The 49,927-nt window shown below is 73.2% G+C and carries 47 protein-coding genes and 1 pseudogene; 11 read left to right on the plus strand and 37 right to left on the minus strand.

All coding sequences use genetic code 11. The features are described 5' to 3' along the window. Window positions 1-443 precede the first annotated feature (443 nt). Window positions 444-3,080 carry a hypothetical protein gene (locus tag Q8R60_00355; protein MDP3710918.1) on the plus strand — a complete coding sequence of 879 codons (2,637 nt, stop codon included), beginning with the start codon at window positions 444-446 and terminating at the stop codon, window positions 3,078-3,080. On the opposite strand, the gene Q8R60_00360 is transcribed toward Q8R60_00355, so the two are convergent. Together Q8R60_00360 and Q8R60_00365 are read right to left on the minus strand one after the other, a co-directional pair. Then, complete coding sequence (locus Q8R60_00360) at window positions 3,038-4,222, minus strand: cytochrome (protein ID MDP3710919.1); 1,185 nt, start codon at window positions 4,220-4,222, stop codon at window positions 3,038-3,040. The genes Q8R60_00355 and Q8R60_00360 overlap by 43 nt on opposite strands. Before the next feature lie 189 nt (window positions 4,223-4,411). Beyond that, a complete protein-coding gene (locus tag Q8R60_00365; protein ID MDP3710920.1) occupies window positions 4,412-6,553 on the minus strand; it encodes an EAL domain-containing protein in 2,142 nt (713 codons plus the stop codon). A 117-nt stretch (window positions 6,554-6,670) separates the two neighbouring features. Here Q8R60_00365 and Q8R60_00370 point away from each other — a divergent pair, with 117 nt between their 5' ends. The 4 genes from Q8R60_00370 to Q8R60_00385 all read left to right on the plus strand — a co-directional run bounded on the left by Q8R60_00370 (window position 6,671) and on the right by Q8R60_00385 (window position 9,608). Next, window positions 6,671-7,912, plus strand: a complete 1,242-nt coding sequence (locus tag Q8R60_00370; GenBank protein MDP3710921.1) for an MFS transporter — start codon at window positions 6,671-6,673, stop codon at window positions 7,910-7,912. A 175-nt stretch (window positions 7,913-8,087) separates the two neighbouring features. Beyond that, window positions 8,088-8,411 carry an antibiotic biosynthesis monooxygenase gene (locus Q8R60_00375; GenBank protein ID MDP3710922.1) on the plus strand — a complete coding sequence of 108 codons (324 nt, stop codon included), beginning with the start codon at window positions 8,088-8,090 and terminating at the stop codon, window positions 8,409-8,411. After that, a complete protein-coding gene (locus tag Q8R60_00380; GenBank protein MDP3710923.1) occupies window positions 8,398-9,246 on the plus strand; it encodes a DNA-formamidopyrimidine glycosylase family protein in 849 nt (282 codons plus the stop codon). The genes Q8R60_00375 and Q8R60_00380 overlap by 14 nt, the downstream gene beginning before the upstream one ends. 11 nt (window positions 9,247-9,257) lie before the next feature. Next, window positions 9,258-9,608, plus strand: a complete 351-nt coding sequence (locus Q8R60_00385; GenBank protein MDP3710924.1) for a hypothetical protein — start codon at window positions 9,258-9,260, stop codon at window positions 9,606-9,608. Window positions 9,609-9,705: 97 nt separating this feature from the next. Here Q8R60_00385 and Q8R60_00390 read toward each other — a convergent pair. Further along, window positions 9,706-10,419 (minus strand): annotated as a pseudogene (locus tag Q8R60_00390) (PspA/IM30 family protein). Window positions 10,420-10,549: 130 nt separating this feature from the next. Between Q8R60_00390 and Q8R60_00395 the strand changes: the two are divergent. Further along, complete coding sequence (locus Q8R60_00395; GenBank protein ID MDP3710925.1) at window positions 10,550-12,469, plus strand: BNR-4 repeat-containing protein; 1,920 nt, start codon at window positions 10,550-10,552, stop codon at window positions 12,467-12,469. A 194-nt stretch (window positions 12,470-12,663) separates the two neighbouring features. On the opposite strand, the gene Q8R60_00400 is transcribed toward Q8R60_00395, so the two are convergent. The 22 genes from Q8R60_00400 to Q8R60_00505 form a co-directional block, all read right to left on the minus strand. After that, entirely contained in the window at window positions 12,664-13,440 is a 777-nt protein-coding gene (locus Q8R60_00400) for a hypothetical protein (GenBank protein ID MDP3710926.1), read from the minus strand. Window positions 13,441-13,469: 29 nt separating this feature from the next. Then, window positions 13,470-15,251 carry a substrate-binding and VWA domain-containing protein gene (locus Q8R60_00405; protein ID MDP3710927.1) on the minus strand — a complete coding sequence of 594 codons (1,782 nt, stop codon included), beginning with the start codon at window positions 15,249-15,251 and terminating at the stop codon, window positions 13,470-13,472. A gap of 78 nt (window positions 15,252-15,329) precedes the next feature. Then, a complete protein-coding gene (locus Q8R60_00410; GenBank protein MDP3710928.1) occupies window positions 15,330-15,803 on the minus strand; it encodes a DNA starvation/stationary phase protection protein in 474 nt (157 codons plus the stop codon). Continuing rightward, window positions 15,800-16,489 (minus strand): helix-turn-helix domain-containing protein, encoded by a 690-nt coding sequence (locus Q8R60_00415; protein ID MDP3710929.1) that lies wholly within the window; start codon window positions 16,487-16,489, stop codon window positions 15,800-15,802. The genes Q8R60_00410 and Q8R60_00415 overlap by 4 nt, the downstream gene beginning before the upstream one ends. Window positions 16,490-16,520: 31 nt before the next feature. Next, window positions 16,521-16,832 (minus strand): helix-turn-helix transcriptional regulator, encoded by a 312-nt coding sequence (locus Q8R60_00420; protein ID MDP3710930.1) that lies wholly within the window; start codon window positions 16,830-16,832, stop codon window positions 16,521-16,523. Window positions 16,833-16,957: 125 nt separating this feature from the next. Beyond that, window positions 16,958-18,205 (minus strand): CinA family nicotinamide mononucleotide deamidase-related protein, encoded by a 1,248-nt coding sequence (locus tag Q8R60_00425; GenBank protein MDP3710931.1) that lies wholly within the window; start codon window positions 18,203-18,205, stop codon window positions 16,958-16,960. Continuing rightward, on the minus strand, window positions 18,202-18,840 hold the full coding sequence (gene pgsA, locus Q8R60_00430) for a CDP-diacylglycerol--glycerol-3-phosphate 3-phosphatidyltransferase (GenBank protein MDP3710932.1): 639 nt from the start codon (window positions 18,838-18,840) through the stop codon (window positions 18,202-18,204). Before pgsA ends, Q8R60_00425 begins: the two co-directional genes overlap by 4 nt. Window positions 18,841-18,847: 7 nt before the next feature. After that, on the minus strand, window positions 18,848-20,227 hold the full coding sequence (gene rimO, locus Q8R60_00435) for a 30S ribosomal protein S12 methylthiotransferase RimO (GenBank protein ID MDP3710933.1): 1,380 nt from the start codon (window positions 20,225-20,227) through the stop codon (window positions 18,848-18,850). A 20-nt stretch (window positions 20,228-20,247) separates the two neighbouring features. Then, window positions 20,248-21,045 carry a DUF4115 domain-containing protein gene (locus Q8R60_00440; GenBank protein ID MDP3710934.1) on the minus strand — a complete coding sequence of 266 codons (798 nt, stop codon included), beginning with the start codon at window positions 21,043-21,045 and terminating at the stop codon, window positions 20,248-20,250. A 107-nt stretch (window positions 21,046-21,152) separates the two neighbouring features. Continuing rightward, window positions 21,153-21,722 carry an N-acetyltransferase gene (locus Q8R60_00445; protein MDP3710935.1) on the minus strand — a complete coding sequence of 190 codons (570 nt, stop codon included), beginning with the start codon at window positions 21,720-21,722 and terminating at the stop codon, window positions 21,153-21,155. After that, window positions 21,715-24,186, minus strand: a complete 2,472-nt coding sequence (locus Q8R60_00450; protein ID MDP3710936.1) for a DNA translocase FtsK — start codon at window positions 24,184-24,186, stop codon at window positions 21,715-21,717. The genes Q8R60_00445 and Q8R60_00450 overlap by 8 nt, the downstream gene beginning before the upstream one ends. Before the next feature lie 453 nt (window positions 24,187-24,639). Then, entirely contained in the window at window positions 24,640-26,328 is a 1,689-nt protein-coding gene (locus tag Q8R60_00455; GenBank protein MDP3710937.1) for a ribonuclease J, read from the minus strand. Continuing rightward, window positions 26,325-27,215: a 4-hydroxy-tetrahydrodipicolinate synthase gene (gene dapA, locus Q8R60_00460; GenBank protein MDP3710938.1), complete on the minus strand. Its 891-nt coding sequence runs from the start codon at window positions 27,213-27,215 to the stop codon at window positions 26,325-26,327. Before dapA ends, Q8R60_00455 begins: the two co-directional genes overlap by 4 nt. Before the next feature lie 40 nt (window positions 27,216-27,255). After that, the gene (locus tag Q8R60_00465; protein ID MDP3710939.1) at window positions 27,256-27,624 is read right to left on the minus strand and encodes an SsgA family sporulation/cell division regulator; all 369 of its coding nucleotides are present in this window, start codon (window positions 27,622-27,624) and stop codon (window positions 27,256-27,258) included. A gap of 109 nt (window positions 27,625-27,733) precedes the next feature. Continuing rightward, window positions 27,734-28,777 (minus strand): 2Fe-2S iron-sulfur cluster-binding protein, encoded by a 1,044-nt coding sequence (locus tag Q8R60_00470; GenBank protein ID MDP3710940.1) that lies wholly within the window; start codon window positions 28,775-28,777, stop codon window positions 27,734-27,736. 3 nt (window positions 28,778-28,780) lie between these two features. Next, window positions 28,781-29,281, minus strand: a complete 501-nt coding sequence (gene paaD / locus Q8R60_00475) for a 1,2-phenylacetyl-CoA epoxidase subunit PaaD (protein MDP3710941.1) — start codon at window positions 29,279-29,281, stop codon at window positions 28,781-28,783. Window positions 29,282-29,286: 5 nt separating this feature from the next. After that, complete coding sequence (paaC, locus tag Q8R60_00480) at window positions 29,287-30,063, minus strand: 1,2-phenylacetyl-CoA epoxidase subunit PaaC (GenBank protein MDP3710942.1); 777 nt, start codon at window positions 30,061-30,063, stop codon at window positions 29,287-29,289. After that, the gene (paaB, locus tag Q8R60_00485; GenBank protein MDP3710943.1) at window positions 30,060-30,356 is read right to left on the minus strand and encodes a 1,2-phenylacetyl-CoA epoxidase subunit PaaB; all 297 of its coding nucleotides are present in this window, start codon (window positions 30,354-30,356) and stop codon (window positions 30,060-30,062) included. Before paaB ends, paaC begins: the two co-directional genes overlap by 4 nt. Beyond that, window positions 30,353-31,339 (minus strand): 1,2-phenylacetyl-CoA epoxidase subunit PaaA, encoded by a 987-nt coding sequence (gene paaA, locus Q8R60_00490; GenBank protein ID MDP3710944.1) that lies wholly within the window; start codon window positions 31,337-31,339, stop codon window positions 30,353-30,355. The genes paaB and paaA overlap by 4 nt, the downstream gene beginning before the upstream one ends. Before the next feature lie 57 nt (window positions 31,340-31,396). Next, window positions 31,397-32,149 carry an FAD-dependent thymidylate synthase gene (gene thyX / locus Q8R60_00495; protein ID MDP3710945.1) on the minus strand — a complete coding sequence of 251 codons (753 nt, stop codon included), beginning with the start codon at window positions 32,147-32,149 and terminating at the stop codon, window positions 31,397-31,399. Between the two features lie 101 nt (window positions 32,150-32,250). After that, window positions 32,251-33,264 carry a GNAT family N-acetyltransferase gene (locus Q8R60_00500; protein ID MDP3710946.1) on the minus strand — a complete coding sequence of 338 codons (1,014 nt, stop codon included), beginning with the start codon at window positions 33,262-33,264 and terminating at the stop codon, window positions 32,251-32,253. Window positions 33,265-33,306: 42 nt separating this feature from the next. Continuing rightward, window positions 33,307-34,506 (minus strand): crosslink repair DNA glycosylase YcaQ family protein, encoded by a 1,200-nt coding sequence (locus tag Q8R60_00505; protein MDP3710947.1) that lies wholly within the window; start codon window positions 34,504-34,506, stop codon window positions 33,307-33,309. 25 nt (window positions 34,507-34,531) lie between these two features. Here Q8R60_00505 and Q8R60_00510 point away from each other — a divergent pair, with 25 nt between their 5' ends. The 5 genes from Q8R60_00510 to Q8R60_00530 all read left to right on the plus strand — a co-directional run bounded on the left by Q8R60_00510 (window position 34,532) and on the right by Q8R60_00530 (window position 38,245). Further along, a complete protein-coding gene (locus Q8R60_00510; GenBank protein MDP3710948.1) occupies window positions 34,532-35,014 on the plus strand; it encodes a GNAT family N-acetyltransferase in 483 nt (160 codons plus the stop codon). Between the two features lie 23 nt (window positions 35,015-35,037). Next, window positions 35,038-35,541: a GNAT family N-acetyltransferase gene (locus Q8R60_00515; GenBank protein ID MDP3710949.1), complete on the plus strand. Its 504-nt coding sequence runs from the start codon at window positions 35,038-35,040 to the stop codon at window positions 35,539-35,541. After that, window positions 35,538-36,191, plus strand: coding sequence for a DUF2461 domain-containing protein (locus Q8R60_00520; protein MDP3710950.1), 654 nt, complete (start codon window positions 35,538-35,540; stop codon window positions 36,189-36,191). The genes Q8R60_00515 and Q8R60_00520 overlap by 4 nt, the downstream gene beginning before the upstream one ends. Window positions 36,192-36,848: 657 nt before the next feature. Next, window positions 36,849-37,403: an RNA polymerase sigma factor gene (locus Q8R60_00525; GenBank protein MDP3710951.1), complete on the plus strand. Its 555-nt coding sequence runs from the start codon at window positions 36,849-36,851 to the stop codon at window positions 37,401-37,403. Further along, window positions 37,400-38,245, plus strand: coding sequence for a hypothetical protein (locus Q8R60_00530; protein ID MDP3710952.1), 846 nt, complete (start codon window positions 37,400-37,402; stop codon window positions 38,243-38,245). The genes Q8R60_00525 and Q8R60_00530 overlap by 4 nt, the downstream gene beginning before the upstream one ends. Here Q8R60_00530 and Q8R60_00535 read toward each other — a convergent pair. From Q8R60_00535 to infB, 12 genes are all read right to left on the minus strand, one after another. Next, window positions 38,236-38,667, minus strand: coding sequence for a hypothetical protein (locus tag Q8R60_00535; GenBank protein ID MDP3710953.1), 432 nt, complete (start codon window positions 38,665-38,667; stop codon window positions 38,236-38,238). The genes Q8R60_00530 and Q8R60_00535 overlap by 10 nt on opposite strands. Next, the gene (dapB, locus tag Q8R60_00540) at window positions 38,664-39,398 is read right to left on the minus strand and encodes a 4-hydroxy-tetrahydrodipicolinate reductase (protein MDP3710954.1); all 735 of its coding nucleotides are present in this window, start codon (window positions 39,396-39,398) and stop codon (window positions 38,664-38,666) included. Before dapB ends, Q8R60_00535 begins: the two co-directional genes overlap by 4 nt. Beyond that, a complete protein-coding gene (locus Q8R60_00545; protein MDP3710955.1) occupies window positions 39,395-40,714 on the minus strand; it encodes a pitrilysin family protein in 1,320 nt (439 codons plus the stop codon). Before Q8R60_00545 ends, dapB begins: the two co-directional genes overlap by 4 nt. Window positions 40,715-40,725: 11 nt before the next feature. Then, the gene (locus Q8R60_00550; GenBank protein MDP3710956.1) at window positions 40,726-42,924 is read right to left on the minus strand and encodes a polyribonucleotide nucleotidyltransferase; all 2,199 of its coding nucleotides are present in this window, start codon (window positions 42,922-42,924) and stop codon (window positions 40,726-40,728) included. Between the two features lie 229 nt (window positions 42,925-43,153). Beyond that, window positions 43,154-43,423: a 30S ribosomal protein S15 gene (gene rpsO / locus Q8R60_00555; protein MDP3710957.1), complete on the minus strand. Its 270-nt coding sequence runs from the start codon at window positions 43,421-43,423 to the stop codon at window positions 43,154-43,156. Between the two features lie 118 nt (window positions 43,424-43,541). Then, a complete protein-coding gene (locus Q8R60_00560; GenBank protein MDP3710958.1) occupies window positions 43,542-43,943 on the minus strand; it encodes a response regulator in 402 nt (133 codons plus the stop codon). A 51-nt stretch (window positions 43,944-43,994) separates the two neighbouring features. Further along, a complete protein-coding gene (locus Q8R60_00565; GenBank protein ID MDP3710959.1) occupies window positions 43,995-44,930 on the minus strand; it encodes a bifunctional riboflavin kinase/FAD synthetase in 936 nt (311 codons plus the stop codon). Between the two features lie 9 nt (window positions 44,931-44,939). Continuing rightward, window positions 44,940-45,821, minus strand: coding sequence for a tRNA pseudouridine(55) synthase TruB (gene truB / locus Q8R60_00570; GenBank protein MDP3710960.1), 882 nt, complete (start codon window positions 45,819-45,821; stop codon window positions 44,940-44,942). Beyond that, window positions 45,818-46,834 carry a bifunctional oligoribonuclease/PAP phosphatase NrnA gene (locus tag Q8R60_00575; GenBank protein ID MDP3710961.1) on the minus strand — a complete coding sequence of 339 codons (1,017 nt, stop codon included), beginning with the start codon at window positions 46,832-46,834 and terminating at the stop codon, window positions 45,818-45,820. Before Q8R60_00575 ends, truB begins: the two co-directional genes overlap by 4 nt. Then, window positions 46,831-47,346 carry a 30S ribosome-binding factor RbfA gene (rbfA, locus tag Q8R60_00580; GenBank protein MDP3710962.1) on the minus strand — a complete coding sequence of 172 codons (516 nt, stop codon included), beginning with the start codon at window positions 47,344-47,346 and terminating at the stop codon, window positions 46,831-46,833. The genes Q8R60_00575 and rbfA overlap by 4 nt, the downstream gene beginning before the upstream one ends. Beyond that, window positions 47,346-47,642 (minus strand): DUF503 domain-containing protein, encoded by a 297-nt coding sequence (locus tag Q8R60_00585; GenBank protein MDP3710963.1) that lies wholly within the window; start codon window positions 47,640-47,642, stop codon window positions 47,346-47,348. Before Q8R60_00585 ends, rbfA begins: the two co-directional genes overlap by 1 nt. A 28-nt stretch (window positions 47,643-47,670) precedes the next feature. Then, window positions 47,671-49,927 (minus strand): translation initiation factor IF-2 (gene infB, locus Q8R60_00590; GenBank protein ID MDP3710964.1); only part of this gene is annotated, 2,257 nt, incomplete at its 5' end.

Below are 49,927 nucleotides of genomic sequence, written 5' to 3' on the forward strand. Positions count from 1 at the left end.
CCCCCCCCCCCCCCCCCCCCAAACCAGACAACAGTGACAGACGGCGATCTTTGCCGCAAGGGAAATCAGATGCGGCGGACGTAGCCCACCCGGCAGGGCCGCTCCTCCCTCGCGACGCCGGCGATGTGACAACACCGACGAGGGCAAGCCCGCGGAACGGAGGCTGTTATGGCCGATCGTCCCGACTGCTGTCGTGTGCGCGTGTGGCGGCGACCGCAGGCGACCTCCCCGAGGGTGGCCGCGAGGCCACACGGTCCTATCTCCGCTGGCCCGGACGGGTGAGCCTCCTAGCGGCCGGATGGAGCAGCGACCTACAGTCCCCCCACCACCCAGCCAATCCGGTCTCTCGGAAAGGCACCGCCTTGTCGCACCATCGGCCGTACGTCCGCCCGTCCCACTCCCGTTCTCGCAGGACGATCGCCGCTCTGGCGGTGACCGTGGGCGTGACCGCTCTGCTCGGGACAACGCCCTCGGGCAGCCCCCTCGCCGCTCCCGCCCTCGCGCCTGAGGCGCTGCCCGCCGAGCCCGCTGCCCGGCTGCTGCCGGTCCAGGGCTTCCCGGGCAGCGACGCCTCGGAGGCCCAGACCGCGGCCGAGCAGCTCGCTCAGCCGCGCGGACTCGTCCCGTCCGGCGCCTACCGCCAGGCCTTCGCGGCGCTGTCCGCGCTGCCGACCAGCGGCGGCGCGTGGACCGAGACCACCGACGTCGCCTACGACTCCGACGACCTGCGCTACCGCGACCCCTATGGCAACGCCACCGGCGGCCTCGGCATCGTCTCGGGCCGGGTGGTGGCCCTCGCCAGCGACCCGTCCGGGGCGCTCTACGCCGGCTCCGCCAACGGCGGGGTCTTCCGCTCGGCGACCGGCGACGGCAGCGACTGGCAGCCGATCAGCGACGACCTTCCGTCGCTGTCGGTCGGCGATCTCGCCGTCAGCCCCGCGGGCGAGCTGTGGCTCGCGACCGGGGAGGCCAACACCGGAGGCACGTCCTACGCCGGTGACGGGGTCTACCGCCGGACCGGCGGCTCGTGGACACCCGTCGGCGGTGACGAGCTGTCCGGCACGACGATCAACAAGCTGCACTTCGACGGCACCGGCCTGGTCTACGCCGCCACCAGCCGCGGGCTGTGGCGCACCGCCGACACCGGCGGCCAGCCGTGGACCCGCGTCCTCGTCCTCAACCAGGCAGCCCTCGGGGCCGCCCAATCGAGCAACGCCGTCTACGCCAACATCGTCAACGACGTCGTCACGCGACCCGGCCAGCCGGGCGTGCTCGTCGCGGCCGGCTGGCGCAGCAGCACGGACCACACCTACTACGGCAACGGCTTCTGGTACTCCCCGACTGGCGCGGCCGGGTCCTTCACGCGGGTCAACCCGAGCGGCGCGATCAACCCGAAGGAGATCGGCAACACGACCTTCGCGCAGAGCGCCGACGGGTCACGCCTCTACGCCGTCATCCAGTCGACGACCGCGATGGTCGCCGGGGGCAACAGGGCCGCGAGCACCGTGCTCGCCGGCGTCTTCGTCAGCCGCAACGGCTCGCTCGAAGGGCCGTGGAACCGCATCGCGGACTCGACCAACCTCGCCAGCCGCGGCTCCGCGCTGAAGCAGAGCATCGGCGGCAAGGGCTACGGCCCGGGAGTGCAGGCTTGGTACAACCAGTTCCTCGCGGTGGACCCGACCGACCCCGACCACGTCTACCTCGGCCTTGAAGAGGTCTACGAGACCCGCGACGGCGGCACCAGCTGGACCGCCGCGGGCCCGTACTGGAACTTCTACTTCCCGTGCTGGTCGGTCGACCCCGCGAAGAACACCTGCCCGACGACGACCCACCCCGACCAGCACGACGTGCTCTTCGCCGGCGGCCGGGTCTTCGTCGGCAACGACGGCGGCGTCTACAGCCGGCCGGCGCGCAGCACGGCGCTCAACGCCAACGGCAATGCCACCGACTGGGTCAGCCACAACGCGACGCTGCGCTCCCTGCAGTACTACGCCGCCTCCGTCGGCACGGACACGACGTACGGCGGAGTCGTGCTGTCGGGCGGTCTGCAGGACAACGGCGGGTCGGTCCTGCGGGGTGTCCGCCCGGACGGCACCACCACGGACCCCGGCGACGCAGCCGCGTACCCGGCGTACAAGGGCTTCCCGGGGAGCACGACCGAGACCACCGGCGTGATGGGCTCCAACTTCGGTGGGGACGGCGGCGACGTCATCGTCGACCCGCGCGACGGCTGCCGGATCGTGCAGGAGTACGTCTTCCTGGCGATGCGCAAGACCACCAACTGCGGTGAGTCCGACGGGGTCACGTCTTCGACGGTGGACATCGCGCCGCTCGATGCCGCGCCGCGTTTCATCGCGCCCATGGAGGCCGACAGCACCGACCCGGACCACTGGGTCGCGGCCGGCAACACGGTGTGGACCTACGACAAGGGCTTCGCGATCAGGAGCGGCCGCGACTGGACCCCGGCCTTCGACCTGGGCGCCGACGGCAACGGCCGGCTCAACTCCACGACCGCACTCGCGTCGGCGGGTGACGTCGTCTACGCCGGCTACTGCAGCCAGTGCAACAACAACGGCTTCACGCGGGGCCTCGCCCGGGTCGAGAAGGTCGGCCGCACGTGGACCGGCACGAAGGTCGCGGCCACCGGCCTGCCCAACCGCTTCCTGTCCGGTGTCTGGGTCGACCCGTCCGACGGCCGGCACGTCGTGGTCGCCGTCAACGGCTTCAACCGGCGCTTCAGCGGCGGGCCCGAGGGGCTGGGTCACCTCTTCGAGTCGCGCGACGGCGGCGCGACCTTCGTCGACGTGGGGGGCAACCTCCCCGACGTCCCGGCCGACGACGTCATCGTCACCGACGGCGGCCGCACGGCCTACGTCGGCACCGACCTCGGTGCGGTCGTCGGGACCCGCTCGGGCACCACGGGCGCGTTCACGTTCGCGCGGCTCGGCACCGGCCTGCCGGCCACGACCGTGATGGACCTGTCGGTCGGGCCGGACGGGGTCCTCTACGCCGCGACCCACAGCCGCGGCGTCTGGGGCTACCGGCTCCCGACGACCTCTGCCACCGCCCGGCGCAAGTAGCGCACCCGACAGGGCCGCTCCGCCCTCGCGACGCCGCCGATCTGGCGGCGTCGCGGGGCGGCGTCGGCGAACATCGGCTCGAGGTCGAGGGCATCGACCAGGGCCTGCACGGCGAGGCAGATGGTCACGTTGCTGAAGCGCCCGGCCGGGCAGGTGTGGGCGCCGTGGCCGAAGGTGCTGACGAGCTCCTTCGACACCAGCGGCACGTCCTTGGACAGGATCCGCCCCCGGTAGTGGGCCGGGTCGAAGCGGTCCAGGCCGGGTGCGGCGGTGGTGTTGAGGACGGACAGCATCGTCGTGACGAACGCGCCCACGGGCACGGCGTACGTCGTACCTCCGCTGTCGACCTCGACCGGTCGCACGACCTGCCGCAGGGTCAGTGAGCGCTGGGCAAGCCGGATCGACTCGTTGGCGACGCTCTCGAGCAGCGCGCTGTCGCCGGCCCGGACCTGAGCGAGCAGGTCGGGGCGCAGCAGCAGGTTGACGAGCGTCCAAGCGAGCGCGGCGTACATGTTGCTCTGCGACCCGAGGTGGATGAGCACCACGTCGCGCGCGGCCAGGACCAGGGCCTCCTCGAGCGGCTTGTCGGAGTAGCTGTCGACGACCTGCTCGAGGAAGTCGCCGCGCCGCTCGCCGCCGCGGGCGTGCCAGATCTCCGCGACGATCTCCTCGATGCCGCGCAGCGCCGAGAGCTCGCGGCGGTAGCGGGTGAGCCGGGTCCGGAAGGCCTGGGTCGGGTTGACGAAGGCCTCGGCGGCGTCGAGCTGCTCGAACAGCGGGACCAGCCGGTCGAGGTAGCGCGGCTCGGTCGCCTCGTCGCACATCCACGACGCGAGGCCCATCCGGTGGGCGAGCCGCTTGGCCGCCCAGAACAGCTCGATCTCGCCGCTGTCACCGAGCACCTCGAGCTCGACGGCGATCGCCGCGCGCAGGTTGTCGAGGTAGCGCGCAACGTCGTCGGTCTTCCACATCGTGTGCGGTCCGTTGCGCAGCCCGCTGAAGAGCTCCTCGGGGACCTTCAGCCGCAGCAGCGTGTAGGACGCCAGGCCGAAGCTGCCCTTGTGCTCGGGCAGCGCGTAGAGGCTCTTCACGCCGTCGGGTGAGAAGACGCACCACAGCTCGAAGCCGAAGGCCCGCACCACGAAGGTCTCGCCGAGCCGCGCCCGCTGGGTCGCGAAGAAGCGCGTCGGGTCGCGCAGCAGCGCGAAGCCCGAGCCGACCCAGGGCAGGTACGACGGGACGCGCGGCGGGGCTGGTGCGACGGCAGTGGTGATGAGACGGCTCCTGGCGAGAACGTGTTCTACATCCTGCCTGCCGGAGCGGCCCCGCGTCTACCGGCTGCGGAGCAGGGCGAGCGCGTCGTCCTCGGGGACGGGCCGGCCGAAGAGGTAGCCCTGCGCGAAGCGGCAGCCCATCTCGAGCAGGGTGGCTCTTTGCTCGGGCGTCTCGACGCCCTCGGCGACCACCGTGAGGCCGAGCTTGGCGGCCAGGCCGATGATGGCGCCGACGACCGTCGCGGCCTCCGGCTTGTGCGGCAGGTCCGCGACGAAGCTGCGGTCGATCTTCAGCCGGCGCACGGGTAGCCGGGTGAGGTAGGACAGCGACGAGAAGCCGGTCCCGAAGTCGTCGATGGACAGCCGGGCGCCGGTCGAGGCGAGTTCGGCGATGAGCGCTGCGACGAGCGGGGTGTCGTCCATCAGCGTCGACTCGGTGAACTCGAGGCCCAGCGTCCACGGGATGATCGCGTCCTTGAGCTCCTGGACGATGGCGGTCATCCCCACGGCGTGCAGCTGCTGACCGGCGAGGTTGACCGACATGGTCAGGCCGGTCGTATCGACCTTGTCGCTCCAGCCGCGGGCGGTCGCGACAGCAGCGCGCAGCACCCACTCGCCGAGCGGCACGATGAGCCCGGTCTCCTCCGCGAGCGAGATGAAGGCAGCCGGCGCGAGCAGCCCGCGCTCAGGGTGCTGCCAGCGAACCAGCGCCTCGAAGCCGAGCACGCGGTCACCTCGTCGCATGTCGACGATCGGCTGGTAGTGCACGCGGAACTGCTGGACCGCGAGCCCGTGGCGGATCTGGGTCTCGAGGTCGAGCCGATCCCACGCGCGCTGCCGCATGTCCTCCCCGAACAGCGCATACCCGCCACCACCGCGGTGCTTCGCGCGGTACATCGCGATGTCGGCGTCGCGCAGCACCTCGGTGGCGGACTGGCCCGGGCTCGCGACGACGACACCCGCGCTGGCGCCCGGTGTGATGACGCGGCCCTCGAGGACGATCGGGTCGGACACGACCTCGCGGATGCTCGCCATCAGCTCGGCCACATCGGTGCGCGTCCCGTCCTGGGGCAGCACGACCACGAACTCGTCGCCACCGAAGCGCGCCACGAGGTCGCGCGGAGCGACCGCACCGCGGAGCCGGCGGGCCATGTCGACCAGCAGCTCGTCGCCGGTCTCGTGCCCGAGCGAGTCGTTGATGACCTTGAGCCGGTCGAGGTCGAGGAAGACCACGACGGGAGCCTCCCCCGACGCGAGCAGCCCGGCGAGGGTCTCGATGAGCATCAGGCGGTTGGGCAGGCCGGTGAGGGCTTCGTGACGCGCCTGATGGCCGAGCCGGGTCACGAGCTCGTGGCGGTCGACGGTGATCCCGACCAGGTGGCTGGCCCGGCGCATGAGCGCTGTCGTCGGTGCGTCCGGCAGGCCGACCTCGTCGGCGTAGAGCGCGAAGGTCCCGAGGGTGGCACCGGTCGCCGGGCTCACGACGGGGTAGGACCAGCAACTGCGGACCCCGAGCTCGCGGGCGAGGGCGTGCATCGGCGCCCACTGCTCGTCGGCCAGCAGGTCGGGGACCAGGACGGGCTCCTCGCGGCGGACCGCGACAGCGCAGGGCGAGAAGGGCACCTCCACCGACATCCCGTCGATGGCTGCGCGGTAGGCCGCCGTCATGCTCGGCGAGGCCGAGTCGCGCAGGACGCCGTGACGTCGTCCCTGCTCGAGCAGCAGGATGGAGCAGCGGATCCCGTCGAGGGTCTGCTCGACCCAAGCGGCGAGCGCGGCGAGGACGATCGGGACGTCCGCGCCCGCGGCGATGAGCTCGAGCAGGTCGGCCTGGCCCTGCAGCACCCGCTCGCCGCGCTGGCGCTCGGTCACGTCGCGCGCGACCACGACGACGCCCGCGACCTCCGGGTCGTCGAGCAGGTTGTTGGGAAGCACCTCGAAGGCCACCCACGCGCCGGACGCGCTGCGCAGCCGCAGCACCAGGGGCTCGCCGGGGCCGGGTCGCCCGACCGCCGAGGACAGCGCGCGGTCACCCGCCGCCTGGTCGTCGTCGTGGACGAAGTCCCACGCCGACCGACCGGTGATCTCGAGGTCGTCGTGACCGAGCAGCCGCTGCACCGACGGGCTGACGTAGCGCATGACGCCGTCGCGGTCGAGCACGACGAGCAGGTCACCCATGTGCAGCAGGAGGCTGCGCATGCCCAACCCCTCGTCTGCCATGTCACCCCCGGCCTGTCTCGGTCAGTGTGCCGTCGCAGGTCGTCCCGCGGTAGCCGTTCGCCGAAACCCACTGGCGCCTGCGCCTACCGTCAGGGAGTGCTCTCCGTCCTGCGCCTGCGCGACTTCCGGCTGCTGTTCGTCAGCCAGTCCCTCAGCGTGCTCGGAGACGCCCTGATCATCGTCGCGATCGGGCTCTACGTCACCGACCTCACCAGCAACCCGAGCGACGTGGGAGCCGTCCTCACGGCGTACGCCGCTCCGCTGTGCGCGCTCGTGCTCTTCGGCGGCGTCGTGGCCGACCGGCTGCCCCGTCACCTCGTGATGGTCGTCAGCGACACCGCCCGCGCGGTGCTGCACGGCACCCTGGCCGTCCTCATCGCGACCGGGGCGGTCCGGGTCTGGCACATGGTCGTGATCGGGGTCCTCTTCGGTGTCGCCGACGCGTTCTTCCGGCCGGCCTACACCGGGCTCGTCCCGCAGACCGTCCCCGAGGACGAGATCCAGCAGGCGCAGGCTCTGACCGGGATGTTCCGCGAAGTCGCGACGATCGCGTCGCCCGGCCTCGCGACCTTCCTCGTGCTCGGGGTCGGTGGGGCGTGGGCCTTCGCCCTCGACGCCGCGACCTTCGCGGTCTCCGCCCTGCTGCTGCTCCGCATCCGTACCCGTGACCGCGGCACCCGGGTCGCGGACGCCACCGTCGTCGAGGACCTGCGCGAGGGCTTCCACGCCGTGCGCGAGCGCGCCTGGGTGTGGGTGACGATCGCGGTCTTCTCCGTCGCACTGCTGACCGCTCTCGCACCGTTCTTCGTCCTCGGTGCCGCGGTCGCCGAGGAGGTCTACGGCAGCGAGGCGGTCTACGGCCTCACCAACGTCTTCTGGGGGGTCGGCACCGTCAGCGGCGCGGTCCTCGGGTCGCGCTGGAAGCCCCGCCGGCCGATGCTCGCGGGGATCGTCGCCACCATCCCGTGGCCGCTGTCGATCGCGGTCTACGGCCTCGGTCCCGACGTCGTCGTGCTCTACGCGGTGATGGTCCTGGCCGGCATCGGCATCGGGCTGTTCGCGGTGTGGTGGGAGACGGCCCTCGCGGTCCGCATCCCGCCGCACCTGCTGTCGCGGGTCTCGGCCTGGGACTGGATGGGCTCACTCCTGCTCCTCCCGCTCGGCTACCTGCTCGCCGGCCCGGTGGCCGCGGCCGTCGGAGCCGTCGAGGTGACGGTCGTCGGCGGGCTCATCGGTGCGGTCGCGATGGCGTTGGGGGTCCTGCCCCACTCGACCCGCACCCTCGGCCTCGACGACGACACCCCACCCGTCGACGCCCCCGAGCTCCAACCGGCCTGACTCGCCGGGAGGACGGCGTCAGGTCAGCGGGCCTCGGCCGGCCGGGCTCGCTGTTTGCGACACCTTCGCCCTGATTCCTGTTGAGCAGGTGGGGGACGATGACGACGTGTCGGAGGGTGACAGCGTCGTCAGGGCCTGACGCGTGCGCGACCACCGCGTCGGGGAGGATGAGCCCGTGTTCACCGAGGGCCAGGTCGTGACCGTCTTCCGCAACCGGCTGCGCGACGACGCCGACGCGCAGACCGCCTACTCCGCCGACGCGACGCGGATGGCCGAGCTCGCCCGCGCCATGCCGGGCTACGTCGAGCACAAGGCCTTCACCGCCGACGACGGCGAGCGCGTGACGCTGGTGACCTTCGCCGACCGGCCGAGCCACGACGGGTGGCGCGACCACCCGGAGCACCGCGCCGCCCAGCGCCGCGGGGTCGAGGCCTACTACGAGACCTACAGCATCCAGGTCGGTACGACGGACTACGCGAGCGCGCGTGCCCGAGGGTGACACGGTCTGGCTGTCGGCGAAGCGGATGCACGACGCGCTCGCCGGGCGGGCGCTGACGGTGTCGGACTTCCGGGTCCCTCAGCTGGCGACGACCGACCTGACAGGCAGCGTGGTGCGCGAGGTCGTCGCCCGCGGCAAGCACATGCTCACCCGCGTCGAGGGCGACCTCACCCTGCACACGCACTTCCGGATGGACGGGACCTGGCACCTCTACCGGCCGGGCGACACGCGCAACGGCGGCCCCGACTGGCAGGTGCGGGTGGTGCTCGCCAACGACGAGTGGGAGGCGGTCGGCTACCGGCTGCCCGTCGTCGAGCTGCTGCCCACCGCCGCCGAGGACCGCGCGGTGGGCCACCTCGGGCCGGACCTGCTCGGCCCCGACTGGGACCTCGACGAGGCCCTTCGGCGCCTGGCCGCCGACCCCGAGGCCGAGATCGGGATGGCACTGCTCGACCAGCGCCACCTCGCCGGCCTCGGCAACCTCTACCGCACCGAGGTGCTCTTCCTGCGCGGGCTCACCCCGTGGGTCCGGGTCGAGGACGTGACCGACCTCCCCGGCCTGGTCCGCCTGGGGCGCAGGCTGCTGCTCACCAACCGCGACCACTGGGAGCAGACCACGACCGGGTCGCTGCGCCGCGGCGAGGACCACTGGGTCTTCGAGCGGTCCGGCAAGCCGTGCCGGCGCTGCGGCACGCGCATCGTGTCCGCGGAGCAGGGAGTGGCGCCCTACCAGCGGCTGTCCTACTGGTGCCCCCGCTGCCAGCTCGGGCCGGCGCCTGCACCGACAACCGTGCGGGCGCCTCGACCGCTCGGCAGGACGAGGTACACCCCGTGACACCAGACCCCGTGAGTCCCACCGACGCCGAGCGGGTCGCCGAGGCAGTCGCCACCGGCACCGGCCTCGAGGCCCTCGCGCGGACCCTGACCGACCCGCCGCTGCTCGCCGTCGTCGAGGCGGCACGCAGGCGGCTCGTCCCACGCCTGTCCGACGAGGCGACCCGGCTGCTGCGCGCGGTCGGGGCCTTCCCGGGCAGCAGCGCCCAGGACCTGCGCGACGTGACGCTGCTCGACGGCCCGGCCTTCGCCGCGGCGAGCCGCCAGCTGCTCGACGGCGGCCTCGTGGAGTCGACGCGCTTCGACGTACCCGACTGCTGGTCGCGCACCGCCCGCGGCGCGGCCGTGGCGCGCAGCCTCTGACTCAGGCCTTGTCGGCGTCGGCCTCGGGGGTCGCGGGCGTGGCGTCGGCGACGGGCGCCGGGGTGGCGGCCGGCGGGGCGGCGAGCTGGTTGCCGCCGAGCGACGCGCGGATCTGGTCCAGGCGCGCCGAGCCTGCCATCTCCAGGGTCGACTTCTGCACCTCGAGCATCCGGCCCTCGACGCTGTTGCTCGCGAGCTCCGACGCACCGAGCGCCTTGGCGTAACGCGCCTCGATCTTGTCGCGGACCTCCGACAGCGACGGCGTCCCCGACGGCGCGGACAGCTCCGACATCGAGCTGAGCGACTTCGCGACCTGCTCCTGCATCTTGGCCTGCTCGAGCTGGCTGAGCAGCTGGCTGCGCTCGGCGAGCTTCTGCTGCACGGTCATCGCGTTGTTCTCGACCGCCTGCTTGGCCTTCTCGGCCGCCTGCAGCGCCTGGTCGTGCAGCTGCTTGAGGTCCTCCATCGACTGCTCCGCCGCGACGAGCTGGGTCGCGAAGGTGGTCGCGGTCTGCTCGTACTCCGCCGCCTTCTTCTCGTCACCCGCGGCCCGCGCCTGGTCGGCGATGACGAGGGCCTGACGCGCCGAGGCCTGCAGCTTCTCGACCTCGGTCATCTGCCGCGCGAGCTTCATCTCGAGCTGGCGCTGGTTGCCGATGACAGCGGCCGCCTGCTGCGTCAGCTGCTGGTGGTTGCGCTGCGCCTCCTCGATGGCCTGCTGGATCTGGATCTTCGGGTCGGAGTGCTCGTCCAGCTTCCCGGACAGCAGGGCCATGAAGTACTTCCAGCCACGCACGAACGGGTTCGCCACAGGTCTTCCTCACGTCGGTCCAAGGGTGCTGCGGGCATCTTGTCAGAGCAGGCGCCAGGTCACAGCACTCAGACCTCCCGGTACGCCGGAAACCGCCCGTGAGCGCAGGCTCCCGACGTAGCGTCGACACGTGCCCGCGCCCCGTCTCCTGCCCGTCGGGCTGCTGCTCGTGGCCACGCTGACGGGCGCCTCGCCCGCGCAGGCCGCCGACGGGACGCTGCTCCCGCGCGTCCCCGGCTCGGAGACGCAGGCGGTCGTCGGCAGCGGGGGCGCGTGGTGCTGGTTCTCCGACCCGCGGTCGGTGCACGTGCCCGGCCCCGCCAAGCGCACCTTCGCCAGCTGGATCGACGCCGAGGGCAGCATCGTCGTCAGCGCCTACGACCACACCACCAAGCGGCTTCAGTCGGCTGTGGTGCGCACCGCCTTCGTCGTCGACGACCACAACAACCCGTCGCTGCTGCGCCACGCCGACGGCCGGGTGTCGGTCTTCTGGTCCGGCCACAACGGCCCCGCGATCCACATCCGCACGACGAGCCGGCCCGGTGACGTCACGAGCTTCGCGCCGACCCGCACGATCACGTCGTTCGTGCCGGGCGACAGCGTCGTCACCTACACCAACCCGGTCCGCGTCCCCGGCGAGGGCGACCGCATCTACCTGTTCTTCCGGTCCGGCTACAGCCACCAGGGCTACGTCACGTCCGACGACGACGGCGTCACCTGGTCGGCGGCGCGGGTGGTCGTGAGCAACGGCGACATGCGCCCCTACGTCAAGGTCGCCGGCGACGGCGGCAGCGGCATCGCGCTGGCGTTCACCGACGGGCACCCCGACGAGCTGACGAGCTCAGTGCGCTTCTCCCGCTACACCGCCGGCGAGCTGCGCGGCGCCGACGGGCGGCTGCTCGGCGCGCTCGCCGACGGCATCGAGGCGGGGCAGGGCGATCTGCTCTGGGACGGTCCCGCGACCGGCACGAGCGGCTGGGTGCACGACGTCGCGGTCGGCCCTGATGGGCTGCCGGTGGTCGTCTTCGCCACGATCCGCAGCACCACCGACCACCGCTACCACTGGGCCCGCTTCGACGGCACCTCCTGGGTCGTGCGCGAGCTCGGCCCGGCCGGCGGCACGGTCGCGACCGGTGGCCGTGAGCGGTCCTACTCCGCCGGCATCACCCTCGACCACGACGAGCCCTCCGTCGTCTACCTCGCCCGCCCCGGCAGCGACCCGGCGATCGCCGAGGTCGAGCGCTGGACGACCCGCGACCACGGCGCGAGCTGGGTCGCCGAGGCCGTCACGTCGGCCAGCACCGAGACCAACCTGCGCCCCGTCCGCCCGCGCGGGCTACCCGACGGCCTCGACATGGAGGCGCTCTGGATGTCGGGTGCCTACCCGCACTTCACGACCTTCCGCACCTCGCTGCGCGGCACCGCCGCGGTCGTCCCCGGCCAGCCGGTCGCGACCACGACGCGCATCAACGCCGCGGTCCTGTCGGTCGTCCCCGGCTCCTCGCTGCGGGTCAGCGCGCGGCTCGTCGACCCGACCGGTGCCGCCGTCCTCGACCGCGAGGTGACGCTGCTGTCCCGACCGCTGGGGCTCACCACCTGGGGCCACGTCGCGGAGCTGCGCACCGGGCTCGACGGCCTGGTGCACTTTCAGCCCACTCCCGTCGGGTCGACGGAGTACGCCGTGACCTGGCCCGGCGACGACTCCTTCTCCCCCTCGCGCAGCCCGGCCGCGCTGGTCCGGTCGACGCGCCCGACGACCGCGCTGACCGCTGTGGTGACGCGCACCGCGCGGCTCGGTCGGAGCGTCACGACCGGTGCGCTGCTGCGCACCGGTGACGGTCGACCCGCAGCCGGCCAGCGCGTCGAGCTGCTCGGCCGGGAGCCCGGCACGACGACGGTGCGCGTGCTCGCGGCGCGCACGACCGGCCCCGACGGCCGCGTCCTGCTCCCGGCTCGGCTCGCCCGGCCCACGGACGTGCAGGTGCGCTTCACCGGCACCGCCACCCACGTCGGCAACGCCACCCCCTGGCGCCGCGTCACCCTCCGCTGACCCGCCCACCCGGAACCCGCCCCCCGGATTGGGTGGCTTTCGTCGGCGCGCCGCGGCACGACACGCCGAGAAACCCCACCCAATCTCAGGCGGGGCGGGGAGGGGCGGTGCGGTCGGGCGGTGCGGTCGGGCGGGGCGTGAGGGCGGCGCGGTCGGGCGGGGCGGGGCGGGGCGTAGGGACGGTCAGCGGGGCGTCAGGGTGGGGGCGGGTCGGCCTGGCCGAGGGCGCGGCGCGACAGCGCCTCGGTCTCGGCGAGGCCCTCGCGCAGCCCGTCGAGCTCGGTGGCGAGCTCGGCGATCTCGGCCGCGCTGGTGTCGACCCCACCGCTCGTGGCGGTCAGCGCGAGCACCTCCGCGAGCCGCGCGACCAGGCCCTCGAGCCCGAGCGCGGTCGCCTCCATCCGGGCGAGCAGGGTGTCGCGGGCCTCGTCGAGCCGGGCCGCCACCGCGAGCCGGTCGCGCACCGCGGCCGACGAGCGCCGCAGCTCCGCGGCCTGCTCGGGGTTGGTCGCCGCGCGGGCCCGCTGCTCGAGCCGCTCGGCCTCGCCGTCGAGACCGTGCAGGTCGACCCGCGACTCGGCGGCCACCACGGCGGTCACCTGCGCCGCGACCCGCAGCAGCTCGTCGAGGGTGCGGCCGGCGTCGGTCGCGGCGGAGCGCACCGCGTCACCCGCGGCCCCCGTCGACGCCGTCCGGGCGAGGGCGTCGAGGGAGCGCACGGCCCCCTCCGCCCGCTCCAGCCAGTACGCCGGAGGGCTCCCCTTGGGCGGCCGGGGCAGCGCCGGTCGGCGTGCGGGTGCGGCCTCGCCACCACTGCCGGTGAGGACACCGGTGAGGACCTTCGCGCCGTAGACCCCTGCGCCGACCGCCACCGCAGCGGCCACCGGCGCCGCGAAGGCCCACGCGAGCCCGCCCGCGACGCCCGCGACGACGAGACCCCACGGGTCGCGCAGCTCCTCCGACAGCGACATCTACGACGACACCTCTACGACGACATCGACTAGAAGTTGGACAGGACCGCGGCGAGGACCTTGTCGATCGAGCCGGGGTCGGAGGCGTCGTACGCCGCAGCCTTGGACGCCTCCGCGATCGCCCGCAGCTCGCCGAGGTCGGCGTCGTCGCCGTAGGCGATGGTGAAGACGCGGACCTGGCGGTCGGCGTCCTCGCTGTCGAGGGCCCTGGTGAGCGAGTCGAGGTTGCTGTCCGGGGGGTACTCGTTGCGACCGTCGGTGAGGACCACCACCGCGTTGATCTTGTCGGGGGCGTAGCGCTCGGCGAGGACCTGGGCGGCGGCGCGGGTGGTGGCGTAGAGCGCGGTGCCGCCGTCGGGCTGCAGGTCGGCGATGGTGCTCTTGACCAGCGCAGCGTTGGTGGCCGCGGGCCGGAAGGGCACCAGCGGTCGGAACGGTGTCGTGTCCCCCTCGAGCGGGGTCGAGAAGGCCCACAGCGCGACCTCGTCGTCCTTGGCGATGAGGTCGACGGCCTTCACGGCGGCGCGCTTGGCGAGCTCGAGCTTGGACGTGCCCGCCGACCCGACCGAGTCGCCCATCGAGCCCGAGGTGTCGAGGACCAGCAGGATCTTGGCCCGCTTGCGCAGCGACTCCCAGGAGGTCTTCACCGCGGCGATGACCTGTGGCGACGGCGGGTTGAGCACCGCCTTCGGCTCGGCCGGCAGCAGCCCCTCGACCTGGGTGATGCGGTCGCCGGCCTTGCCGTCGAAGCCGCGGAAGGCGGCCTCGGCGAACAGCCGCTGCGAGGCCGCACCGCGGGCGTAGGTGAGGAAGTCCGCGGCGGCGTCCTTCGTGGGCTGGTCGACCCACGGGGCGTCGAGGACGGCGTAGGGGTTGTCGCTGTAGAGCGTCCCCTCCTTCGGGTAGATCGCGACGAGCGGCGTGCGCGGCTTCGCGTGCTGCCCCAGCGTCTTCGGGTCGCCCGTGGGGTTGCCCTGGTTGTAGTCCCAGACCGACTTCTCCTCGACGGTCACGGCGCTGACGTAGGACAGCGCCTGGCCGCGGTCGTCGGCCTTCTGCAGGTTGGACAGGTAGGTCAGCGTCGTGTCGCCGTAGTGCACGACGGAGCCCTCCACGCTCTTGACGTAGGTCTGCACGGCTGGCTTGACGAGGTCCTTGAGCGCGAGGTCGCTCGACAGCCCCGTGGCCGCGAAGTAGGCGCCGATGGTGGCGTTGAGGCCGCTGGTGGAGAAGTTGGGGTTGGTCTTGCCGAGCTTGAACGCGCCGTAGGGCTTGCCGAAGCGCTGCCAGCCGCTCGGGTCCTTGGCCAGCGCCAGGATGTCGGCCCAGCCGAGCGGCTTGGCCGGCCACCCGAGCACCTCCGCCATCGGCTTGGGCATGGCGATGACGAGCGGGGTGCGCGCGAGCGACGGCAGCTCGGCGTCTCCGACGAGGTCGGGCGCGTCGCGGGCCGCGGTCTGCTGGCGCAGCAGCGCCGTCCACGTCGACGACGCGGGCGACCAGACGTCGGGGCGCGGGCCGTCGACGCCCTCGTCCCAGCCGCGCGCCAGCGCATCGGCGGCACCGCCGCTGGCCTTGCTGGTGACCTGCACCTGCACGCAGGTGCCACCCACCTCGCCGTCGTCGTCGGCGTAGTCGGCGGCGATGCGCTGCAGCAGCGCGGCCTTCTCCGACGACGCAGTCAGAGCCACCTGGGTGCAGTCGCTGTCGACCTTGATCGCGGTCGGGTCGTCACCGCTGTCGCCCGTGACGACGGCGCGCACCGCCGCGACCGCGATGACGCCTACGACGACCGCCACGACGACCGGCAACCGACTACGACCCGCCAACGCGCTTCCCCCTCGATCAGGTGAGCCCTGATCGTGTCATGACGGGGGGCGACGGACCGACTACTGCTCGGCCTGGAACATCCAGTGGGTCTTCTCGAGCTCAGCGGTGATCGCGATCATGAGGTCCTGGCTGACCGGGTCGGCGCTCTCGGTGGCGTCCATGCGCTCGCGGAAGCGGGCGATCATCGGGCCGAGGACGTCGACGACGTAGCTGATGACCTTGTCGACCTGGACGTAGCCGACCTCGAGCGGCTGCACCTTGGACTGCGCCGCGAGCGCGTGGGTCTGGCCGTCGGGGTTGACGCCGATCGCTATCGCCCGCTCGGCGACGGTGTCCATGTAGATGCGCGACTGGTCGACGACCTCGTCGAGGGCGAGGTGGATGCTGCGGAAGTTGCGGCCGATGAGGTTCCAGTGGGCCTGCTTGGCCACGAGGGACAGCTCGATGAGGTCGACGAGGGCACCCTGCAGCGCCTCTCCCGTGACCTGCTTGGCGTCGTCGGGCAGCGGGCTCTTGACAGTGCTCATGGTCATCTCCCGAGGGGTGCGTCGGTGGCGGGTTGCGCGGGGACCTCGACCCGAGGGGCGGTGAGCCCGCGCTCCAGCAGCCCTGCCCCGAGGGCGACCTCCTCACGCGTCCCCGGCCAGGTGGCCTGGGACACGAGCCACCGCAGGACCAGCTCGACCGCGGGCGGCTCGCCCGCGACGTCGGCAGCCTCGAGCACCTCGACCACCGCACTGCGTACGACGTCCCACGTGCGGCCGGCCGCCGGGACCGCGACGACGGCGAGCACCGCGGGCTCCTCGGCAGCGACCCGGCGCAGCGGCGCGCAGCGGGCGAGCTCGTCGGCGGCGTGCTCCAGCGCTGCGGCCAGGCCGGAGCGCAACGGCACGGGCATCCCCGGGACGGTGTCGTGACGGCCGGCGGCGAGCGCGGCCGTGGTGGCCCCGAGCGCCTGCACCCGGCTGGTGACGAGCGCCGCGAGGACGTCGTCCTTGGTGCGGAAGTGGTTGTAGAGCGTCGCCTTCGCGACGGCGGCCTGCGTGGCGAGGTCGCTCATCGTCGTCTTGCGGACGCCGTAGCGCTCCACGCACCCCGCGGCCGCGTCGAGGATGGCCGCGCGGGTGCGCAGCATGGCGTTGCCGGACCGCGCCCGGGTGCCGGGCTCGCGCAGCGGCGCGTCAGACGGCGAGATGTCGGACGAGACGGTGTCGCTCACGCCGAGTGTCTGCCAGACGCACGGGATCGCGTCAAGCGGCGGCGGAGACGTCCGGGGCGGCGTGCAGGCGGCGGGCGCCGGTGGGGACGGGCACCGGGAGCGGCTCGGGCTCGACGATCCGCAGCGTCTCGCTGACGTCGCGCAGCAGGTCCGACAGCCGGACACCGAGGGCGCCGCAGATGCTCGCGAGCAGCTCGGAGGACGCTTCCTTCTGGCCGCGCTCCACCTCGCTGAGGTAGCCCAGGCTCACCCGCGCGGCGGTCGAGACCTCGCGCAGCGTGCGGTGCTGGCGCAGCCGGGTGTCGCGCAGGGCCTCGCCGAGCAGCGTCCTCAGGACCGCCACGCGCCCACCTCCACACTCGTGCCGCTCGAGCCCCGCAGGTCCGAGCCCGGGGATCACTCTATGCCCCAGGGCCGACCCGCTCCTGTCCAACGGGCGATGTCCGGCCCGGGATTCCCCCCGACGGCTCAGAGCGCGTCGGCGACGAGATGGCGGCGGAGCAGGTCGAGGGCGAGCGTCACGGTGATCGCGCGGACCCGGTCGCGATCACCGGGCAGCTGCCACGCCCGCACCTCGCCGCCACCGGGGCCGCCACCGGGGCCGCCACCCGGGCCGGCGACGGCCACGAAGACGGTCCCGACCGCGTGGCCCTCCTGCTCGGACGGCCCCGCCACACCGGTCGTCGCGAGGCCGTAGTCGGCACCGCACCGCTCGCGGGCGCCGGCCGCGAGCGCCGCGGCGGTCTCCTGCGACACCGCGCCGTGGGCGGACAGCAGCGGCCCGGGGACCCCCGCGAGCGACTGCTTGAGGTCGGTCGCGTAGGGCACCAGGCCACCGCGGACGACCGACGACGACCCGGGCAGGGCGGTGAGTGCGGCGGCCAGCAGTCCACCGGTGAGCGACTCGGCCACCCCGACGGTCGCGCCGCGCGAGAGCAGCAGCGCAGCGACGACCCCCGGGAGCGTGTCGTCGTCGCGCCCCCAGACCAGGTCGCCCAGTGCGGCGGCGGCCGCGTCGACCAGCGGGGCGAGCACCGCCTGCGTCGTACCCGTGAAGCGCACGCGGACGACGCCACCCGAGGCGAGGTAGGACAGCGCGACGCCCTCGGGGACCTCGACGGCGCCCTGCACGAGCCCGGCGACCGACGACTCCCCCGCGCCGGAGCAGTGCAGGGTGCGGGTGATCAGCAGCGACCCGGAGCGCTTGCGCAGCTCGGCCAGGACGGGCTCGGCGACCGCGCGCAGCTCGTGGGGCGGCCCGGGCAGGGCGTAGACGACCCGGTCGCCCACCGGCAGGCGGAGGCCGGGCGCGCTGCCGACGGGGTTGGGCAGCACGTCGGCGCCCTCGGGCACGTCGGCCTGGCGCAGGACCTCGACGGGCATGGGCAGGGAGTACGACGCGAAGCGCTCCGCCAGCTCGAGCTCCAGCTCGGGCCGGCGCACCAGCCCGACACCCGCGACCGCCGCCACGCCCTCCCGGGTCACGTCGTCGGTCGTCGGCCCGAGGCCGCCCGTGACGAGCACGACGTCGGCGTCGTCGAGGGCGCGGCGCAGTGCGACGACCATCCGGTCGACGTCGTCGCCGACCATCGCGGAGTGCACGACGCGGACCCCCACGGCGCGCAGCTGGTCACCGAGCCAGGACGCATTGGTGTTGACGACGTCGCCGAGCAGCAGCTCGTCGCCGACCGCGACGACCGCGGCGGTGAGCGTCATCCCTTGGCGAGCTTGCGCGCGCGCTTCACCGCGGCGCGCTCGCTCGTGCGACGCAGGGTGACCGCGCGCGCGACGTAGTCGATGCCGGTGACGACCGTGACCCCCACCGCGACCGCCATGAACAGCGCGCGGCCGGTCGCGAGCAGACCCGTCAGCGGCAGCAGGTAGAAGCCGATCGCGAGCGCCTGCAGCAGGGCCTTGAGCTTGCCGCCACGGCTCGCCGGGATCACGCCGTGGCGGATCACCCAGAAGCGCAGCAGCGTGACGCCGAGCTCGCGGACCAGCACGACGACCGTGACCCACCAGGGCAGCTCGTCGAGCACCGACAGCCCGATCAGGGCCGCCCCGATGAGCGCCTTGTCGGCGATCGGGTCGACCAGCTTGCCGAAGCTCGTCACGAGGCCGCGACTGCGGGCCAGCTGCCCGTCGACGCGGTCGGTGTAGGACGCCAGCGCGAACACCAGCGTCGCCGCGACCCGCAGGCCCTCGCTGTCGCCGTCCTCCGCGAGCAGCAGGGCCGCGAAGACCGGCACGAGCAGCAGCCGGAAGACCGTGAGGTAGTTGGCGACGTTGAAGTTGCTGACCCGGGCGACCGGGTCGGCGGCGGCGTCGCCAGGACCGGTCGCGGTGCTCATGGTGTGCTCACAGGGCGCTCGCCACGAGGTCCACCCCGACCGTGCCGGTGACCTGGGCGGTGACGAAGGTGCCGACGACGAAGGACCCGCCGGTGAGTGTCGTGCTGCCGTCGACCTCGGGGGCCTGGTGCTCGGCCCGCCCCTCGGCCGTGCCGTCGGGCAGAACCGACTCGACGAGCACCTGCACGACCTCGCCGACCCGCTCCTCGGCGCGCTGCGACGTGAGCTCCTCGGCCAGTGCCGTGAGGCGGCGGACCCGGTCGTCGACGACGTCCTGCGGCAGGTGGTCGGGCAGCCCCTCGGCTTCGGTGCCGTCCTCGTCGGAGTAGCCGAAGACGCCGATCGCGTCGAGGCGCGCCTGCTCGAGGAAGCGGCACAGCTCGTCGACGTCATCCTCGGTCTCGCCGGGGAAGCCGACGATGACGTTGCTGCGGACACCGGCGCGCGGTGCCCGCGCGCGGACCTGCTCGAGCAGCGCGAGGAAGGACTCGGTGCCCCCGAAGCGCCGCATCCGCCGCAGCACGGTCGGCGAGCTGTGCTGGAAGGACATGTCGAAGTACGCCGCGACGCCCTCCGTGCCGGTGAGCACCTCGACGAGCGTGGGCCGCATCTCCGCGGGTTGCAGGTAGGACAGCCGGGTGCGGGGCACGATCGTCGCGAGCTCCGGCAGCAGCGTCTCGAGCAGCTTGAGGTCGCCGAGGTCCTTGCCGTAGGACGTGGAGTTCTCGCTGACGAGCACGAGCTCCTGCACGCCGGCGTCGCGCAGCCAGCGGGCCTCGGCGAGCACGTCGGACGGGCGCCTGCTGACGAACGCCCCGCGGAAGCTCGGGATCGCGCAGAACGAGCAGCGCCGGTCGCAGCCGCTCGCGAGCTTCAGGCTCGCGACGGGCGCGTCGTCGAGGCGCTTGCGCAGGACGTGGGGGCCGCCCGCGTGGCCGGGGATCCCGACGCTCTGGTCGGCAGCGGGCTGCTGGCGCTCGACCGGGCTGATCGGCAGCAGCAGCCGCCGGTCGGCCGGGGTGTGGGCCTCGACGTGGCCGCCGGCGAGCACGGTGTCGAGGTGGGACGACAGGTCGGCGTAGGAGTCGAAGCCGAGGACGGCGTCGGCCTCGGGGAGCTGCTCGGCGAGCTCCTTGCCGTAGCGCTCGGCGAGGCACCCGACGGCGACGACCTTCGCCCCGGTGTCGGACGCGGCGAGCAGCGTGTCGATGGAGTCCTTTTTGGCGGACTCGACGAAGCCGCAGGTGTTGACGACGGCGACGTCGGTCGGCTCGCCGTCGGCCACGAGCTCCCAGCCGGCGGCCTCGAGCCGGCCGGCGAGCTCCTCGGAGTCGACCTCGTTGCGCGCGCACCCGAGGGTGAGCAGGGAGACGCGGCGGCGGGTCACCGCCCGAGTCTAGTGAGGTCTCAGGCGGGGACGAGACCGGTGTCGCTGCAGGAGAAGCGCGCGATCTTGCCGTTGCCGCCCGCGCGCGGGAGGTCCTTGCCGCTGCAGACCATCGACACCGCGCCGGCGTTGCCGACGACGATGTTGAGCGCGGTCGCGTCGCGAAAGTCCTTGGACTGCCCGTCGGCGAGCACGCCCTCGAACAGCGTCTTGCGCGCGCTGTTCCTGACCCGCACCCACGACGCCCCGCCGATGGTGCGGATGCGCAGGTCGGCGCCGTCGAAGGTCGGCGCCTGCGCGGTGGCCTCGCTCGGCAGCGCCGTCGGGGTGCTCACGGGGGCTGGGGTCGCCGTCGGGACGGTGCCGAGGGCAGCCGGCTCGCGCGGCTCGGAGTCCACGATGGTGCCGATCGCGATCACCGCGGTGAGCAGGCCCACGGCGGCGACACCGGCGACCGCCCAGTTGGGACCACGCCGCTCAGGTGCCTGCGCGACAGGCAGCGAGAAGCCGGAGGTGGCGGCCCGCACCGGCGTCGCGGCGACGGTCTCGACGACGGGCGAGGTCTCGGTGCCGACCTCGCGGTCGAAGCGGGCGAGCAGCGGGGCCGGGTCGGCCCCGACGACGCCGGCGATGCTGCGCAGGTGGCCACGCGCGTAGACCGGCGCACCGCTCGAGTCGAAGCGGTCGGCCTCGAGGTCACGGATCAGCGTCGCCCGGATGCGGGTGCGCTCGCTGACCTTCTCCACCGTCATACCGGCAGCCTCGCGGGCAGCGCACAGCGCAGCACCGAGCGAGGCGTGCTCGTCAGGGGTCGTCATGAAACGACCACCTCCAACCGGTGGGACGGGTGTGACTCGGGTGAGTCTAGGACCGTTGTCGCGAAGTCCACAAAGGACACCCACTGCGGGGGTCACCGAGCCGCCCGTCAGGAGGCCCCGGGACCCTCCCGCCGACCGCCGTGACGGAGCAACGGCTCGGTCCCGTCGCGCAGGTCGAGGTGCATCAGCACCTGGTCGAAGCGCTCGTCACCGACCGCGATCCAGTCCGGCCGACGACCCGTCACGACGAAGCCGAGGCGGGCGTACATCCGCAGCGCGGCGTGGTTGTTGCCCCGGCAGTCCAGGGTGACCGCCTCGACGCCGGCCGCCCGGCAATCGGCCACCAGTGCGGCGGTGATGGCCGGGCCGACTCCCCGCCCGCGACTGTCCGGGTGGGCCATCACCTTGCGGATCTCGGCGTCGTGCCGCAGGACAGGCGCGGACAGCCGCGCCCAGGTGCCCAGACCGACGAGCGCACCGCGGTCGTCGTACGCCGTGATCGTCCGTGTCCCGGGGGCGAGCCCGTCCAGCCAGGCGTCAACCTCCCCGCGGTCGGGGACGTGCAGCCAGCCGACGGCGCCACCGAGCGCCGCGACCGTCGCGACGAGGCCGTGGACGGCTGCGCGCTCGGCCTCTCCTGGCGGTCCGGTCAGCCAGCGCAGGTCGAGCTCACTCACCGCCGCGCATCACCGTCAGGACGCTCTCGAGCTCGTCGGGGCGGATGAGGACGTCGCGGGCCTTGCTGCCCTCCGACGGGCCGACGACGCCGCGGCTCTCCATGAGGTCCATGAGGCGGCCGGCCTTGGCGAAGCCGACCCGCAGCTTGCGCTGCAGCATGCTCGTGCTGCCGAACTGCGTGGTCACGACGAGCTCGACGGCCTGGCAGAGCAGGTCGAGGTCGTCGCCGATCTCCTCGTCGACCTGCCGCTCGGCGGCGACCGGCGCGGCGATGTCCTCACGGAAGGCCGGCTGGCGCTGCTCCTTGCAGTGCTTCACGACGGCCGCGACCTCGGCGTCGGAGACGTAGGCGCCCTGGATGCGGATGGGCTTGCTCGCCCCCATCGGCAGGAAGAGGCTGTCGCCCTTGCCGATGAGCTTCTCGGCACCGGGCTGGTCGAGGATGACCTTCGAGTCGGTGCCGGAGCTGGTCGCGAACGCCAGCCGGCTCGGGACGTTGGCCTTGATCAGGCCGGTGACGACGTCGACGGACGGGCGCTGGGTCGCGAGCACCAGGTGGATGCCGGCGGCGCGCGCGAGCTGGGTGATGCGCACGATCGCGTCCTCGACGTCGCGCGGCGCGACCATCATGAGGTCGGCGAGCTCGTCGATGATCACCATGAGGTAGGGGTAGGGCTGGTAGACCCGCTCGCTGTTCTCCGGCGCCGTCAGCTCGCCCCGGCGGACCGCGGCGTTGAAGTCGTCGACGTGGCGGAAGCCGCTCGCGGCGAGGTCGTCGTAGCGCATGTCCATCTCGCGCACGACCCACTGCAGGGCCTCGGCGGCCTTCTTCGGGTTGGTGATGATCGGCGTGATGAGGTGCGGCACGCCCTCGAAGGCGGTGAGCTCGACCCGCTTGGGGTCGACGAGGATGAGGCGCACCTCGTCGGGGGTCGCGCGGGTGAGGATGCTGACGAGCAGGGCGTTGATGCAGGTCGACTTGCCGGCGCCGGTCGCGCCCGCGACGAGGATGTGCGGCGTCTTGGCGATGTTGGCCATGACGAAGCCGCCCTCGATGTCCTTGCCGAGGGCGACGAGCATCGGGTGGTGGTCGCTGGTCGCGGCGTGGCTGCGCAGGACGTCACCGACGCTGACGTTCTCGCGGTCGGCGTTGGGGATCTCGATGCCGATCGCGGACTTGCCGGGGATGACGTCGATGATGCGGACGTCGGAGCTCTTCACGGCGTAGGCGATGTTGCGCTGCAGCGCCTTGACCCGCTCGACCTTCACGGCCGGGCCGAGCTCGATCTCGTAGCGGGTGACCGTCGGGCCGCGGCTGAAGCCGGTAACGCTCGCGTCGACCTGGAAGTCCTCCAGCACCTGGGTGAGGGCGGCGATGACCTCGTCGTTGGCGGCGCTGCGGGTCTTCGGCGGGGTGCCGGTGCCGAGCAGATCGGCGGGCGGCAGGACGTAGTCGCCCTTGAGGACGAGCTGCTCGGCCTTCTTCGGCGCGGGGGTGTGGACCGGCGGCGGAGTGACGGTCTCGGCCGCGACGGCGTTGTGGTCGACGATGACCACGTCGAGGTCCGGCGGGCCGTCCTGGGCTGCGGCGACCCCCTGGCGGCTGCGCGGCCGACGGCGCTGGAGCGGCTCGAGCGGCTCCGGGGTCTCTGGCGCCGGCGGCTCCTCCGCCGGGGTCCGGAACAGCGCCCGGTCGCGCAGGGCCCGCAACCGGGCCGGCACCTGGTGGACCGGAGTGGCGGTGACGACGAGCAGGCCGAAGGCGGCGAGCAGGAGCAGGACGGGGAAGGCGAGTACGCCGGTCAGCGCCGCCGCGAGCGGGTCACCCAGCAGGAAGCCGACGACACCGCCCTTGTCCTCGCGGGCGGTGTCGCTGCCGCGCACGACGTGCAGGACGCCGAGCGCCCCGAGCGACAGCGCCGCCCAGCCCACGAGCAGCCGGCCCGCCGCGCCCTGCGGCTCGGGGTGGCGCAGGACCCGCCAGGCGTAGACGGCGAGCAGCGGCGGGAGCAGCAGCGCGCCCTTGCCGACCGCGCCGGTGAGGACGTCGGCGATGCCGTCGCCGGCGCTGCCGGCGTGCCACCAGGCTCCCGCGGCGGTGACGAACGCGCCGGCGAGCAGCAGCAGTCCCAGGCCGTCACGGCGGTGGGCGGGGTCGAGGTCGCGGGCGCCACCGGTCGCGGTGCGGACGCTGCCGCCGACGGCGTGGGCCACTGCGCGCAGCGTGCCCGTGACCAGGCGGGTGAGGACGCCGAGCAGGGCGACGACCGGGTTCGGGCCGCGCTGGGGCGCCTTGCGGGCGCTCGTGCGGGTGCTCGTGCGGGTGCTCTTGCCGGTGCCTCCCCCAGCCTTCGCCCGCGGTGCCGCCTTCGTGCGCGGTGCCGCCTTCGTGCGGGTGGGCGCGCCACCGCGGCCACCACCCGTGGAGCGGGGGCGGGCGGGCGTGGGCGTACGACTGGCCATGGTCGCGACGGTACCTCTGCAGTACCACCCGTCACACCCGTCACACCCGCGACACGCCGCCGCGCTCGCTTGTCCCCGCCCGCCCCCACTCGGAGACGTGGCGATCACGTCAGCGTGGCCCAGCGTGCGAGATCGCCACATCCCCGCCCCCACCTCACCCGCCTCCCCCGCCTCCCTGTCGGCGCGATCCTTTCTGCTTCCACCTCACCGTGCCGCTGGCGCTCCGCGGGCGGGCGACCTCGCCGAGTAGGTGCCAGGTGGAAGCAGAACGGACCGCCGCCCCGGCCGTTACCGCCCCGCGGGCAGGCCACGACGATCTTCGCCCCGTTGCGGTGCGCTGAGCGTGGCGATCCGCAACAGGGCGAAGATCACCGGGGGTTTCGGGGCGGGGCGCCGGGGCGGGCGGGCGGGGCGCCGGGGCGGGCGGGCGGCTGGCGGGGCGGGGCGGGCGGGTCAGACCTCGACGATGACGGGGATGATCATCGGGCGGCGACGGTAGGTGTCGGAGACCCAGCGGCCGACGACCCGGCGTACCTGCTGCGCGATCTGGTGCGGGTCGGCGACCCCCTCGCGCGCGGCCTTGTCGAGCTCGGCCTCGATGAGCGGGATGACGGCGTCGAAGGCACCCGGGTCGTCGGTGAAGCCACGGGCGGCGACCTCCGGCCCCCCGGCGATCTTGCCGGTGACGCTGTCGACCGCGACAGTGATGGAGATGAAGCCCTCGTCGCCGAGGATCCGGCGGTCCTTGAGCGTGATGTCGGAGACGTCACCGACCTCGGCGCCGTCGACGTAGACGTAGCCGCACGGCACCGCACCGGTGATGGTGGCCTTGCCGTCGACGAGGTCGACGACGACGCCGTCCTCGGCGAGCACGATCCGGTCGTCGGGCACACCGGACAGCCGCCCGAGCTCGGCGTGGGCGCGCAGGTGGCGCCACTCGCCGTGCACCGGCATGAGGTTGGAGGGCTTGGTGGCGTTGAGCAGGTAGAGCAGCTCGCCGGCCGGGGCGTGACCCGACACGTGCACCTTCGCCACGCCCTTGTGCACGACCCGCGCGCCCCACCGCGACAGCCCGTTGATGACGCGGTAGACGGCGTTCTCGTTGCCCGGGATCAGCGAGGACGCGAGCACGATGGTGTCCTCGCTCTCGATGCGGATCTGGTGGTGAGAGCGGTTGGCCATCCGCGACAGCGCGGACAGCGGCTCGCCCTGCGACCCGGTCGACACGAGCACGACCCGAGACGCCGGCAGCTGCTCGACGTCCTTCATGTCGACGATGAGTCCGGGCGGGATGGTGAGCACGCCGAGGTCGGAGGCGACGCCCATGTTGCGGACCATCGACCGGCCGACGAAGGCGACGTGGCGGCCGTGGGCGTGGGCGGCGTCGAGGACCTGCTGGACGCGGTGCACGTGGGAGGCGAAGCAGGCCACGATGACGCGGCCCGTCGAGGTCCGCACGACCTCGTCGACGACCGGTCCGATCTCGCGCTCGGAGGTGACGAAGCCGGGGACCTCGGCGTTGGTGGAGTCCGACAGCAGCAGGTCGATGCCCTCGCGCCCGAGCCGGGCGAAGCCGCCGAGGTCGGTGAGCCGGCCGTCGAGCGGCAGCTGGTCCATCTTGAAGTCGCCGGTGTGCAGGACCAGGCCGGCCTCGGTGCGGATCGCGACCGCGAGCGCGTCGGGGATGGAGTGGTTGACCGCGAAGAACTCGCAGCCGAACGGCCCGAGCTGCAGCGTCTCCTCCTCCGCCACCTGGGTGACGACAGGCGTGATGCGGTGCTCGCGCAGCTTGGCGGTGAGCAGCGCGAGGGTGAAGCGGCTACCGACGACGGGGATGTCGCCGCGCTCGCGCAGCAGGTAGGGCAGCGCCCCGATGTGGTCCTCGTGGCCGTGGGTGAGCACGACCGCCTCGATGTCGTCGAGCCGGTCACGGATGTAGGAGAAGTCCGGGAGGATGAGGTCGATGCCGGGCTGGTCGTCCTCCGGGAAGAGCACGCCGCAGTCGACGACGAGCAGCCGGCCGGCGTGCTCGAAGACCGTCATGTTGCGGCCGATCTCGGCAAGGCCGCCGAGCGCGACGACGCGCAGGCCGCCCGCGGGCAGCGGCGGCGGCGGGCCGAGCTCGGGGTGCGGGTGGCTCACGACAGCACGCCCGCGGCGACGAGGTCGGTGCGCAACTGGGCGACCTCGGCCTCGGTGGCCTCGACGAGCGGCAGCCGCACGCCGCCGACCGGGAAGTCGAGCAGCGCCAGGGCCGCCTTCACGAGGATGGTGCCCTGCGTCCGGAAGATGCCGGCGTAGATCGGCAGCATCCCCTCGTGCAGCGCCCGCGCACCCGCCACGTCGCCGGCGAGGAAGGCCGCCACCATCTCGGAGGTACGACGCGCGACCAGGTGGGTCGACGTCCCGACGACTCCCACCGCTCCGAGGGCGAGCAGCGGCAGCGTCCACGGGTCGTGCCCAGAGTAGTAGGCGAGGTCGGTCTGCGACAGCACCCAGGAGGTGGACTCGAGGTCGAGCTTGGCGTCCTTCATCGCGACCACCTGCGGGTGCGCGGCGAGCTCGAGGATGGTGCTCTCGGTCAGCGCGATCCCGGTGCGGCCGGGGATGTCGTAGAGCATCACCGGCAAGGCGGTCGCCTCGGCGACGGTGACCGTGTGGGCGATGACGCCGGCCTGCGGGGGCTTGTTGTAGTAGGGCGTCACGACGAGCAGCCCGTCGGCGCCGGCCTTGTCCGCGTCGCGCGCCATGCCGACCGCGTGCACCGTGTCGTTGCTGCCGACCCCGGCGACGACCTTGGCCCGGCCGCCGACCGCCTCGACGACCGCACGCAGCAGGTCGGCCTTCTCCTCGCGGTGCGTGGTGGGGGCCTCCCCCGTCGTACCGCTGATGACCAGCCCGTCGTTGCCGTCGGCCACCAGCCGGTCGGCGAGGGCCTGCGCCCGGGGCAGGTCGAGCGACCCGTCGGGGAGCAGCGGCGTGACCATCGCGGTGAGCACGCGTCCGAACGGCGCGGGGGTCGTCGTCATGGCCTGAACCTACCCGCCAGCGGCCGCCCGACCGCCGACGTCAGGCCCCCAGCAGCGCGGAGAAGGCGGCGTCGCTGACCGCCTCGCTGCCGGTGGGCACGACGGCGTACGACGCAGTCAGCACCTCGACGACGTCGGTGAGCGGCAGGAGCAGGCAGCACTCGCCCGCGAGGTCCACGACGACGTCGCCGCCGTCGACGCGCACGTACACGTCACCGCACCCAGCCGGCCCGGTCAGCGCCTCGGTGAGCAGCTCTCGCGACAGCAGCCACTCGACGCTCGAGGTCGTGTCCACGAGCAGCACCATCCGCACTGCGAAGGGGTCCGACGGGGTCCAGCGCAGCAGCACGGGCAGCCACAGGTCGGGCTGGGAGTCGGCGCGCAGCAGCCCGCCTACCGCCCGTGTCACGCTGCCCGGCTCACTCATCTCATCCCCCATCCGCTCCGACGGGCTCCCATCGGCGGGTCATCACCGACTGTGAGCGAATCCCTCAGCTTGACTACTCGCAGTCATGCGGTCACGCGTCGTAGTCGACGACCAGGTCGTCGTCCACCGCCGTGCTCTGGCAGGTGAGGCGGTAGCCCGCGTCGAGCTCCCACGGCTCCAGGCTGTGGTTGACGGCCTGCTCGACCGCGCCGGTGACCCTCGCGCGGCAGGTCGCGCAGACGCCCGCGTGGCACGACCACGGCAGGTCGAGCCCGGCCCGCCGACCGGCGTCGAGCACCGTCTCGCCGCGCGCGACCGGGACCGTCGTCGACCGGCCGCGCAGCACCACGACCGCGCTGGCGCCCGGGGTGCTGGTGTCGACCGCGACCGGTGCCCGGCGGGCCTCGTCGGTGCCGAACAGCTCGACGTGGACCCGGTGGGCGTCGACGCCGAGCTCGAGCAGCGCCGCGCGCAGCCCGACCGACATCTGCTGGGGCCCGCAGACGAAGACCTCGTCGAGGTCGGTGGGGTCGAGCACCGTCGCGCACAGCCGGCGCAGCTTGTCGGCGTCGACGCGGCCCTCGTGCAGCGCCACGTCGGCGCCCTCGCGCGACAGCACGTGAACGACCCGCAGCCGGCCGAGGTAGCGGTCCTTGAGGTCCGACAGCTCCTCGCGGAAGACCACCGAGGCGGTCGTGCGGTTGCCGTAGACCAGCGTCACGCGGGCGGTCGGCTCGGTGGCGAGGACGTGGCGGGCGATGCCGATGACCGGCGTGATCCCGCTGCCTGCCGCGATGCCGAGCACGTGGCGATGCGGCGCGGGGTCCGGCGCCGGCGTGAAGCGCCCCTCCGGCGGCAGCACGTCGACGACGTCACCGGGGCGCAGCGTCGCGGCCCAGCCGCTCATCACGCCGCCGGGCACCTGCTTGACCGCGACCCGCAGCTCGCCGTCGCCGGGCGCTGTGCACAGCGAGTAGGACCGGCGCACCTCCACCCCGTCGAGCACGGCCCGCAGGGTGAGGTACTGACCCGCCGAGAAGGAGTACGCCGCACGCAGCGCGTCGGGGACCTCGAAGGCGAGCGAGACGCACTCGTCGGTCTCGCGCCGCACGTCGGCGACGGTAAGGGTGTGCACGGCTCAGTGCCGCTTGAGGTAGTCGAACGGCTCGCGGCACGAGGTGCACCGCCACAGCGCCTTGCAGGCGGTCGACCCGAAGCCGGCGAGCTCCTCGACCTCGGCGCTGCCGCACAGCGGGCAGGCCGCGGGCCGGCCGGGGTCGGCAGAGTTGACAGTGTCGACGAGCAGCGGCAGCAGGACCCGGCCGGGCGGGGCGGTGCCGCCACCGGCGAGCTTGTCGCGGCCGGCCTCGGTGATCCAGTCGGTGGTCCAGGGCGGTGAGAGCACGGTGCGGACGGTGACGTGGGCGAAGCGGCGGGCCAGCGCCGCGGTGACGTCGGCCTCGATCTCGCGCATCGCGGGGCAGCCGCTGTAGGTCGGGGTGATCGAGACCGTCACGGTGTCGCCGTCGACGACGACGTCGCGGGCGATCCCGAGGTCGACGACCGAGACCGTGGGCAGCTCCGGGTCGGGCACCTCGGCGAGCAGCGCCCAGGCCTCCGCGACACCGGGCGCCGACACCGTCGTCACCACTGGGCGTCGGGGTCGGAACGGTGCAGCACCTGCATCTCGCCGAGCAGGTAGGACAGGTGCTCGGAGTGCTGGCCCTGCTTGCCGCCGCGCTGCCACCAGACGTCGGGCGGGACGGGGAGGGTCGCCTCGACGAGGACGTCGGCGACCCGCTTGCGCCAGGCCGGCTCGATCGACGACGGCAGCGGGACGAGCCCGGCCTCGGCGGCCTGGCGGTCGACGTCGTCGTCGAGCATGGCCTCTCCGGCGTAGGGCCACAGCGCGTCGAGCGCGTCGAGCACCCGGCGGCGCGACTCCTCGGTGCCGTCACCGAGCCGCACCAGCCAGCCGGAGGTGTGGCGCAGGTGGTACGCCGACTCCTTGGCCGCCTTGCCCGCGACGCCGGCGAGCACCTCGTCGGAGGAGCGCGCGAGCGCGGGCCACAGCTCGACCGCGAAGCAGTCCCACAGCAGGTGGCGGACGATGGTGTGGGCGAAGTCGCCGTGCGGCTGCTCGGCGAGCAGCAGGTTGCGGAAGTCCGGCGCGTCGCGCAGGTAGGCCAGGCGGTCCTCGTCGCGACCGACGCCCTCGAGCTCGCCGGCGCGGGTCAGCAGACCGCGGGCCTGGCCGAGCAGGTCGAGCGCGATGTTGGCCAGGGCGATGTCCTCCTCGAGCGCGGGCCCGTGGCCGCACCACGCGGACAGCCGCTGCGCCAGCACGAGGCAGGTGTCGCCGAGCCGCAGCACCGACTCCGCCGCGACATCAGGGGCGAGCCCAGGGGTAGCCGAGCTCATATGCCGTGCACCCCCTCGGGGACGTCGTAGTGCGTCGGGTGGCGGTAGTCCTTGTCGAGCGCGGGGTCGAACAGCGACTCCTTGTCGTCGGGGTCCGACGCGACGATCGCACTCGCAGGCACAACCCACAACGAGCTGCCCTCCCCGCGCCGGGTGTAGACGTCACGGGCACCCTGGACGGCGAGCTCCGCGTCGGCGGCGTGCAGGCTCCCCACGTGGGTGTGGGACAGCCCAGCGCGCGAGCGCACGAAGACCTCCCACAGCGGCCAGGTCTCGCGGCCGGACACGCTCATGCGACGGCCTCCGTCGTACGCGCCTGCTGCTTCTCGGCGTGAGCGAGTGCCGCCTCGCGGACCCAGGCGCCCTCGGCGTGGGCCTTGCGGCGCGCCGCGATGCGCTCGCGGTTGCAGGGGCCGTCGCCGCGCAGGACCCGGCGGAACTCCTCCCAGTCGGGCTCGCCGAAGACCCAGTGCTCGCCCTCGAGGCGCAGTGCCGGGTCGGGGATCGTGAGTCCGAGGAAGTGGGCCTGCGGGACGGTCGCGTCGACGAAGCGCTGACGCAGCTCGTCGTTGCTGAAGCGCTTGACCTTCCAGCGCATCGAGGCGTCGGAGTGGGTCGACTCGGAGTCCGGCGGGCCGAACATCATCAGCGCCGGCCACCACCAGCGGTCGAGCGCGTCCTGCGCCATCGCGTGCTGCGTCGGGGTGCCCTGCGCGAGCACCGTCATCGACTCGAAGCCCTGCCGCTGATGGAAGGACTCCTCGCGGCAGACCCGGACCATCGCGCGGGCGTAGGGGCCGTAGGAGCAGCGGCACAGCGGGACCTGGTTCATGATCGCGGCGCCGTCGACGAGCCAGCCGATGGCGGCGACGTCGGCCCAGGTCAGGGTCGGGTAGTTGAAGATGCTCGAGTACTTGGCGGTGCCGTCGAGCAGCTGGTCGACGAGCTCCTCGCGGGTGACGCCGAGGGTCTCGGCGGCGCTGTAGAGGTAGAGCCCGTGGCCGGCCTCGTCCTGCACCTTGGCGAGCAGGACGGCCTTGCGGCGCAGCGACGGGGCGCGGCTGATCCAGTTGCCCTCGGGCAGCATCCCGACGATCTCGGAGTGCGCGTGCTGGGCGATCTGGCGGACCAGCAGCTTGCGGTAGGCGGCCGGCATCCAGTGCGTCGGCTCGACCTTTTGCTCGGCGTCGACGTAGGCGTCGAAGCGCGCGGCGAGCACGCTCTCGTCGAGCGGGGTGGCGGTGTCGGGGACGCCGTCGAGGCCCTGGGTGTACATGGGCCGAGTATGACAGGGAAGCGACACGAGTGCCACTCCCCTGTCACATGTCGGGCACTACCCCTCGCTGACCATCGGGGACGACGCGACCTCGGTGCCGTCGGGCAGCGCGGTGATCTCGAAGTCGTCGAAGACGTGGGGCGCGAGCGCCTGCAGCTCGCGCAGCATCGCGATCGCGAGCTCGCGGATCTCGACGTCGGCGTGCTCGCTCGCCCGCATCGCGACGAAGTGCCGCATCGCGCGGTAGTTGCCGGTGACCACGATGCGGGTCTCGGTCGCGTTGGGCAGCACGGTGCGCGCGGCCTGACGGGCCTGCTTGCGGCGGGCCGTGACGTTCTCGACGTCGGCGAACTTCTTCTCCAGGCCCTCGAGCAGCTTGGTGTACGACGCCAGCGCCGCGTCGGCCGCCTCGAGGAACAGTGCGTGCAGCTCGGGGTCCTCGGCGATGACCTGCGGCTCGACCATGGCGGCGTCGCGCTCGGGGACGTAGCGCTGGGACAGCTGGCTGTAGGAGAAGTGCCGGTGGCGGATCAGCTCGTGGGTGAGGCTGCGCGACAGGCCGGAGAGGTAGAAGGTCACGCTGCCGTGCTCGAGCACCGACAGGTGGCCGACCTCGAGGATGTGCTTGAGGTAGCCCTCGTTCGTGGCCGTCGCCGGGTTGGGCTTGCTCCAGCTCTGGTAGCAGGCGCGTCCGGCGAACTCGGCGAGCGCCTGGCCGCCGTCGACGTCGGTCTCCCACGGCACGTCCGCCGGCGGGGCGAAGTGGGTGTAACCGATGACCTGGACCTTGAGCGGGGCGAGCGCGGGCAACTGCGTCTCCGGGAGTGCTGCGAGGCCCTCTGCGGCGGGGGAAGCCGGGCCGGGGACAAGACTACGGGAGCGCCGCCGAGACCCCGTCCCGCCGCGCCGGGTCAGAGGCGCTTCTGCCAGGTGGACAGGGTGCCGTTGGGGCGGAAGCCGAGCCGCTCGTTGACGGCGATCATCGGGGCGTTGGTGGTGGCGTTCCAGGTCGTCACCGTGCGGGTCGCGGGCGAGTCGGTCTGCAGCTGCCCCAGGACCGTGGCCTTGAGGAGCAGCCCGAGGCGGTGCCCCCGGTGCTCGGGGAGCACGAGGGTGTCCCACTGGTAGGCCCGGTCCGGGGCGTGGCTGCTCACCCCGAGCTCGGTGAACGCCACCGCCTCGCCGTCCCGCGTCGCCATCGCCGCCCAGTAGACCCGCCCCATCCGGTCGAACATCGCCTCCTTGCGCCGCACCAGCTCGGCGTCCCACTGCTCCTCCTCGAGCTCGAGGTCGCCGCTCGGGAACATCACCGACATCGCACGTCCCAGCGCGGCGCGGGCGTCGAGCAGGTGGTCGGGACACCGACGGGAGTACGCCGTGACGTCGTAGCCGGCGGCGCCCTCGCGAGCGTGGGCGAGGCAGCCGGCCAGCACCTGCGACGGGACCGGGACGGCGAGGTCGCGCCGTACCTCGAGCAGCGCGCGGTCGAAGCCGTGCCGGGTGAGGAAGTGGTGCGCCGGGCTGACGCCCGCGAGCGCCTCGGGCTCGTCGACCTCGGTGCCGGCGACCGAGCGGCCTGCCGCCCGCGCCCGGGCGAGGAGGCCCTCGAGCAGCGCCGTGCCCACACCCCCGCGCCGCTCGTCCGGCAGCACGTGGACCAGCACCCGGGCCCTGTCGAGGTTGTCGCGCGTCGTGAGGACCAGCCGTCCCAGGCCCACGTCGCGGGCGCCGTCCACGGCGAGCAGCAACGTCACGAGCTCACCTGTCGCCGTGTCAGCCTCGAGGCCCGTGACGGCGATCTCGCGCTGGTCCTGCGCGGTCCACCCGCTCTCCCCCGGCCGGGTGTCCTGCTCGACGGCCGCCAGCACGGCGTACCACCGGCCGAAGGCCTCGTCGTCCCGCGGGTCCACCTGCTCGATGCGCACCCGACCACCCTGCCCGGGGCGTCCAGCGGTTTCAGTGCACCTTCATCGCACCAGCGGCGCGAGGACGGGTGCGAGGTCGCCACGGGCGGAGACCGCCACGGACGACAGGCCCTGCCAGGCGGCGGCCTCCTGCAGCGACACCGCAAGCGCCTCGGCCACCTCCAGCACGTCGGACTTCGGCTCGACCCACGCGCCCAGCACCTGCAGCACCCCGGCCTTGCGGTCGGACTTCAGGTCGACCCGCGCCCGGATCCCTTCGTCGTGCAGGAACGGCAGGATGTAGTAGCCGTAGACCCGCTTCGGCGCTGGCACGTAGATCTCGATGCGGTAGTCGAACCCGAACAGCCGCGACGTGCGCGAGCGCTCGAAGACCAGCGGGTCGAAGGGGCTCAGCAGCGTCGAGCGGCGCGCCGTGCGCGGCACCGCGGTCCCGGGCCAGAGGTACGCCGGATCGCGCCACCCCTCGACGGCGACCTGCTCGAGCTCGCCGTCCTCCACCAGCGACGCCAGCGCCACCTTCGCCTCGGCCGGCCGTAGCCGGAAGTAGTCGCGCAGGTCGCGCTCCGTCCCGACGCCGTGCGCCCGTGCCGCCACCCGCATCAGCTCGCGCTGGGCCTCCTCGCGCGACGGTGTCGGCAGCGCCAGCACCGAGGCCGGGATCACGCGCTCGGTGACGTCGTACAACCGCTCGAACCCCGTCGTACGACGTGAGGTCGTCACCCGACCCGACCAGAAGAGGTACTCGAGCGCCTTCTTCACGTCGTCCCACCCCCACCAGGAGCCGCCACCGCGCGGCGTCTCCCGCAGCGCCCCCGCGCCGACGGGACCGCGCTCCTCGACCATCGCGTAGACCTTCTCGACGAAGTCGGGGCGGTCGCGGAAGACCCTCAGCGGCCCACCCCAGCCCTCCTCGAGGCCCTCGGCGCGGGCCATCCGCCAGCGCAGGTGCGGGTGCAGCGCGACCGGGAGGTAGGACGCCTCGTGGCCCCAGTACTCGAACAGCTCGCGCCGCCGGAAGGCCAGGTCGTCGAGCAGCCCGACCGGCCAGGCGCCGAGGCGCGACAGCGGCGGGAGGTGGTGGGCGCGGGCGAAGACGTTGACCGAGTCGATCTGGATCAGTGACGTCCGCGCGACGACCCGGCGCAGGTGGCGCGCGTCGACGGCACCGGTGGGCAGCGGGTCGGCGAAGCCCTGCGCCGCCAGCGCGATCTGACGGGCCGTGCGGAGCGGGAGGGTCTGCACCGCCCGATCCTGGCAGGATCAGCGCGTGGAGCTCCGAGCCCTTCGCCTCGACGAGGTCGTCCGCTACGACGAGGTCCGCCTCGAGACCTGGCGGGCCGCCTATCGCGGGCTCGTCCCCGACGCGTTCCTCGACGGCCTCGCCGTGACGGCGCAGCTCACCGCGAGCCGGACCGCGATGGCCCAGGACCCACACCGCGCGCTGCACGTCGCGGTCGTCGACGGCGTGGTCGTCGGCATCGCCGCGGCCGGACCGCCGCGAGACGACGACCTCGACCCCGACGACGTCACCGAGCTTGGGGCCCTCTACGTGCTGCCCGACCACTGGGGCGGCGGGATCGGGCGGGCCCTGCTCTCGGCCGTGCTCGCCCGCCGACCGCGGCCGAGGCAGGCGCTGTGGGTGCTCGAGGCCAACGACCGCAGCCGCGCCTTCTACGCCTCCTGCGGCTTCGCCCCCGACGGGCACCGCAAGGTCGAGACCCTGGCCAGCCGGTCGCCGAGGTGCGGCTGACCCGCTCCTCCTAGGCTCGGGGCATGGCCGACGTCAGCGTGCGACCCGCCCGCCCCGAGGACGCCGAGCGAGCCGCCCGCGTGCAGCTGTCGACCTGGCGCACCGCCTACTCCGACCTGCTGCCGCCCGAGGTCCTCGACGTCCCCGAGGAGCAGGTCGCTGCCGTGTGGCTGCGCGGCGTCGAGGTCCCGCCCTCGCACCGCCACCGGCTGCTCGTCGCGATGGACGGCCCCGAGCTCGTCGGCCTCGCCGTCTCCGAGCCGGTCGACGACGCGACCGTCGAGCTGACCGCGCTGATCGTCGAACCGCGCTGGGGCCGGCGCGGTCACGGCTCCCGGCTGCTCGCCGCCTCGGTCGACCACTGGCGCGGCGACGGCGCGACCCACGCGCAGACCTGGGCCTGGGAACGCGACGACGCGACCCGCTCCTTCCTCGAGTCCTCCGGCTGGGAGCCCGACGGCGTCGCCCGCTCGCTCGACACCGGCCAGCGCCAGGTCCGCCTCCACGTCTCCCTCGAGGAGTCGTGACCTTCGCGGGGATCCCCGACGAAGCGCTCGCCTTCTACGAGGGCCTCGAGGCCGACAACTCCAAGGCCTACTGGACCGACCACAAGCAGGTGTACGACGCCTGCGTCCGTGACCCGCTGCTCGCCCTGATGGCGGGCCTCGAGGCGGAGTTCGGCCCCGCGAAGCTGTTCCGGCCCTACCGCGACGTGCGCTTCTCCAAGGACAAGACGCCCTACAAGACCCACGCGGCCTTCGTGACCCGCGACGACGCCTCCGGGCTGCTCTACTGCCAGCTCGGTGCCGACGGGCTGTCCTTCGGCGGTGGCTACCACCACACGAGCACCGACCAGGGCCAGCGGCTGCGGGCGGCGGTCGCCGACGACCGCACCGGCCAGGCGTTGACCCAGGTGCTCGCGCCGCTCGAGTCCGACGGGTGGGAGGTCGGCGGCGAACGCTACGTCCGGGTCCCGAAGCCCTACCTCCCCGACGCCCCTCGGGCCGAGCTGCTCCGCGCGAAGTCCCTCACGGTCTTCCGCCACCACGAGCCCGCGGAGTGGCTGCACGGCCCGGGGTGCCTCGACCGGGTCGCGGCCGCCTGGCGCGCCGTCGGACCGCTCAACGACTGGCTCGCCACCTACGTCGGCCCGCCCCGCGACGTCGTCCAGCGCTGAGGGTCGAGGCCCGCCGGCCCGCGGCACCTGGGGATCGGGTGGCTTTCGTCGGCGGGTCGTGCCGCGACACGCCGAGGACATCCACCCGATCCGACGGGCCCGGACACCGACAAGATCAACAGCACATGTGCACGCGCCCGTGCGGCAGACCGAGCGTGACCGCCGTACCTGATGTGCTGTTGATCTTGCCAGGGGCATGACACGAGGTGCGCGTGATGACGTGAGCCGGACCCTGCGCTGCGGGTCAGCGCGATCCGCACTCCGGCGTCCGACGGGTCGTGAAGATCGTCGTGAAGCAGTGCTCGCGGCGACAGGTCGCTGACCAGCGCTTTCACCGCTCGCAGGCCGAGGCCGCTACACGACGATCTTCACGACCTCAGCCTCGGGAGCCACCGCCGCTGAGGCGCCTCGTGGCGGGAGGCGAACCCGGCCTGCAACGGCGCCCCCGGCGGCCTACCTGGACGCAGTCTCGGTCGATCGACCGCACCCTGGTGTGGACGGCTCACCGAGTCGGACTGCATCCGGACCGCGCCCCCGGCGTACGCCGTCGTCAGACCTCCCTGTCCGCTTCGCCACATTCGTGCGAACCTTTGTCGCTCCCCCGGGATCTCCAGCCTGACGACCCAGCGACAGGCAGCCGGCGGGAGGTGCACGGGGGTGACGGTCGACGTGTCGGTGGACGGGCTGCGCGGCCTCTCCCTCGGCCTGCCCGCGCGGGCCGGGACCGAGGACGGTTTGCCCGCACTGCCCGGCGTGAGCGCCGAGGCCCGCCAAGACTTCGCGGCGCTCTACACCGCCGAGTTCGGCCGGCTCGCCGGCTACCTCACCGGGCTCACCGGCAACGCCGACGTGGGCCGTGAAGCCGCGCAGGAGGCCTTCACCCGGCTGTTCGCGCGCTGGCGCAAGGTCAGCGAGCCGCGCGGCTTCGTCTACGTCGTCGGCACCAACCTCTGCCGCCACCACTGGCGGCAGAGCGGCCGGGAGCGCTCCGCCGTCACGAGCCTGCGCGTCACGACGCCGACCGACACGGTCGACGGTGACCCGTGGCTGCGCGACCTCGTCGAGCGGCTGCCGCTGCGGCTGCGCGAGGTCGTGCTCCTGCACTACTACGCCGACCTGCCGGTCGCCGAGGTCGCGCTCGCCGTGAAGCGCCGGCTCTTCGAGGCACGGGCGCTGCTCGCCGAGGCCGTCACCGAGGCAGGTGGCCGATGACCGAGATCCGCCTCGTCCCGCCGCCTGCCGACGGTCTCGCGCAGGCCTTCCGCGAGGCTGCCGCCCGTCGCCGCCGCAAGGCCGCGACCACCGGCAGCGCAGGTCTGCTCGGCGCCGCGATCGTCTTCGCGACCCTCACCGGCGGCAGCGGCCAGGTCCTCACCCAGGACGACCCGCTCCCGCCTGCGCAGCAGGACCGCAACGTCCTCGAGCTGCTCCCGGTCGGGCCGACCCCGGCTGCCAGCGCGCCCGGCACGTCCGGCCCCCGACGGTCCGCGACGACCGCTGCGGGCAGCGCGGGCGGCCCGACCGCCACGGCGGCCACCCTCACGCCAGGCGCGCCGCGCAGCACTGCAGTCCCCGTGCGCCCGGCCACCCGACCCACGACGACCGCCTATCGGGCCGCCCCGATGAGCCGCAGGACCTCCGATGCCCAGCAGGGCAACGTGCCCGCACTGACCTGCAGTTCCATCGGTGGCAACAACCTCTGCTCCTCCGTCGCGACGACCGGCAGCGGCAAGGACAGGCTGCTGTCGGTCGTGCTGTGCAACCAGGGCGTCGACGCGATCCGGCTGGACTTCTCTTTCGCCGACGAGCTCGACATCGAGGTCGCGCAAGGCGATCGGGTGCTGTGGCGATGGGCGGTGGGGCGCTCGGCCGTCCGCGACCCGCACCAGGCCCGGCTGCCGGCGAGCGGCTGCCGGGACTGGACGACGCCCTGGACCGCGGTGGACCAGAGCGGCCGTCCCCTGGCGACGGGCATGACCTACGACCTGCGTGCGCGCATCGACTCCCCCGACGCGGCCGAGGCCGCCGCACCCACGGGCTACTACTACTCCTGACGCGCCAGGGCGATGGCCCTGCGCATCGCGCGGCGACCGGCGGAGGTGTCGCCGCTCTCGCCGTAGGCCGCGGCGAGTCGCCACCAGCAGCGCCAGTCCTGCGGTGACGCCTCGACCTCGGCCTTGCGCAGCGCGAACAGCCGCTCGGCGCTCTCGGGCGTGAGCCGGCCCGACGGGCGTCGCTCCAGCCACTCCGGGTCGGGGTCGTCGCCGAGTGCCCTGCCGAGCCGCTCGCTGCCGAGCCCGAGCCGGACTTCGCCGACGACCAGCAGCGCACCGAGCCCGACGAGCAGCAGCACCCCGAGACCGAGCAGCAGACCGCTCAGTCCCTCGTCGAGCAGGTCCACGGCACGGACGAGGAGGTACGCCGACACCGTCGCGAGCACGGCGACGAGCAGCAGAGCCGCGACGCGCGCTCTCACAGGTCGAGCAGGGCCTCGAGCCCGACCGTCACCCCGGGCCGGGACGCGACCTGGCGGACGCCGAGCAGGACGCCGGGCATGAACGACGCCCGGTCGTAGGAGTCGTGACGGATCGTCAGGCTCTCGCCGCTGCCCCCGAGCAGGACCTCCTGGTGGGCGACGAGCCCGGCGAGCCGGACGGCGTGGACGCGCACCCCGTCGACGTCGGCGCCGCGGGCCCCAGCGAGCTCCTGCGTGGTCGCGTCGGGCATCGGCGCGCAGCCGGCCTCCCGACGGGCGGCGGCGACCATCTCGGCGGTGCGGCGGGCGGTGCCGCTGGGGGCGTCGGCCTTGCCGGGGTGGTGAAGCTCGACGACCTCGACGGAGTCGAAGAAGCGGGCGGCCTGCGCGGCGAAGCCCATCATGAGCACGGCAGCGATCCCGAAGTTCGGCGCGACGAGGACGCCGACGCCGGTGCCCTCGACGAGGTCGCGCAGCTCGGTCAGGCGCGCGTCGTCGAAGCCGGTGGTCCCGACGACCGCGTGCACGCCCGCCTCGACGCACGCGCGCAGGTTGGCCATGACGGCGTCCGGGTGGGTGAAGTCGACGGCGACGTCGGCGCCGGACAGGTCGAGGTCGTCACCGACGTCGAAGGCGCCGGCGAGGGAGAGGTCGGGTGCGCCCTCGACGGCGCGGACCACCTCGGAGCCCATCCGGCCGCGGGCACCCAGCACGGCGACACGCACGGTCACGAGGCAGCTCCCGAGGGGTCGGAGTCGAAGGGCCCGATCACGCCGAGCGCCATCGGGCGGGCCAGCACATCACGGGCGACCTCCAGGACGTCGTCCGGGGTGACCGCGTCGATGCGGGCGAGCAGGTCGTCGACGCCGAGCAGCTCCTCGTGGACGAGCTCGCCCTTGCCGAGCCGGCTCATCCGCGAGCCGCTGTCCTCGAGGCCGAGCACGAGGCTCCCCCGCAGCTGGCCCTGCGCGCGCGCGACCTCGGCGTCGGTGAGGCCCTTCTCCGCGACCGAGGCGAGCTCGGCCCGGCACAGCTCGAGGACCTCGTCGACCTTGCCGGGCGCGCACCCGGCGTAGACGCCGAAGTCACCGGTGTCGGAGTAGGCCGAGGTGAAGGTGTAGACGGAGTAGGCCAGCCCGCGCTTCTCCCGGACCTCCTGGAACAGCCGCGACGACATGCCGCCGCCGAGGGTGGTCGACAGGACCGAGAGCGCGAAGCGGCGCGGGTCGTCGTGCGACAGCCCGCGGGTGCCGAGCACGACGTGGGCCTGCTCGGTCGGTCGCACCTGGGTCAGCACCCGGCTGTGGGTGGGCGGTGCGTCACCGGCGCGGCGGCGCGGGGCCGGCTGCCGGTCGCCGGCAAGCAGCGGCCCGAAAGCGCGCTCGACCTGGCGGACGACGGTGGCGTGGTCGAGGCCGCCCGCCGCGGTCACGACCAGGGTGTCGGGGGTGTAGCGGTCGGCGTAGAAGCCCGCGATCGTGTCGCGGGGCAGCGCCTCGATCGACTCGACGGTGCCGATGACCGGCCGACCCAGCGGGTGGTCGTCCCACAGCGCCGCGGCGAAGGCGTCGTGGACGACGTCACCGGGGTCGTCGTCGTGCATGGCGATCTCCTCGAGGATCACGCCCCGCTCCGACTCGACGTCGGCGGCGGCGATGAGCGAGGACGTGACGAGGTCGCTGACCACGTCGATCGCGAGCGGCAGGTCGGTGTCGAGGACCCGCGCGTAGTAGCAGGTGTACTCCTTCGCGGTGAAGGCGTTCATCTCGCCGCCGACCGCGTCCATCACCGCCGCGATCTCCATCGCGTCTCGACGGCGGGTGCCCTTGAAGAGCAGATGCTCGAGGAAGTGCGAGCAGCCGGCCTCGGCGAGCGACTCGTCACGCGAGCCGACGCCGGCCCAGATGCCGAACGACGCCGAGCGCACGCCCGGCATCTGCTCGGTGAGGACGCGCAGCCCGCCCGGCAGGACGGTGCGGCGGACGATGCCGCCGTCCGTCCCGCCGGGCAGAGCGCGCGTGGAGCCTGCCGGAGGGAGGCCCGACAAGGAGGGGGTTCCTACTCGGCGGACGCGTCGGCCGGCGCCTCGGCAGCAGCCGGGGCGTCGGAGTTGTCGACCGGCGTGAGGCTGATCTTGCCGCGCTGGTCGATCTCGGTGATCTCGACCTGCAGCTTGTCGCCGACGTTGACGACGTCCTCGACCTTGCCGACGCGCTTGCCGTTGCCCAGCTTGGAGATGTGGACGAGGCCGTCCTTGCCGGGGAGCAGGCTGACGAAGGCGCCGAAGGCGGCGGTCTTGACGACCGTGCCGAGGAAGCGCTCGCCGACCTTGGGCATCGTCGGGTTGGCGATCATGTTGATGACCGCGAGGGCGGCCTCGGCCGCCGAGCCGCTCGTCGCGCCGATGTAGATCGTGCCGTCGTCCTCGACGGTGATGTCGGCGCCCGTGTCGGCCTGGATGGTGTTGATCATCTTGCCCTTCGGGCCGATGACCTCACCGATCTTGTCGACGGGGATCTTCACGGTGAGCACGCGCGGGGCGTAGGGCGACATCTCGTCGGGCTCGTCGATCGCCTCGTTCATGACCTCGAGGATCGCGAGGCGGGCGGTGCGGGCCTGCTGCAGGGCGGCGGCCAGGACCGACGACGGGATGCCGTCGAGCTTGGTGTCGAGCTGCAGCGCGGTGACGAACTGCGGGGTGCCGGCGACCTTGAAGTCCATGTCGCCGAACGCGTCCTCGGCGCCGAGGATGTCGGTCAGGGTGGCGTACTCGCCGCCCTCGTAGATGAGGCCCATCGCGATGCCGGCGACGGGGGCCTTGAGGGGCACACCGGCGTTGAGCAGCGACATCGTGGACGCGCAGACCGAGCCCATCGAGGTCGAGCCGTTGGACGACAGCGCCTCGGAGACCTGACGGATCGCGTAGGGGAAGTCGGCCTTGCTCGGCAGCACCGGCAGCAGGGCGCGCTCGGCGAGCGCGCCGTGGCCGATCTCGCGGCGCTTGGGCGAGCCCACGCGGCCGGTCTCGCCGGTGGAGTACGGCGGGAAGTTGTAGTGGTGCATGTAGCGCTTGCGGTTGTCCGGGTTGAGCGTGTCGACCATCTGCTCCATGCGGGCCATGTTGAGCGTGGTGACACCCATGATCTGGGTCTCGCCGCGCTCGAACAGCGCCGAGCCGTGGACGCGGGGCAGGACCTCGACCTCGGCCGCGAGCTGACGGATGTCCTCGAGGCCACGGCCGTCGATGCGGACCTTGTCCTTGACGACCCGGCGGCGCACCAGCGCCTTGTTGAGCGAGCGGAAGGCGGCCTTGAGCTCGCCCCCGCGACCCTCGAACTTCTCGGAGAGGGCGGCGACCGTCTCGTCGCGGAGCGCGTCGGTGGCGCTCTCGCGCTCCTGCTTGCCGACGATCGACATGATCTCGCTGAGCTTGGCCTCGGCGGCGTCGGTGACGGCCTGCAGCGCGTCGTCTTCGTAGTCGAGGAAGACGGGGAACTCGAGAGGCTCGTTGGGCGCCTTCGCCTTGAGCTCGAGCTGCGCCTTGCAGACCGCAGCGATCGCGGGCTTGGCGGCCTCGAGGCCGGCGGCGACGACGGCCTCGGTCGGGGCCGTGCCACCGCCGTTGATGACCTCGAAGACGTCGGGGGTGGCCTCCGCCTCGACCATCATGATCGCGACGTCGCCGTCGTCGAGCATGCGGCCCGCGACGACCATGTCGAAGGTCGCGTCCTTGAGCTCGGAGTGCGTCGGGAAGGCGATCCACTCACCGTTGACGCACGCGACGCGGGTGGCGCCGACCGGGCCGGTGAAGGGCAGGCCGGACAGCAGCACCGAGCAGGCGGCCGAGTTGATGGCGAGCACGTCGTAGAGGTGGTCGGGGTCCAGGGACAGCACCGTGGAGACGACCTGGACCTCGTTGCGCAGGCCCTTCTTGAACGACGGGCGCAGCGGCCGGTCGGTCAGGCGGCAGGTGAGGATGGCGTCCTCGGAGGGACGGCCCTCACGCCGGAAGAACGAGCCGGGGATCTTGCCCGCGGCGTACATCCGCTCCTCGACGTCGATCGTCAAGGGGAAGAAGTCGAGGTTCTCCTTGGGCCGCTTGGACGCGGTCGCCGCGGACAGGACGAGGGTGTCGCCCTGGTAGATCGTGACCGAGCCGGCGGCCTGCTTGGCCAGGCGGCCGGTCTCGAAGCGAAGCGTGCGCGTCGCGCCGCCCGGGTTGCTGATGACGGCCTCGGTGAACTCGCTGCCGTAGATGTTGCTCTCGCCCTCCAACGGGCTCTCCTCTTCACTGCGTGCCGCGAGGGGCGAGGAGGCAGAGCCGGTCTTCAGTGGAGGCGGCCGGTCCCCTGCGTCTGCAGCGGCTCCGGCGGCCACTCCCGAGGACCGGGTCCGGTCCTTCCCGTCGTGGCGGACGGGGTTCGTCGCGAGGTGGTCCCTCGACGACGAGAGGGGAGCGCCCGGGTGGGCACTCCCCTTCGAGCGTCTAGCGGCGCAGACCGAGCTTCTCGATGAGAGCGCGGTAGCGCGTGATGTCGGTCTTCTCGAGGTACTTGAGCAGACGGCGCCGACGGCCGACGAGCTGGAGCAGACCACGACGGGTGTGGTGGTCGTGCTTGTGCTGCTTGAGGTGCTCGGTGAGATCGCTGATGCGCTTGGTCAGCAGCGCGACCTGCACCTCGGGCGAACCGGTGTCGTTGGCCACGGTGGCGTGCTCAGCCATGATCGCGGTCTTGGTAGCGGTGTCGAGTGCCACGGGGGTGTTTCCTCCGGTCCGGTGTGCGCGCCCTAGGTCTTCTGCACCAGGGCAGGTGAACGCACCGCCGGGTCCACCGGCGTGCCACCAGCCTAGCAGCGCGCCGCGTGGGGCCGGCTCACACCGCGATGTGCTCGATCACCTCGGCCGCGGCGTCACCGGCGAACAGGTAGTCGAGGTAGCGCAGCAGCTCGTCGGCGTCGAAGGGCTTGGCGAGGAAGTAGTCGACGCCCTCGGTCCAGGCCTGCCAGGCCTGCGCGTCGTCGGCCGCAGCCGTGAGCATGACGACCGGCAGGTCCGGCCCACCGTCGGCGGCGCGGATGCGCTGCAGCACCGCGTGGCCGTCGAGCCCGGGCATCATCACGTCGAGCACGACGCAGTCGGGGCGCTGGGCCTCGATGGCGCGCAGCCCGGCGAAGCCGTCCTCGGCGGTGCGGACGTCGTAGCCCTCGATGCCGAGCACGTCGGTGACGAGCGCGCGGATGACGGGGTCGTCGTCGATGACCAGGATCGTGGGCACGTGAGCCTCCTTCTTCACGATGTCCTTCGGCGCTCGCGCGCGCCCGGCAGGTCACACAGACGGGTGAACGATCTCCCGGGTCCGCGCCACGTCGACCGCCATCTGGTCGAGCAGCGGCTGCAGGGTGTCGTAGCGGACCGTGTCGCGCAGCCGCGCGGTGAACGACAGGCCGACGTGCTCGCCGTAGAGGTCGCCGTCGAAGTCGAGGACGTAGGCCTCCACCCGCCGCTCGGTGCCGGCGAAGGTCGGGTTGGTCCCGATGGAGATGGCGGCGACGTGGACGGTGCCGTCGCGCCGGACGAGCCGACCGGCGTAGATCCCGTCCGCGGGGACGGCGGCGAAGGCCGCCGGCTCGAGGTTGGCGGTCGGGTAGCCGATCTCGCGGCCGCGCTGGTCGCCGCGCACGACGACGCCCTCGATGCGGTGCTCGCGCCCGAGCGCGGCGTTGGCCGAGGCGATGTCACCCGCAGCGACGCAGGCCCGGACGTAGGTCGAGCTCCACGTCGTGTCGCCGTCGCCCTCGAGCTCCACCGCCTCGACGGTGAAGCCGAAGCGCCGACCGTCGGCCGTCAGCGAGTCGATGTCACCGGCCACCTTATGGCCGTAGCGGAAGTTGCGGCCGACCACGACGCACTTGGCGTGCAGGCGCTCCACGAGCACCTCGTGGACGAACTCCGCCGGCGACTGCGCCGCGAAGGCCGCGGTGAAGGGCACGACGAGCACGACGTCGGCGCCGCACGCCTCGACGAGGTCGGCGCGGTAGCGCTGGCTGGTCAGCACCGCCGGGTGGGTGCCCGGGCGGATGACCTCGCTCGGGTGCGGGTCGAAGGTCATGACCACAGCAGGTACGCCGAGCTCGCGGGCGCGCGCGACCGCCTTCGCGATGATCCGCTGGTGGCCGAAGTGCACGCCGTCGAAGACGCCGATCGTCACCACGCACCGCCCCCAGCTGCCGGGGACCTGCTCGACACCTCGCCACCTCTGCACGAGGTCAGCCTAGTGAGGGTCGTCTGTCCCGGCTGGGCGGAAGACGACGACGGCGCGGGCGGCGTCGTCGCGGTCCTCGACGAGGGCGACGCAGCGGCCCTCGGGGTCGAAGGCGCCGACCGTGCCCGGCGCCCCGGTCGCGGCGAGCTTCTTGCCGTAGGACAGGGCGACCGCCTCGTCGATGTCGAGGTCGCGGCGCGGGAAGGAGGCTGCGACGGCGTCGTCGAGCAGCACGACGTCGAGCCCCTCGGCCGCCTGCTCGAGGGTCTGCGCGCGGTCGAGTCCGAACGGCCCGACGCGGGTCCGTCGCAGCGCCGTGAGGTGGCCGCCGACCCCGAGCGCGGTGCCGAGGTCGCGGGCGAGCGCCCGGACGTAGGTGCCGCTGCTGACCGTGACCGCGACGTCGAGGTCGCTCCCCCGGCGCTCGAGGACCTCGAAGCGCGACACCGTCACCGTCCGGGCCTTCAGCACGACGTCCTCACCGGAGCGCACCCGCGCGTAGGACCGCACCCCGTCGACCTTCACGGCCGACACCGACGACGGCACCTGCTCGATCGTGCCGGTCAGGGCCGCGACAGCGGCGCTGACGGCCTCGTCGGTCACCGCAGTCGCGTCGCACTCCTCCACGACGTCGCCCTCGGCGTCGTCGGTGACGGTGGTCTGCCCGAGCCGGATCGTCGCGGTGTAGTCCTTGTCCGACAGCGCGAGGTGGCCGAGCAGCCGGGTCGCCCGGCCGATGCCGAGCACCAGCACGCCGGTCGCCATCGGATCGAGCGTGCCGGCGTGGCCGACCTTGCGGGTCTGCGCGAGCCGCCGCGTCCGGCCGACCACGTCGTGGCTGGTCCAGCCCGACGGCTTGTCGACCACGAGCAGCCCGTCGGGCGCGGTCACGCCGGCAGGCGGGGGGCGTCGGCCAGGCGCGCGCGCAGCAGCTCCAGCGTGGCGAGAGGTTCGTCGTACGACGTGAAACCCGCCGCGAAGCGGTGGCCACCCCCACCGAAGGACGCGCAGACGGCGCCGACGTCGACCTGGCCCTTGCTGCGCGTGGAGATGCGCCAGGCGCTGCGGTCGGGCTCCTGCTTCACGACGACAGCGACCTCGGCCTCCTGCGCGGTGCGGAGGACGTCGATGACGCCCTCGACGTCGGCCAGGCCGAGACTGTGGGTCGCGAGGTCGTCGGCGGTGACGGTGGTCCAGACCAGGCCGAGCCCGCCGACGGCTTGCTGCTCGAGGGTGGCGCGGGCCACCGAGGCGCCGAGCAGCCGGACGTAGTCGAAGGGCTGGGTGTCCCAGATGGCGCGGCTGATGAGGTCGTGGCGGATGCCGGTCGCGAGCAGCCGCGCGGCGAGGTCGTGGACCTGCGGGCTGGTCGCGGCGTACTTGAACGAGCCGGTGTCGGTGACGAGCCCGGTGTAGAGGGGTGCGGCGACGTCGGCGGTCAGCGGCAGGCCGAGCCGGTCGACGAGGTCGGCGACGAGCACCGCGGTCGCTGCCGCTGCCTGGTCGACGAGGCGGTGCGTGCCGTAGGGCTCGCCGCTCGCGTGGTGGTCGATGACGAGCACCGCAGCGGCGGTGTCGACGAGCCGGGCGAGGCTCCCGAGCCGGTCGGCGCTGCCGGTGTCGAAGGTGACGAGCAGCGCCGGCACGGACGGCAGGTCGTCGGGGTGGACGAGCAGGTCGAGGCCGGGCAGTCCGCGGTAGGCGCGCGGCACCTCGAAGGGCTCGCTGCCGAAGGACGCGACGACGCGCGTGCCCCGGTCGCGCAGCGCGACCCCGAGGCCGATCATCGAGCCGAGCGCGTCACCGTCAGGACCGACGTGGCAGGCCAGCACGACCGGCTGGGCAGGGTCGTGGTCGGTGAGCAGCCGCACCGCATCGGCCCACTGCGCGTCCGTGACGGTCACGCGGAGCCGGCGCCGTCTTCGTCGTCGGTGCCCTCGGTGTCGTCGTCGTCGGAGTCGGAGTCGTCGTCGGACTCGTCGTCGGAGTCATCGGTCTCGCGCGGGACGCGGTAGGGGTCGGCGTCGCCGGCCGGGGCAGCGGCCGCGGCGAGCTCCTGCACGCGAGCGTCCTCGGCGCGGGCTTGCGCGAGCAGGTCCTCGATGCGCCCGGCGGTCTCGGGGACCACGTCGGCGATGAAGGTCAGCGACGGGGTGTAGCGGACCCCGGTCTGCTTGCCGACGGTCGCGCGCAGCACGCCCTTGGCGGACTCCAGCGCCATCGCCGACTCCTGGCGGGCGGTGTCGTCACCGAAGACGGTGTAGTAGAGCGTGGCCTCGCGCAGGTCGGGCGTGACCTTGGCGTCGGTAATGGTGACCATCCCGAGCCGTGGGTCCTTGACCTGCATCTCGAGGGTCTGCGCGACGACCTCGCGGATGCGGACCGCCAGCTTGCGGGCCCGTGCGACGTCCACCATCAGTCGTCGTCCTCTCCGAACAACCGCTGCCTCGCGGACAGCACCTCCAGCTCGGGCCGGTCGGCCACGAGCCTCTCGCACGCGTCGAGCACGTCGCGCACGTGGCCGGCGTCGGGTCCGCAGACCGCGACGCCGATCACCGCGCGCCGGTGCAGGTCGAGCGCGCCCGCTTCTGCGGCGGACACGGCATACCTCTTCTTGAGCTCGGCCACGACGGGCCGCACCACCGAGCGCTTCTCCTTGAGCGAGTGCACGTCACCGAGGAGGAGGTCCAGGGTCAGCGCGCCGACCCACACGAGCGGACCTCCTCCTCGACAGACGGGACTACGCGCGCGGCTTCTCGCGCTGCTCGAAGGTCTCGATGACGTCGTCGTCCTTGATGTCGTTGAACGACCCGAGACCGATACCGCACTCGAAGCCCTCACGGACCTCCGTCGCATCGTCCTTGAACCGCTTGAGCGACTCGATGCGCAGGTTGTCCGCCACGACCACGCCGTCGCGGACGAGCCGCGCGGAGGAGTTGCGGGTGATGGTGCCGCTGCGGACGAGGCAACCGGCGATGTTGCCGAACTTGCTCGACCGGAACACCTCGCGGACCTCCGCGGTGCCCAGCTGGGCCTCCTCGAAGATCGGCTTGAGCATGCCCTTGAGGGCCGCCTCGACATCGTCGATCGCCTGGTAGATGACCGAGTAGTAGCGGATGTCGACGTGCTCGCGCTCGGCCAGCTCGCGGGCGTTGCCCTCGGGCCGGACGTTGAAGCCGAGGATGACGGCGTCGGACGCGCGGGCGAGGTTGATGTCGTTCTCGGTGATGGCACCGACACCGCGCCCAATGATGCGCAGCGACACCTCGTCGCCGACATCGATCTTGAGCAGCGCGTCCTCGACGGCCTCGACCGAGCCGGACACGTCGCCCTTGAGGATGAGGTTGAGCTGGGTGGCGACGCCCTCCTGGATCTTGCGGAGCGCCTCCTCCAGCGTCATCCTGCCGCGCGCACCGGCGAGCGCGGCGTTGCGCTCGCGGGCCTGGCGACGGTCGGCGATCTGGCGGGCGATGCGGTCCTCGTCGACGACGAGGAAGTTGTCGCCCGCGCCGGGCACGGCTGTGAAGCCGAGCACCTGGACCGGCTGGCCGGGGGTGGCCTGCTGGACGTTCTCGCCGCGCTCGTTGAGCATCGCGCGGACACGGCCGAAGGCGTCACCGGCGACGATCGAGTCACCGACCCGCAGGGTGCCGCGCTGGACGAGGACGGTCGCGACCGGGCCGCGGCCCTTGTCGAGACGGGCCTCGATGGCCACACCCTGCGCGGGGACGGTCGCGTCGGAGTAGAGCTCCAGCGCGGCGTCGGTGGTGAGCAGGATCGCGTCGAGGAGCTCCTGGATGCCGGTGCCGGCCTTCGCGGAGACGTCGACGAACATGACCGTGCCGCCGTACTCCTCGGCGATCAGGTCGTACTCGGTCAGCTGGCCACGAACCTTGGTCGGGTCCGCGCCCTCCTTGTCGACCTTGTTGACGGCGACGACGACCGGGACCTCGGCGGCCTTGGCGTGGTCGAGCGCCTCGATGGTCTGCGGCTTGACGCCGTCGTCGGCAGCGACGACGAGGACCGCGATGTCGGTCACCTTGGCACCGCGGGCGCGCATGGCCGTGAAGGCCTCGTGACCCGGGGTGTCGATGAAGGTGATCTCGCGGACGCCGCCCTCGACCGGGTGGTGGACCTGGTAGGCGCCGATGTGCTGGGTGATGCCGCCGGCCTCGCCCTTGACGACGTCGGTCTGGCGGATGGCGTCGAGCAGCTTGGTCTTTCCGTGGTCGACGTGACCCATGATCGTCACGACCGGCGGGCGGGGCGTGAGCTCCGCGTCGTCGTCGTAGTCGCCACCGAAGGACAGGTCGAAGCGGTCGAGCAGCTCCGCGTCCTCCTCCTCCGGCGTGACGATCTGCACGTCGTAGGTGAGGTGGGCGCCGAGCAGCTGCAGCGTCTCGTCGGTGCACGACTGGGTCGCGGTCACCATCTCGCCGAGCTCGGTGAAGACGACCTGGACGAGCGAGCCCGGGTTGGCGCCGATCTTGTCGGCGAAGTCCGAGAGCGACGCGCCACGCGGGAGGCGGACGGCCTCGCCGTTGCCCCGGGGGACACCGGGACCCATCGTCGGCGCGGAGAGGTTGTCGAACTCCTGACGCCGCTGCTTCTTGCTCTTGCGGCCACGGACCGGACCACGACCGCCCGCGCGCCCGAAGGCACCGGGGGTCGCGCCACCGCGACCGGCACCGCCACCGCGGGGGCCACCGCCACCGGGACGACCAGCGAAGCCACCGGGACGGGGACCGCCACCGGGAGCGCCGCCACCGCCACCGGCGTAGCCGCCACCGCCACCGGGACGGCCACCGGGGCCGCCAGGACCGCCGGCTCCGCCGGGACGCGCGCCGGGCATGCCGGGACGCGCGCCGGGGCCGCCACCGGGACGGGGCGGGAACATGCCGGGGCCGGGACGCGGGCCACCGGGACCACCGGGGCCGGCCGGGCCGCCCGGACGGGGCGGGAAGATGCCGGGGCCGGGACGCGGGCCGGCCGCAGCC

It is taken from the genome of Mycobacteriales bacterium, from assembly GCA_030697205.1.
Classification (GTDB): Bacteria; Actinomycetota; Actinomycetes; order Mycobacteriales; family SCTD01; genus JAUYQP01.

Excerpts from the sequence above, each read along its gene's own strand:
- Q8R60_00450 (MDP3710936.1), bottom strand. The coding sequence starts at position 24,186 with ATGGCCAGTCGTACGCCCACGCCCGCCCGCCCCCGCTCCACGGGTGGT.
- dapA (MDP3710938.1), bottom strand. The coding sequence starts at position 27,215 with ATGACGACGACCCCCGCGCCGTTCGGACGCGTGCTCACCGCGATGGTC.
- Q8R60_00410 (MDP3710928.1), bottom strand. The coding sequence starts at position 15,803 with ATGACCATGAGCACTGTCAAGAGCCCGCTGCCCGACGACGCCAAGCAG.
- Q8R60_00440 (MDP3710934.1), bottom strand. The coding sequence starts at position 21,045 with ATGACGACCCCTGACGAGCACGCCTCGCTCGGTGCTGCGCTGTGCGCT.
- Q8R60_00425 (MDP3710931.1), bottom strand. The coding sequence starts at position 18,205 with ATGACGCTCACCGCCGCGGTCGTCGCGGTCGGCGACGAGCTGCTGCTC.
- paaA (MDP3710944.1), bottom strand. The coding sequence starts at position 31,339 with ATGTACACCCAGGGCCTCGACGGCGTCCCCGACACCGCCACCCCGCTC.
- rbfA (MDP3710962.1), bottom strand. The coding sequence starts at position 47,346 with ATGGTGGACGTCGCACGGGCCCGCAAGCTGGCGGTCCGCATCCGCGAG.
- paaC (MDP3710942.1), bottom strand. The coding sequence starts at position 30,063 with ATGAGCTCGGCTACCCCTGGGCTCGCCCCTGATGTCGCGGCGGAGTCG.
- pgsA (MDP3710932.1), bottom strand. The coding sequence starts at position 18,840 with ATGAGCACCGCGACCGGTCCTGGCGACGCCGCCGCCGACCCGGTCGCC.
- Q8R60_00400 (MDP3710926.1), bottom strand. The coding sequence starts at position 13,440 with ATGTCGCTGTCGGAGGAGCTGCGCGACCCGTGGGGTCTCGTCGTCGCG.
- Q8R60_00365 (MDP3710920.1), bottom strand. The coding sequence starts at position 6,553 with ATGCGCAGCCTCCTGCTGCACATGGGTGACCTGCTCGTCGTGCTCGAC.
- Q8R60_00515 (MDP3710949.1), top strand. The coding sequence starts at position 35,038 with ATGGCCGACGTCAGCGTGCGACCCGCCCGCCCCGAGGACGCCGAGCGA.
- Q8R60_00530 (MDP3710952.1), top strand. The coding sequence starts at position 37,400 with ATGACCGAGATCCGCCTCGTCCCGCCGCCTGCCGACGGTCTCGCGCAG.
- paaB (MDP3710943.1), bottom strand. The coding sequence starts at position 30,356 with ATGAGCGTGTCCGGCCGCGAGACCTGGCCGCTGTGGGAGGTCTTCGTG.